Annotated in this window: 42 protein-coding genes (1 of these 42 cut by a window edge); 2 read left to right on the top strand and 40 right to left on the bottom strand. The window is 34.4% G+C overall.

Annotation, left to right across the window (positions count from 1 at the left end; genetic code table 11):
- Positions 1-893 precede the first annotated feature (893 nt).
- The 20 genes from NEH74_RS09875 to NEH74_RS09780 form a co-directional block, all read right to left on the bottom strand.
- Entirely contained in the window at positions 894-1,121 is a 228-nt protein-coding gene (locus NEH74_RS09875; protein ID WP_055304788.1) for a hypothetical protein, read from the bottom strand.
- Positions 1,122-1,235: 114 nt separating this feature from the next.
- Positions 1,236-2,618: an MATE family efflux transporter gene (locus NEH74_RS09870; protein WP_262941333.1), complete on the bottom strand. Its 1,383-nt coding sequence runs from the start codon at positions 2,616-2,618 to the stop codon at positions 1,236-1,238.
- A 170-nt stretch (positions 2,619-2,788) separates the two neighbouring features.
- Positions 2,789-3,550, bottom strand: a complete 762-nt coding sequence (gene kduD, locus NEH74_RS09865; RefSeq protein WP_055304784.1) for a 2-dehydro-3-deoxy-D-gluconate 5-dehydrogenase KduD — start codon at positions 3,548-3,550, stop codon at positions 2,789-2,791.
- A gap of 19 nt (positions 3,551-3,569) precedes the next feature.
- Complete coding sequence (locus NEH74_RS09860) at positions 3,570-4,589, bottom strand: sugar kinase (RefSeq protein WP_055304782.1); 1,020 nt, start codon at positions 4,587-4,589, stop codon at positions 3,570-3,572.
- A gap of 9 nt (positions 4,590-4,598) precedes the next feature.
- On the bottom strand, positions 4,599-5,240 hold the full coding sequence (locus NEH74_RS09855) for a bifunctional 4-hydroxy-2-oxoglutarate aldolase/2-dehydro-3-deoxy-phosphogluconate aldolase (RefSeq protein WP_055244609.1): 642 nt from the start codon (positions 5,238-5,240) through the stop codon (positions 4,599-4,601).
- Positions 5,241-5,275: 35 nt separating this feature from the next.
- The gene (gene kduI, locus NEH74_RS09850; RefSeq protein WP_055276750.1) at positions 5,276-6,112 is read right to left on the bottom strand and encodes a 5-dehydro-4-deoxy-D-glucuronate isomerase; all 837 of its coding nucleotides are present in this window, start codon (positions 6,110-6,112) and stop codon (positions 5,276-5,278) included.
- Between the two features lie 24 nt (positions 6,113-6,136).
- On the bottom strand, positions 6,137-6,886 hold the full coding sequence (locus NEH74_RS09845; RefSeq protein WP_055304780.1) for an IclR family transcriptional regulator: 750 nt from the start codon (positions 6,884-6,886) through the stop codon (positions 6,137-6,139).
- A gap of 35 nt (positions 6,887-6,921) precedes the next feature.
- Complete coding sequence (locus NEH74_RS09840; RefSeq protein ID WP_055276753.1) at positions 6,922-7,752, bottom strand: sugar phosphate isomerase/epimerase family protein; 831 nt, start codon at positions 7,750-7,752, stop codon at positions 6,922-6,924.
- 69 nt (positions 7,753-7,821) lie between these two features.
- Complete coding sequence (locus NEH74_RS09835) at positions 7,822-9,309, bottom strand: UxaA family hydrolase (RefSeq protein WP_055304777.1); 1,488 nt, start codon at positions 9,307-9,309, stop codon at positions 7,822-7,824.
- A complete protein-coding gene (locus NEH74_RS09830; protein WP_055304775.1) occupies positions 9,306-10,769 on the bottom strand; it encodes a tagaturonate reductase in 1,464 nt (487 codons plus the stop codon). Before NEH74_RS09830 ends, NEH74_RS09835 begins: the two co-directional genes overlap by 4 nt.
- Positions 10,770-10,789: 20 nt before the next feature.
- Positions 10,790-12,196, bottom strand: a complete 1,407-nt coding sequence (uxaC, locus tag NEH74_RS09825; RefSeq protein ID WP_055304773.1) for a glucuronate isomerase — start codon at positions 12,194-12,196, stop codon at positions 10,790-10,792.
- A gap of 12 nt (positions 12,197-12,208) precedes the next feature.
- Positions 12,209-12,604, bottom strand: coding sequence for an RDD family protein (locus NEH74_RS09820; RefSeq protein ID WP_055276760.1), 396 nt, complete (start codon positions 12,602-12,604; stop codon positions 12,209-12,211).
- The gene (locus tag NEH74_RS09815) at positions 12,579-14,159 is read right to left on the bottom strand and encodes a glycoside hydrolase family 28 protein (protein ID WP_055304771.1); all 1,581 of its coding nucleotides are present in this window, start codon (positions 14,157-14,159) and stop codon (positions 12,579-12,581) included. Before NEH74_RS09815 ends, NEH74_RS09820 begins: the two co-directional genes overlap by 26 nt.
- Positions 14,149-15,255, bottom strand: a complete 1,107-nt coding sequence (locus NEH74_RS09810; protein ID WP_055304769.1) for a glycoside hydrolase family 105 protein — start codon at positions 15,253-15,255, stop codon at positions 14,149-14,151. Before NEH74_RS09810 ends, NEH74_RS09815 begins: the two co-directional genes overlap by 11 nt.
- 82 nt (positions 15,256-15,337) lie before the next feature.
- The gene (locus NEH74_RS09805) at positions 15,338-16,195 is read right to left on the bottom strand and encodes a carbohydrate ABC transporter permease (protein ID WP_055276766.1); all 858 of its coding nucleotides are present in this window, start codon (positions 16,193-16,195) and stop codon (positions 15,338-15,340) included.
- Between the two features lie 15 nt (positions 16,196-16,210).
- Positions 16,211-17,134: a carbohydrate ABC transporter permease gene (locus tag NEH74_RS09800; protein WP_055304767.1), complete on the bottom strand. Its 924-nt coding sequence runs from the start codon at positions 17,132-17,134 to the stop codon at positions 16,211-16,213.
- Between the two features lie 3 nt (positions 17,135-17,137).
- Positions 17,138-18,481 carry an ABC transporter substrate-binding protein gene (locus tag NEH74_RS09795; protein ID WP_055304764.1) on the bottom strand — a complete coding sequence of 448 codons (1,344 nt, stop codon included), beginning with the start codon at positions 18,479-18,481 and terminating at the stop codon, positions 17,138-17,140.
- Between the two features lie 293 nt (positions 18,482-18,774).
- Positions 18,775-20,727, bottom strand: coding sequence for an elongation factor G (locus NEH74_RS09790; RefSeq protein WP_055304762.1), 1,953 nt, complete (start codon positions 20,725-20,727; stop codon positions 18,775-18,777).
- A 303-nt stretch (positions 20,728-21,030) separates the two neighbouring features.
- Entirely contained in the window at positions 21,031-22,581 is a 1,551-nt protein-coding gene (locus NEH74_RS09785; RefSeq protein ID WP_262941331.1) for a hypothetical protein, read from the bottom strand.
- A gap of 314 nt (positions 22,582-22,895) precedes the next feature.
- Positions 22,896-24,188: a Na+/H+ antiporter NhaC family protein gene (locus NEH74_RS09780; protein WP_262941330.1), complete on the bottom strand. Its 1,293-nt coding sequence runs from the start codon at positions 24,186-24,188 to the stop codon at positions 22,896-22,898.
- A gap of 234 nt (positions 24,189-24,422) precedes the next feature.
- Here NEH74_RS09780 and NEH74_RS09775 point away from each other — a divergent pair, with 234 nt between their 5' ends.
- The gene (locus NEH74_RS09775; RefSeq protein WP_262941329.1) at positions 24,423-25,061 is read left to right on the top strand and encodes an HD domain-containing protein; all 639 of its coding nucleotides are present in this window, start codon (positions 24,423-24,425) and stop codon (positions 25,059-25,061) included.
- 32 nt (positions 25,062-25,093) lie between these two features.
- On the opposite strand, the gene NEH74_RS09770 is transcribed toward NEH74_RS09775, so the two are convergent.
- The 6 genes from NEH74_RS09770 to NEH74_RS09745 all read right to left on the bottom strand — a co-directional run bounded on the left by NEH74_RS09770 (position 25,094) and on the right by NEH74_RS09745 (position 31,637).
- A complete protein-coding gene (locus NEH74_RS09770; RefSeq protein WP_055304754.1) occupies positions 25,094-25,924 on the bottom strand; it encodes an energy-coupling factor transporter transmembrane component T family protein in 831 nt (276 codons plus the stop codon).
- A complete protein-coding gene (locus NEH74_RS09765) occupies positions 25,924-27,636 on the bottom strand; it encodes an ABC transporter ATP-binding protein (RefSeq protein ID WP_262941328.1) in 1,713 nt (570 codons plus the stop codon). The genes NEH74_RS09770 and NEH74_RS09765 overlap by 1 nt, the downstream gene beginning before the upstream one ends.
- A gap of 178 nt (positions 27,637-27,814) precedes the next feature.
- On the bottom strand, positions 27,815-28,369 hold the full coding sequence (locus NEH74_RS09760; protein ID WP_055304750.1) for an ECF-type riboflavin transporter substrate-binding protein: 555 nt from the start codon (positions 28,367-28,369) through the stop codon (positions 27,815-27,817).
- 217 nt (positions 28,370-28,586) lie between these two features.
- Entirely contained in the window at positions 28,587-29,807 is a 1,221-nt protein-coding gene (locus tag NEH74_RS09755; protein ID WP_055304748.1) for an NAD(P)/FAD-dependent oxidoreductase, read from the bottom strand.
- A 141-nt stretch (positions 29,808-29,948) separates the two neighbouring features.
- The gene (locus tag NEH74_RS09750; RefSeq protein ID WP_055304746.1) at positions 29,949-30,572 is read right to left on the bottom strand and encodes a zinc dependent phospholipase C family protein; all 624 of its coding nucleotides are present in this window, start codon (positions 30,570-30,572) and stop codon (positions 29,949-29,951) included.
- Positions 30,573-30,587: 15 nt separating this feature from the next.
- Complete coding sequence (locus tag NEH74_RS09745; RefSeq protein ID WP_055304744.1) at positions 30,588-31,637, bottom strand: hypothetical protein; 1,050 nt, start codon at positions 31,635-31,637, stop codon at positions 30,588-30,590.
- Between the two features lie 1,059 nt (positions 31,638-32,696).
- Between NEH74_RS09745 and NEH74_RS09740 the strand changes: the two genes are divergently transcribed.
- Positions 32,697-33,803: a glycosyltransferase gene (locus NEH74_RS09740; RefSeq protein WP_055304742.1), complete on the top strand. Its 1,107-nt coding sequence runs from the start codon at positions 32,697-32,699 to the stop codon at positions 33,801-33,803.
- 491 nt (positions 33,804-34,294) lie between these two features.
- Here NEH74_RS09740 and NEH74_RS09735 read toward each other — a convergent pair whose 3' ends face one another.
- The 14 genes from NEH74_RS09735 to yqeK form a co-directional block, all read right to left on the bottom strand.
- Positions 34,295-35,344, bottom strand: coding sequence for an ABC transporter substrate-binding protein (locus NEH74_RS09735; RefSeq protein ID WP_055276483.1), 1,050 nt, complete (start codon positions 35,342-35,344; stop codon positions 34,295-34,297).
- Between the two features lie 7 nt (positions 35,345-35,351).
- On the bottom strand, positions 35,352-36,131 hold the full coding sequence (locus NEH74_RS09730; RefSeq protein WP_144436929.1) for an ABC transporter permease: 780 nt from the start codon (positions 36,129-36,131) through the stop codon (positions 35,352-35,354).
- A complete protein-coding gene (locus NEH74_RS09725; RefSeq protein ID WP_055276485.1) occupies positions 36,125-36,970 on the bottom strand; it encodes an ABC transporter permease in 846 nt (281 codons plus the stop codon). The genes NEH74_RS09730 and NEH74_RS09725 overlap by 7 nt, the downstream gene beginning before the upstream one ends.
- Positions 36,971-36,972: 2 nt before the next feature.
- The gene (gene potA / locus NEH74_RS09720) at positions 36,973-38,016 is read right to left on the bottom strand and encodes a spermidine/putrescine ABC transporter ATP-binding protein (protein WP_055304740.1); all 1,044 of its coding nucleotides are present in this window, start codon (positions 38,014-38,016) and stop codon (positions 36,973-36,975) included.
- 22 nt (positions 38,017-38,038) lie between these two features.
- Complete coding sequence (locus tag NEH74_RS09715) at positions 38,039-38,581, bottom strand: helix-turn-helix domain-containing protein (protein WP_055276489.1); 543 nt, start codon at positions 38,579-38,581, stop codon at positions 38,039-38,041.
- A gap of 369 nt (positions 38,582-38,950) precedes the next feature.
- A complete protein-coding gene (gene typA / locus NEH74_RS09710) occupies positions 38,951-40,780 on the bottom strand; it encodes a translational GTPase TypA (RefSeq protein ID WP_055276491.1) in 1,830 nt (609 codons plus the stop codon).
- 236 nt (positions 40,781-41,016) lie between these two features.
- Positions 41,017-41,982, bottom strand: a complete 966-nt coding sequence (gene holA, locus NEH74_RS09705; RefSeq protein WP_055304738.1) for a DNA polymerase III subunit delta — start codon at positions 41,980-41,982, stop codon at positions 41,017-41,019.
- A 173-nt stretch (positions 41,983-42,155) separates the two neighbouring features.
- Positions 42,156-44,321, bottom strand: a complete 2,166-nt coding sequence (locus tag NEH74_RS09700; RefSeq protein WP_262941335.1) for a DNA internalization-related competence protein ComEC/Rec2 — start codon at positions 44,319-44,321, stop codon at positions 42,156-42,158.
- 13 nt (positions 44,322-44,334) lie between these two features.
- A complete protein-coding gene (locus tag NEH74_RS09695) occupies positions 44,335-44,934 on the bottom strand; it encodes a helix-hairpin-helix domain-containing protein (protein WP_055304735.1) in 600 nt (199 codons plus the stop codon).
- Between the two features lie 477 nt (positions 44,935-45,411).
- The gene (locus NEH74_RS09690) at positions 45,412-46,257 is read right to left on the bottom strand and encodes a hypothetical protein (RefSeq protein WP_055304733.1); all 846 of its coding nucleotides are present in this window, start codon (positions 46,255-46,257) and stop codon (positions 45,412-45,414) included.
- 508 nt (positions 46,258-46,765) lie between these two features.
- Positions 46,766-47,011, bottom strand: a complete 246-nt coding sequence (locus NEH74_RS09685; RefSeq protein ID WP_055304731.1) for a site-specific integrase — start codon at positions 47,009-47,011, stop codon at positions 46,766-46,768.
- Between the two features lie 388 nt (positions 47,012-47,399).
- On the bottom strand, positions 47,400-48,125 hold the full coding sequence (locus NEH74_RS09680) for a class I SAM-dependent DNA methyltransferase (RefSeq protein WP_055243211.1): 726 nt from the start codon (positions 48,123-48,125) through the stop codon (positions 47,400-47,402).
- Positions 48,125-48,469 carry a ribosome silencing factor gene (rsfS, locus tag NEH74_RS09675; protein WP_055243212.1) on the bottom strand — a complete coding sequence of 115 codons (345 nt, stop codon included), beginning with the start codon at positions 48,467-48,469 and terminating at the stop codon, positions 48,125-48,127. Before rsfS ends, NEH74_RS09680 begins: the two co-directional genes overlap by 1 nt.
- A gap of 14 nt (positions 48,470-48,483) precedes the next feature.
- On the bottom strand, positions 48,484-48,651 hold the 3' portion of the coding sequence (gene yqeK, locus NEH74_RS09670) for a bis(5'-nucleosyl)-tetraphosphatase (symmetrical) YqeK (RefSeq protein ID WP_055304729.1). The gene runs 393 nt beyond the window's last position; only the last 168 of its 561 coding nucleotides appear in the window; its start codon lies beyond the right edge, outside the window — the gene reads right to left on this strand; it ends in the stop codon at positions 48,484-48,486.

Raw genomic sequence — 48,651 nt, 5'->3', positions numbered from 1 at the left:
AAAAAAGCAACTGGATTAGATTCACTCCTTCCAATTGCTTAGTTTGTGATAAATAATGGTCTGATTTAAATTGACAACTCAGGACTCAAAAAAACAAAATTTATATAATCAAGTCAATCTAATACCTGTTAAAGTAGATATCTCGCGGTATGTAGTTCTTTACTGGTGTAATGATATATATAGATACCGATTTTTAATGTTGGCTCTATTAGGCGAAAGTATTGTTTTTCATTATTTAACTACTTGAAAAGGATGAAATTTTTAACAATGAGATTTAACAACCATTGATACTAAGTGATTCACTATCAACAAGGTTGTCTAACACAGCTTTTATATTTAGCTATTACTCGATGATGTAACAGAATTTGCCGATAGTGAGGATAATTACTATATTTCAATTGGAATTATGCGATATACTTCTGGGAATCGATTTTTTAAAACAATTATTAATCAACCTTCAAAATCAATTGAAGACTATCAGTTAGTAAGTCGTTTTTGCCTTAAATAACTTAAATTTCCTAACCAAATCGTTCCGTCATAGCGCCAATAATAAATGATTTTAGTTGTAACAACCAAGTTATCTCTAAATATTTTTGATCGTTTATATCAGTTGTTCTGATTGCTACTCTAAACGATGACAAACTAAGTGATGTTGTTCAGCTAATTCGTCTGTTGAGAGTTTCTTTTCAATTCACGAGTAAGCGTAAAATAATGATGATTGAATTATTGAACAGTTTGTCTCGTAGAATAGACCATTTTTGAAAGAACTTCTATACGTATGTGTTAAGATGGTGGTAACTGATAAATAGCATTGCTTGTTAAGGATTAAGTGTGATAACTTCATTCTATAACAAAGCTCCTATTTATGAGCTTTTTATGTGTCGCACTTAATATTACAATCTGTCACATAAAAAAACTTGATTATAATAACCAGGAGCTTCCATTTTTAGTGAACCCTTTTGTAAAATAGCTAAATCCACCTTTACTTGACGAGATGAAAACTTATTTTTTAAAATAGGAGCAACTAACTCTTGTCCGTTACTAATTTCAAGAATACAATCTCCCTCTTGAAACTCAAGAAGTTCTATATAATCTAAAATTAATTGAAGTTGATCACTCATAACATCCTCTATTTCTACCTTCAAATCTGAATTAAAATAAATTTATTTAGTATATCATATGCAATGACCCATAAAATTGTTCTAAAAAAGTCAAACATTGAAATGTTTGACTTTTTATGCAATCGTCGCTTCTAATTCTTTTTCATCTTCGTCGATAAAATGATGATTGAGCCATTTATCGCCACGTAAACGAATCACATAAAGGATGCCTCGAACGGCCCAATCAACGAACATCGCAATAAAAATTCCTGCGACTCCCCAACCTAGTACCACTCCAAATAAGTAACCCAATCCTACTCGAAACACCCACATTCCAATGATGGCCGTCATCATCGTATACTTTCCATCGCCTGCTCCTTTTAAGCCACCAGGTAAAACAAAAGAAAAAGCCCAGATTGGTGTAGCTAGTGCGTTAAGTTGAATCAAGCGAGTGGCATAACTTAACACCTCTGGATTATCCGTATAAAGCGCAACAAAATACCAGGCAGTCGGAATAGAAAAAGCGCCCAAAATAACTAAATAAACAACCGCTAAGCGGGTAATAAAACGAAGAGTATGTCTTGCTAAAGCCGTTTCTTTACGACCAATTTCTTGCCCTACAATTGTGGTTGCCACAGTCGTTAATGAATTTCCTGGAATGTTAATCAAATTAATAATAGAATTAGCGATTGAGTTCGAAGACATGGCAATCGCCCCCATCCCCCCAATAAACACTTGTGTCAGTAATTTACCTAAGTGAAAAATAACGGATTCAATTCCTGCAGGTACCCCTACATAAAAGATCTGACGTAAATAATTAAATTGTGGACGATACAGTTGGATTTTTCCAAACTGAATCGCCTTCTTCCCCTTTATTAAAATCCACATCACATAAAGGGTTCCAATCACACGAGCTAAAGAAATTCCTAAGGCTGCACCGACAATCTCCCATTTAAACACATATAAGAAAAGATAAGTTAAAAGAATATTAAAAATATTAGCGACGACATTACTAATCGCTGCTATCTTTGTATCCCCAGCACCTCTTAAAATTCCATTAGCCATTAAAGTTAAGGCCATAAATGGAAAGCTAAATAATACAATACTAAAATAAGTAATTCCATACTCCATCACTTGAGGTTCTACTCCGTGATAGACAAGTTGAATTAAGGGTCGATTAAATACGAGTAACAATATCATAATAAAAATGGAAATAAAGGCTGTTGATATAATGCCTTGCATCGTAGCCTCATTTGCTTTTGCGTAGTCGTTACGCCCAACATATTGTGCGACCACAACCGTTCCCCCCATAGCAAATGCTGTAAATACTGAAATAAATAAATAGCTAAAGGAATCAATCATAGAGATAGCAGAAACAACATGAATCCCAACATCTCCTTCCAAATTAGAAGATAGCATGGTGTTCATCATTCCCATCGTTGTTGTAAGGATCTGCTCTATTAAAATAGGAATTCCAAGCACCATAATTTCTTTCTTCAACCGTTTCAATTCTTTCAATTTTTCCCACCCCTCATTTAGACCTTTTCAACACCTATTATAGGTTGATTCACATCAAAACGATATGAGCTTATGCCACATTAAAAATTAATTAAATGACAGTTTACCATGTTTCTTCGATACAAAAAAAGAGCACCATGAGTTGATGCTCTTTTTGGTTTTACTGTTACTTATCGTGCTAACCAACCACCATCGACAGCTATTGTATATCCATTGACATAATCACTTGCTGAGCTTGCTAAAAAGACAACAGGTCCTTTTAAATCTTCTGGTGTCCCCCAACGATCAGCTGGAATACGTCCTAAAATTTCTGAACTACGTTGTTCATCAGCACGAAGTTGTGCTGTATTAGCGGTTGCCATATATCCTGGAGCAATCGCATTAATATTAATCCCATGTTTTGCCCATTCATTGGCCATTAACATCGTAATCCCTTTTACCCCTGACTTACTCGCTGTATAAGATGGCACACGAATTCCACCTTGAAATGATAACATTGATGCAATATTAATAATTTTTCCACCTGTTCCTTGTTTCATAAATTGATTGGCTGCTGCTTGACAGAAGAAGAAAACAGATTTTAAGTTTAAATTAATAACGTCATCCCAATCTTTTTCTGAAAACTTAACTGAATCCTCACGACGAATAATTCCTGCATTATTGACTAAAATGTCGATATGTCCAAACTCAGCAATAGCTTGATCAATAATCGATTGAATTGGATCTGTTGACATTAAATTTGCTTCAATCGTTAAACAACGGCGTCCAACTGCTTCAACGGCTGCCTTAACTTCATCCATTGAACTAATTCCTACAGCGACAATATCAGCACCTGCTTCAGCTAATCCGACTGCCATTCCTTGTCCTAGTCCAACAGCTGCTCCTGTAACGATTGCTACTTTTCCATCTAACTTAAATTGTTCTAAAATCATACTATTCCCCTTTTCTTTTTTATCGTTTCATTCCAACTGAACCCGTTTGGCTCATTAAGTCTTTGACTTCTTGATCGTGAGTTAATAAAACATCTCCATTCATCGTATGTTTTAGAACCCCACATGCTAATCCGTAATTTAATGCTTCCTGATATGTTTGACGGTTTAAATCTAATTCATTTAACACGCCTGCCACAAATGCATCTCCCGCTCCGACACGGTCAATAATTTCAAATTGGTACGTTTGATTTGTGGTATACACATCACCCGTTTTGGTATAACAGTACGCACTTAAACAATTTTGATGAGTGGATTGTTGTTCACGAACCGTTCCAAAAACTGCTTGACAGTGACTGTTAGCCATGAAGTAATGAAATACAGCTTTACGCTTAGCATCTACTGATTCAAAGGCTTGCTCTAAGCGGTATCCACCAATGGTTTCAATATCATATAAGCTTCCAAAAACAATATGAACATATGGTAAGATTTCACGAATCACCGTAGACGCTTCTTCAACAGTCCATAATTTTGCACGATAATTAAAATCAAAACTAATCGTTAATCCACGTTCAAACGCCACTTTAACTAACTCAAGTGTAAATTCTCTAATCTCTTTTCCTAAAGCTAGGGTAATTCCACTGACATGCAAATGAGTACGATCCGATAAAACTTCGTCTATATCAAGCGTATTTGCCTCCATCTGGGCAATGGCTGAATATTTTCGGTTATAAATAACATTCGAAGCGCGTAACGAATAACCTACCTCAACGTAATAGCTTCCTAATATGTCACCTTTAAGTTTAGTTGGTGTTAAATCGATTCCATATTGTCTGAGTGATCGATAAGCAGCAATTCCTAATGGATTATCAGGTAATACTGTCGCAAATCTAACATCATGGCCAAAATTCGCTAAAGCAATCGCGATATTTGCTTCGCTCCCCCCATACGTGACATTTAAACTTCGGCATTGTTCTAATTTATCATGAGCCGGTGGAGTTAGACGTTGCATAACCTCCCCCAAGGTTACAAACTTCTTCATTTTCATCACCTAGTTCTTTCTAGCATTTGCTACTTTTTCAACAAATTGTCTAGCTAATTCTGTTACAGCTGCATAGTCACCGGATTTAGCTGGAGCTGTTAAATCTCCACCTACACCGACGGCCACACATCCATTTTTAATCCATTGATCGACATTCTCTAAGCTAACGCCACCTGTTGGCATAATATTCGCTTGTGGAAGAGGTCCTTTCACTGCTTTAACGAAGCTTGGTCCAAATGCACTTCCAGGGAATAATTTAACAATATCTACTCCTGCTTCCATCGCTGTGATGACTTCTGTAATCGTCATACATCCTGCCATGTAAGGAACTTGATATCGATTACATAATTTAGCTGTTTCTAAATCAAATCCTGGAGAGACGATATATTTAGCACCTGCTAAAATCGCAATACGAGCTGTTTCACTATCTAATACGGTTCCAGCACCAATTAACATGCTTGATCCAAACTCTTTGACTAATGATTTAATCACTTCATCAGCAAAAGGTACGGTGAAAGTTAACTCAATCGCTTTAATTCCACCTGCTAAACAGGCTTTTGAGATTTCAATTCCTTGCTCTTCGTTTTCAGCACGAACAACAGCTACGACACCTGTTTCACAAATTTCCTTAATGACTTCATATTTTTTCATAAGACACCTCTTCTACTTTTTTACCTAGTGTATTTTTATTTTAAATCTTTCATAGCGACATGATCCATGTCATCAAATGTAATATTTTCTCCACACATTCCCCATATAAATGTATAACGACTTGTTCCAACCCCTGAATGAATCGACCAACTTGGAGAAATAACCGCTTGTTCATTACGAACGACTAAATGACGAGTCTCTTGTGGTTGCCCCATAAAGTGAAAAACGTTGCTAGTTTCATCTAAATCAAAATAGAAATAAACTTCCATTCGACGTTCATGTGTATGACATGGCATCGTATTCCACATATTATTTGGTGCTAAAATCGTCATTCCCATCACTAATTGACATGACTTGCATACCGCGGGGTGAACGTATTGATTAATCGTACGCTTATTTGATTCCGCATCCGATCCTAAGTGAACTTTATTTGCTTTTTCAAGTGTAATCAAAGTATGTGGATAAGACTGATGAGCTGGCGCACTATTGAAATAAAATTTAGCAGGCTGATTTGCATCTACTGATTTAAAAGTGATTTCTTTAACGCCCATTCCAATATAGAGTCCATCTTGATAATCAAGTTCATACGCTTCACCATCTAGTGTAATGATTCCTTTTCCACCGATATTAATAATCCCACCTTCACGGCGTTCAAAGAATGTTTCAACTCCCATTTCTTTTCCGGCTTCCAGTGTTAAAATCTCCTGGACGGGTTGAATCCCCCCAGCAATAATACGATCATTATGTGAATATGTTAAGTTTGCTTCATCTTTTACGAAGACGTCTTCAATTAAGAAATGCTCACGAAGCTCCTCAGTTGTATAATGTTTCACATCATTTGGATGATTTGAATAACGTGTATTTAATTTCATTTTTATGATTCCCCTCTCACTTGTTTATTCTCGATATCCTAATAACCTCGAAATTTCTTTTGCCGCTTCAACCACTTTTTTAATATCCTCTTCGGCTTGATATTCCTCTTTATATAGATTAACCACACCAATGGCTGATGAAACAACACCATGATAATCAAAGATCGGGGCAGCAATGGCGTAGGTGTATTCTTCATTTTCACGATTTGCAATCGCATAACCACGTTCTTTGATTATCAATAATTCTTGAGTTAACGTATTTTTTGATGTAATCGTCCGTTTCGTCATCGGATATAAATCCAATTTATCAATTAACTCCAATTGATGTTTAGAAAAAGCTAAGATCGCCTTTCCGATACTGGTCGAATGTAAATAAGCAACCTCTCCCACTTCTGGTGTTGCAATAATCTTTTTCGCAGGCTCATGTTTTAACGTATAAAGTAAACTTCCATTATTCTCTTTTGCTAGCAAAGTGGTGGTTCCAATTTCTTGAGATAGCCGCTTCATGATTGGACCTGCACTATTAAGCAATAATGAGGTCTTGGAGTACATATTTCCAATGGCATACGCTTTCACACCAATCGCATACGTTTTCAAGCGTTGTTCCTTAATATACAGCATATTTAACTGCACGAGCGTTTCTAAAATATCAAATGCACTCGTTTTAGGCATATTCAATTCTTTTGCGATCTCATTCAGAGTTAGCCCATCTTGACTAGAGGCAATTAAATTTAAGATTTCAATCGTTCGTTGTGTCGTTCGATTAATTTTCATATTGACTTCATTCCTTCATGACTAGTTGTCATCTCTTAGTTAAATGTTTTTAAGAACGCCGCACTCTTAACGATGTCGTCTCCAACCACTCCCTCAAATATCATGATAGGTTCCGTTGGTAACTCTTTAAGTCTTTCTAATAGGTAAGCATAATCAAGTAATCCTTGACCAGGAGCGACCTGCTTTAACTCACCATTTTCGATAATAAAGTCTTTAGTATGAATGATTCGAATATCTTGTCGGAAGAGTTCAATCATTTCATCAATAATGGCCCGTTGATTCTTGTAATTGTGAATAGAAAGTAAGTTAAATAAGTCAAAGGTGACACGAATATGATCATGAGCCAACTCATCCATTAATCGTCTCAAGCGTTTAGGTGATGAAATGACGTGATGATAAGCTGGTTCAATGGCGACATAAACACCTTCTGTTTGAGCGACTTCTAGTAACTGTGAGAAAATGCGTTTCACTTCTAAAAATGCCTCTTCACTACTATTTTGTTCGTGAAAGGTCCATTGATCATCGTTATAAGATCCAGTCTCAGTCCCCACTAAAGTCGTGTTAAATTGTTTCGCTACTTTTAAATGTTTTTTAAAATATTCAACCGACTGCGCTACCTTATCCTTATTACTATGAATGGGGTTAAAGTAAGCACCTAACATTACCACCTCAATTTGATTCATTTGTAACTGTTGACTCAACTCATTGATGAAACCTTCATCATCAATCAATAACTGAGGTTGATCCGCTTCAATAGCTTTGGCCAACACTAATTGAATAAAAGAAAAGTGATGATCTTTTAATGATTGAATGAGTTGTTGTGTTGGTGATCGTCCTAAATCATGAGCACGAATTCCTAATTTCATATAAAAGATAACCTCCTAATTATATCAAACTCATTTGTATCAACTGTGAAAAATATATAAAAATTCAGTTTATAACGTCACACCTGATTTCCAAATATCAATTTCACGATGGCCATTTCGTTCGTTATTTGTCCATTTCCCACTACAAACATCACAAACATAATTAATAAAATCTTCGACCACTTCTTCTGTTGTTGAAGCTGTTAATAGAGTACTCGCATCATAATCAATCCAATGTTTCTTTTTAATCGCTAATTCATGATTAGTTGCTACCTTAATCGTTGGAACAAATCCTCCAAACGGCGTTCCTCGTCCCGTTGTAAATAAGACTAGATGGCATCCCGCGCTTCCTAAAGCAGTGACTGCCACTAAATCATTTCCTGGGCCTTGTAATAAATTTAATCCACGTTGTGCCACACGGTCCGTATAGCTTAACACATCGACCACATTCGAGGTTCCGGCTTTTTGTGTACATCCTAATGATTTATCTTCAAGGGTTGTAATTCCCCCAGCCTTATTTCCTGGGCTTGGATTTTCATAACACACTTGATGATTGCGTTCATAGTAGCCTTTAAAGTCATTAATTAAATGAACAATTTTATTAAATGTCTCTTCATCTTTTGCACGATTCATTAAGATTGTTTCTGCTCCAAACATTTCTGGAACTTCTGTTAAAACGGTCGTTCCCCCACTTCTAACGATATAATCTGATAAATAGCCAAGTAGCGGGTTAGCTGTAATTCCTGAGAATCCATCACTTCCTCCACATTTTAACCCAATCTTCAGATTACGAAGTAACGCTGTTGCCCGATAATCTTGTTTCATTAGATCATACAACTCTTTTAGAATCGTCACACCTGCTTCAACTTCATCCTCAACCTCTTGTGATACTAAAAAGCGAACGCGTTCCTCATCATAATCACCAAGCGTTTCTTTAAAGACCTCCACTTGATTATTTTCACAGCCGAGACCTAAAACTAAAACGCCTCCCGCATTTGGATGCTTTACGATATTTTGTAAAATAGCACGTGTTGTTTCGTGATCATCCCCCATTTGTGAACACCCAAATGGATGAGAAAATGCAAACACCCCATCAATAGCTAAGTTTTCAGTCTGAGCTAAAAACTCATTTTTAATGATTTCGGCCGTTTTATTGACACATCCAACGGTTGGGATAATCCAAAGTTCATTTCGAATTCCAATCTCCCAATTTTTTCGATAATAAGCACGAATCTCTCGATCCATCAGCGGTTTAATGTCTGGCTTTAAGTTGGGTTGATATTCATACGACAAACAATCATTTAAATTTGTTTTAATATTATGAGTATGAACATGTGTTCCAGGTTCAATCTCTTTTAGCGCATGACCAATCGGATATCCATATTTAATAATAAAATCATTGTTTGAAATTTTAGAGATCGCTATCTTATGTCCTTGTTTGATGTTTTCTTTAACGATTAATGGTTCTCCATTAATCGTTAAAGTACTACCACTTTCTAAGTCAGTTAAAGCAACGATAACGTTATCATCTTCATGTAACTTGATATAGTGTCTCATGCTCCCACCACCATATCTGTTAAAGCCTCTTTCACCCCATGGCTTAAAATACTAGAGGTCATACTAACTATTTCTTTTGTTAATTGTGGGATTGCATTTAAATCAAGCCCCCAATGATTTTTCATACCTAAAAAGGCTGAAACGATTTCCTCTAAACTCATCTCATTTGATTCGTATTTAGACCATAATTCATGATAGTAATTCAATAATTCAGGCTCATCTTGAAGTGCAATCGGATCATTTCCACGAATACCACGATAAAAAACAAAAGCACTTGCTAATGAGAACGCCATATTTTTCGGGAATTGACCAAATCTCTCCACATAATCTAAGGCTGTTGGCAACAAACGACTTTTAAATTTAGCACTAGAATTTAAAGCGATTGACATTAATTCATGTCTTACACGTGGATTATTAAAACGATCATAGACTTCTTTCGCAAATTGATGTAACTCCTCACTAGTTAAGTACTTTTCAGTGGCTGGAACCATTTCATGTTCCACTGTTTGATGAAGGTATTTCAATAATGTTTTATCCGCCATTGTTTCTCCGACAGTATCAATTCCACTTAAGTAAGCCACTGGCACCATTAATGTATGAAGTCCATTTAAAATACGCACTTTTCGAATTTTATAAGGTTTAATATCTTTAACGAATAAAATATTTAATCCCGCTTCTGCTCCATTTAACACCTCAGAGATGCCATTACGATCCTCAATAACCCATAAATGGAATACTTCACCGAGTACTAAATTATGATCAATATATCCTAGTTGGTCGGTCAACTCTTCAATTCGAGTCGCTGGATAACCTGGAACAATACGATCTACTAATGTATTGGTAAAGGTATTTGCTTCCTCTAACCATGTCATGAAATCTTCGCTTAATCCATGAATTTTAGCTAAAGCTTTCACACAGCGGTATAGTTCATCCCCATTATTATCAATTAACTCGCATGGAACAATATATAATCCTTTTGATGGATCTCCATTGAAAATTTGATAACGATGATATAGAAAAGCTAACACTTTACCAGGAAATGTTTTAGGAGGTGTAGCATCAATTGAATCATTTTCATCTAAAACAATTCCTGATTCGGTTGTATTTGAAATTAATAACTCTAATGTATCAATCTCAGCTAGTTTTAAGTAATCTTCGTATGACTCATAAGGATTCACAAACATTTTTAAACTATCAATAATTTGTGATTTTGAGATAAACTCATTATTTTGAACTCCTTCTTGAATCAACGTGTATAATCCATCTTGTTTTTCCAATTCTTTAACACGTCCAAATTCTAACGGTTGAACAACAGCAATATCACCGTTAAACAGACCTGCATTATTTAATTCTTGTAACATCCAATCAACAAAAGCTCGTAAGAAATTTCCTTCTCCAAATTGAACTACTTTGATCGGACGATTTGGTCGTTGAATCATTGACTCATTTAAAATATTCATAAAGCCCCCCACTGTTCTAATTAATCTATTAAATTAAAGAATTGTTTTGAGTTGTAATAACAAATATCTTGAACAATTTGTCCTAAAAGGTCCATATCGGCTGGATATTCCCCTAATTCAACATACTCTCCAAGTAACTGACATAATAACCGTCTAAAGTACTCATGACGTGGGAACGATAAGAAACTTCTTGAGTCTGTTAACATCCCAACAAATTTTGATAACACTCCATTAGCTGCTAATGCACGCATTTGATCATTCATCCCATCTTTATGATCATTGAACCACCAAGCTGAACCAAATTGAATTTTACCTGGTGTCATTCCATCTTGGAAACATTGCATTAACGTCACAATTTTGTGATTATCACTTGGATTTAAATCGTAAATGATCGTTTTTGGTAAGTTTCCATTTACATTTAAGGCATTTAAGAATTTCGATAATTTTTGTGTATCTAATGAATTATTAATTGAGTCATATCCCGTATCTGGTCCTAATTTTTCAAGCATGGTCGTATTATTGTTACGCATCGCTCCGATATGAAATTGCATCACCCACCCACGTTTGTGATATTGTTCTCCAAGGAATAGATACATTTGAGTTTTATATTTCTCAACTTCTTCTTTAGTTAATGGCTCATGAGCGAGGGCTTTTTTCAAAATAACATCGGCTTCCTCTTTAGTTGACTCAGTAAAGGCTAAAACATCGACCCCATTATCAGATGCTTTACATCCGCAGCTGATAAAGAAATCCATACGTGCTTCTAATGCATTAAACAAATCGTCTAAATTCTCAATGTTATAACCAACGACAGTTCCTAACTGTGAAACCCAGTCATTAAACCAACTTAATTCAATATTTGCTGCTTTATCCGGTCTAAATGTTGGTAAGATCTTCGTTTTAAAAGTTCCTTCTTTGCGTATTAATTGATGATATTTTAAATCATCACAAGGATCATCTGTTGTACAAATGACATCCACGTTCATTTGATCAATCAAGCCACGTACACGATACTCTGGTGTCGCTAATAATCGATTGCACTCTTCATAAATGTCTTTTGCTGTTTTAGCACTTAATGAGGTTTTAATATTGAAGTAGCGTTGAAGTTCTAAATGCGTCCAGTGATATAATGGATTTCCAATTAAATAGGGCATAGATTTTGCCCATTCATTAAATTTTTCTTCGCTATCAACGGTCCCTGTAATAGCATCTTCTGAGACACCTAACGTACGCATCGCACGCCATTTATAGTGATCGCCCCCAAGCCAAACTTCGGTAATATTATTAAACTGTTTATTTTCATAAATCTCCTTTGCACTTAAATGACTATGAAAATCAATAATTGGCATTTGTTTGGCATAGTTGTGATATAACGTTTGAGCTGTTTCGTTATATAGCAGAAAATCTTCATTCAAAAACTCTCTCATTTCAATTCCTCTCTATCCTCGTTTTAATTTTAACTTCACTTCTGAATTGGTCACAATTTCATGCAATCCTTTTTTTCCAAATAAAACAGGTAAACAAACTAAATAGCATGAAAAGACTTTAGAAACATATTCGCGTGTCATCATTGCAAAATAAGTTAATTCAGTTTCATCCATTGTTTCAACGGTACAAAACACCATCGTTTTTCCAATCGTAGTATGATCGAGCCAAAATAATGATTGGAGCATAATGGGGATGAGTGCAATCAGACAGACTTCACTTATTGTCAGCAAAAAGAAAGGTTCCTCAAACATTCCATTTAGTTGCCCGGCTAGAAAAATTCCAATAGCACTTCCCCCAACTAAGACGGCAATATCAATTAATTCAGCAATCAATCTTCTTAATAACATCCTCTGTCACCACCTTTTTAATCTGTTTGAGCACGAGCTCCTCTCCTTTAATCCCTTCAAATGTCAGATGTTTTAACTCTACTTCGTTTACATTGGTCATTATTAACCCTTCTTTACAATACATTCGAATATCATCCATCATGGCAGGGTAGCTTGGCAAGGCCTCTTTATTAAAGGAAAAATGACAATCTGTCAGTTTAATTTTTTCAATGGGTTGTTCGGGTAATCCGTAGAAATAACCAGCAACCGCTTCACAATCCATGCAATAAAGTTTTTCGAAATCACAATCTCGAATCAATGGCGTTCGGTCATCAACGACTAAAGTTTCTTTTGTTTTAACATAGTCACTATGTCCATCTGGATCACAGAAATAGAAACTATTAATAACTAATGGCGAAATCACTTTCGTCATTTTAATTTTGCTAAACTTAATTTTTTCAATAACTGCATCACGCCCACGCCCACGTCGTGTTTTAATTCGTAATCCACGATCGGTTTCATTAAATAAACAACGTTCAACTAAAATATTATTGACTCCGCCTGCCATCTCACTTCCAATCACGACAGCTCCATGGCCAAAATTCATGCTACAATTTCGAATACAAATATTTTTTGATGCTCGTTTTAACCGGCGTCCTAAATAAATCTTTCCAGATTTAATCGCAATACAATCATCTCCCACTGAAAAATACACACCTACAATTAAGACGTTTTCACACGATTCAGGATCTAATCCATCAGTATTAGGAGAATCTTTAGGATTGATAATCTTTAAGTCAGCAAATATTAAATCTTTTGACCAGAGTGGATGAATGGTCCAAGATGGTGAGTTGGTAAATGTCATTCCCTGAACGGATATCTGTTCACAATTTATTAGTTGAAATAATCGTGGACGCCATGCACCTCGTTTGTTTTTTGGATATTTCCACCAATCGCTATTAGCGTTCCCATCTAAAATACCTTCTCCAATAATCTTGACATTTGAAACATTGATCCCTTGAATTAAAGCAGTAAAAGTATCTAACGGATTCCCTTCCCAAGAACCTAAGTAATACTCGTCATGATTTTGAGTCGTGAGATAGCCTGGTAAAATCGCACCACTTTCTGGTGTGACATCATAAAGAAGTCTAGCTCCTTTTTCAAATTCAAGCGTTAAATTAGATTTCAAGAAAATGGTTTTAACTCGATATGTTCCTTTCGGAATCAAAACCCGTCCATTAACTGGACACGACATAATCGCTGTTTGAATCGCTAAGGTATCATCGGCTATTCCATCACCTTTGGCATTAAATCGTGTAACATTTAAACAGACATACTCTTCATTTGTTGTAAAGTTTAATTGAGTCGATTGATTTGAAGATTCTTCAATTAAAGTTAATTGATACGTCGTATTAGGTGTTAAATCATAGATGCTAAATACATTATCGTGACCATGTTTTTTATAAATCTTATCATTAATAAGGATAGTATACGGTGTGAGGGTTTGAACAATCTCATCATTTTCAAGTTCAAATAAGGCACTCGTTGAAGAAGTAAACAGTAAATTAATTTTCATGAGAATAACCACCCATTAAATATTCAGCGTATGCCATCATCAGTGGGCCAATTCCTTTCGCTTCATCTGGAACAACTTTTTCTGAAATATAATAATCAAAACTTCCATCACGCACCACTCCATTAAAGCTTCCTAGCCCAGCAACTTCACAAATTCCTCCAATGTGATAACCTGTGGAATCTTCATAACCATAAATATCAAGAATCCCTTGTAATCCTTTTAACGCTTTTTTGGCATAACTTTTATCTAAAATATCTAAACGGATTCCTTTGAGAATCGAGTAAATCACCATCGCACTACCTGAGACTTCTAGATAATTCCCTTCACGATCGATTTGATCAATCACTTGATACCATAATCCACTCTGTTGATCTTGAAATGGGAGGATGGCATCAATACTCTCAATAAACATATCAATTAGACCTTTATAATACTCAAAGATGGTTTCACTCATTTGATCAATCGAGTCAATTAGGGCCATTAGTAGCCATCCCTCAGCACGCAACCAATAATTTGGTGATAACCCCGTTTCTTTATCACACCAAAATAGACTTTTTGATTCATCAAATGCGTGATAGTATAAACCATTATCAGAGTTGCGGTGTGTTTGATAAACCTCCATAAATTGATGATAGATATCCTCATAGTTTTGAAGTCCATTAAAGACCGTTTCATATTGAGTATAAAAAGGTAACGCCATATAAAGCCCATCTAACCATACTTGATATGGATATCGATTCTTATGCCAAAAGTTCCCTGATTTTGTTCGTGGATGTGTTCGTAACTGATCCATCTGATGTTCAATCGCGACTCTGTAACGCTCATCTTTCGTTTTTTGATAAGCATCAAATAAAACTTTTCCTGCATTGACATGATCAATATTATATTCTGAGGCTTTGTAACCTTTTAATGTCCCCTTTGCGTCAACAAACTCATTTAAATACCTCTCGACAAAACTCCAATACTCGTCGTCGTTTGTTGCACGGTATAAATCGACGGCTCCTTTTAAGATAACACCATCCTCATAGCACCAAAATCCTTTATAAGGTTTGAACTGCTTTAAGTATGTTTTAAAATATGGTTCTAACTGCTGCACCTTCTACCAACCCTCCACCTCGTGATTTTCATATATAGTTAAATAACTAATGGCTAAAGCCATTAGTTATTTCATCTGGATTCTATTCTTTTGATCCTGTTGTTGCAATTCCATCAATGAAGTAACTTTGTGCACAATAGAATAAAAGAATACATGGGATAATCGACATTAATGACATGGCAAAAATATTACGATATTGAACTGAAGAATCTGTATTATCCATTGCTAAACGCATCGCAATCGATAATGGATATTTTTCAATAGTTGAGATATAAATTAATGGTCCTTGGAAATCATTCATTCCCCACATAAACGTTAACAATGCCACAGTAATAATTGATGGTTTCATAACTGGAATTAAGATATGAACCAAAGTTTGGAATGAGTTACATCCATCCATTTTAGCTGCTTCATCTAACTCTTTCGGAATCGTTCGCATAAACTGAATGAGCATAAAGACAAAGAATGAATTGGTTGCAAATGCACTATCTAACCAGAGTGGGATATGTGTATCTAATAAACTTAAGTCACGCCAGAATAAGTATAATGGAATACGGAAGACAACATCTGGCATTAATAGTGTCCCAATAACAAGCGCAAACACAATCTTTTTAAATTTAAATGAACGTCTTGTTAAGACATAAGCAGTTAAAATACTTGAAATAACTGTAAAGATCGTTCTTGGAATTAAGAAATATAATGAATTTAAAAAATAATGGCCTAATGAGAACGGGGTATTCGTTTTCCATCCATTCATAAAAGATTCCAATCCATTGACTGGATTTTTCGGCCAAAAGGCCGCTGATGTAAAAATTTCTGAATTTTCTTTGAAACAAGCGCCAACAAGCCATAGAAGCGGGTACATCATAAATAATCCAACGACTGCAAGGATTGTATAGCGCGTATAAACATTAACTTTTCGTTTTAAACTACTTGTCATGATGACTCAACCTCCTTAATCGTTATAATGTACCCAATAATTTGAACTTCTAAATACAACTGCTGTTAATGCCATGATAATAATAAACATAATCCATGAAGCTGCAGAGGCATATCCCATTTTGAAACTACTAAACGCATTTTTGTAGATGAAAAGGTTTAATAAATAAGTTGAATTTAATGGGCCTCCATCTGAGATTAAGTAAGCTGAGTTAAATTCTTGGAATGATTTAACAAGCAATTGGACGGCATTGAATAAGATAACTGGTGTAATCATAGGCACCGTAATCGTGAAAAATGAACGCCATTTTCCTGCCCCATCAATTGATGCTGCTTCATAAAGCGATTGTGGGACATTTTGTAAAGCCGATAAGAAGATTACCATGACTGATCCAAACTGCCAAGCTTTCAGTAAGCTTAATACAATCAGTGCGTATCTTGTATCTGTTAACCACATTACTGGTTCAAGTCCCACCATTTCTAACATGGCATTAATGACTCCATCATTTCCAAAAATAAATTTCCAAACGATCGAAACGGCAACACTTCCTCCTAAAATTGAAGGAATATAATACGCGGTACGGAAGAAGTTAACCCCCTTAATTTTGAAGTTTAAGATATATGCAATAAATAATGCAAAGACAAGTACTAATGGTACGGTTAAAAATACATACTTAAACGTTACGATTAACGATGTTTTAAATAATTCATCTTCAAATAATAATTGTTGATAATTTTGTAATTTTACCCATTTCGGTTCACGAATCAAGTTATTTTGTTGAAAACTTAAAAGTAATGCATTAAAAAATGGATTGAGTTTAAACACTAAAAATCCGATGAACCACGGTAAAATATACAAATATGCACTATTAAATTTAAACTTTTTTTTGACTTTCTCTTGTTTCCCAATAATATTTGTAGACTTCTTTACATTTTCCACTTTCTATCGCCCCATTGCTTCATCCATAATTCTTGGCATCTCTTTGATCACTTTTTGTGCCGCTTCCTCTGGAGTCATTGTACCAAAGACAACGGCTTCTCCAGCCCCCTCATATAAATCTTTTACTGTTGTATACTCATAAAATGGATGCATAATTGTTGCTTCCACATTTGCATGTAAGTTATACGCTTCAACTGCTGCACCAGTTAATAACCCTTTTTCAACTAGAAGATCATAAGCTGCTTGGTTGGCAGGAATCCCACGTTGTGTTCCCATAATTTCAACGGCTTCTGGATCCGTTAACATAAACTCTAAGAATTTAGCGACTTCTTCAGGATTTTTTGCATTTTTACTAATTGCAAATCCCATCGCAGGTTTTTGAATGTTACCTGTTAACTTCGCTCCATCCATTGTAAATTGTTCAAATGGAGCTACTTCTTGTCCATCTTCTAAGGTATCGATATATTTTGTAACACTCGAATCCCATTCGTTAATTCCACCGTATTCCCCTGTGATCCATTTCGGATTTTTCTCATCTAAATCATTTGAATCAACACTTCCGGCTGGCATCACGTGATTTTCAACCATATCTGCTAGTAATTGATATCCTTTAGCTAACTCTTCAACTGAATAGTTGATGTTTCCCTCTGCATCAAAGAATGTTTGACCGGTTTCTTGCTCTAAGTAACTAAATACAAGATACATCATTCCAGCTTTTCCTAATTTACTTAAGGCATAGTAGTTATCACCAAGTTGTTCCTGAATGGTATTTCCTGCTGCCATTAAGTCATTCCATGTTGAGGGTACTTCAATTCCTGCTGATTCATACAACGTTGTATTAATAAATGGAACACGTGCTGTAATACTTGTTGGTAAAGCTAAAAGATTTCCTTCAATACTCATTGCATCTAATAACGAAGTACTATAGTTACTTAAGTCAATCGTGTCTGATAATTCATTTAAGTCATAGTAACCTTCTCCATCTGGTGAATAGATCCATAACCAGTTATAATTCACTTGCATTAAATCAGCATTCATTCCCCCTGAATATTCTGCAGTGTATTTATCCTGATATCCCGACCATGCATAATACTCAGGGACGATCGTGACATGAGGATTTTTCTCCATGTATAAATTAATTACCTCAAGTGTTGCTTCATGACGTGAGTCACCTCCCCACCATGAAAAACGAAATGATACGGGATCTTGTGTTCCAGAATTATTGTTATCTTCTGTTGATTCAGATAATGTTACTGATTTGTCACTATTTGAACCTTCATTTCCTGAACAAGCAACTAATGATGTTGCACAAGCAATAACTGTTGCTAATGATAAAACTTTTTTCACTAAAAACCCTCCCTAAAAATTAAAAATTTAATCATTACTTCCTTTTTAGTGATTCCATACTTGACGATACCCCCGATTATCGTTCGTATATACGAATACCATTCGTATGGAAACGCTTAAGTATAAAATATCACAAACTATAAGCGGTTACAATATAGGGTGTAGGGCTTTCATATGTACTTTTTTGACATCTTTATTCGCTTGTTACTGAAGTTTCATACAAATACAATAATAAAAACAAAAAACGACGTAAACTTTTATCAAGCTTACGTCGTGTTTAAATTAATCTTTTCTTATTTAATCTTACAGTGCATATAGTCATCCACTTCATCCCAAGGAACGATAAATCCACTTCCTTTGGCACAAAAAACCGATCCCGAAGGGTTTAAGCGATCAGCAGCTTTATCATAAGCGATTTCTGAAATAACCTCTTCTGGATTATGACAAATATCATATCCTGCAACATTTAATGAGATTCTTCCGGCTCCTTTTGTATAGGATAAAAATTCACTCGGATAATCCATAAAAGTCGCTACTGGAACCGTTCCAGTAATCAAACATTTATTTTCTTGAATGATTGGGTTGTCAAATTTTCCAGACATCTTTTTTAAATCGGTTAAGATTCGTCCCATTAAATCCATCTCTACTTCGAATTTAACGGTATAATATGGTTCCAACAAGAGATTCTTAGCTTGTTCTAATCCTTGACGAATGGCACGATACGTCGCCTCTCTAAAATCTCCACCTGACGTATGTTTCTGATGGGCACGCCCTGTGATGAGTTTAATATGAACATCAGTTAAAGATGATCCTGTTAAAATCCCAAGATGTGTTTTCTCAAAGATATGTGTTTCGATTAATTTTTGATGGCTTAATTCTAATTCTTCTGTTGAACACACGGATTCAAAGGTCACCCCACTTCCTCTTTGACCAGGCTCTAATTGTAGGTGAACTTCCGCATAATGCTTCAATGGCTCATAATGCCCGCTTCCAATGACTTGATTTGTAATAGTTTCTTGATAAATAACTTTTCGCGGACTAAATTCAATTGAAAGATCAAATCGTTCTTGGACGATTTCTTTTAAGACTTCTAGCTGAATACTTCCCATCACGGAAACATCAATAGACTGTGTGACTTCATTCCATAAAACCAACAGCATCGGATCTTCATCTTCTAATTTTTTAAAAATAGCTAATACATCTTTGGCATTTAATGATTGAGGATAGAGTACAGACACACGCATGACAGGTTGTAATAATCCCTCTTCCCTCTTAATTTCATGACCAATTATTTGACCTGCCATAGTATGTGTTAATCCGGTTACCCCAATCAGTTCACCTGCCTGTGCAATCGGTGTCGTTTCAAATTTCTTTCCTTGATAATAACGTATTTGATTTACTTTCTCTCCTTCTTCAGTCGCGGATGTTTTAATTGAATCTTTTACGGCTAAATTCCCACTCAACACTTTTAGATAAGTAATTCGATCCCCTTTTTCATCATAGCGAATTTTATAAACGCTTCCTTTAAAAGGAGCTGTACGATCATATGTCGTTTCTGTTAACTCATCAAACTGTTTTAAAAAAGAGGTAATTCCGATATTTTTTAAGGCTGATCCGCTAAAAACTGGACAAACATTTTGCATTCGAAGTTGCTGTTTAAAAGTTGTTAACCAAAATTGTGAATCCCGTTTATTTTCTAAGAAGTAATCGAGTAAGTCTTCATTTAACTCTGCTAATGGCTCGATAATTTCAATTGGTAACTCACTTAAGTCTAATTCATTTGGAAGATAAATAGGATTAACCCCTAAATTCAATCGTAACTGTGTCAAAACACGTTCAATATCAACTCCTTCACGATCCACTTTATTAATAAAGAAAACCATTGGGATATGATACTGTTTTAAGCAGTCAACAATCGTCTCGGTATGACTTTGAACGCCTTCAAATCCATTAATGATAACAATTGCATAATCTAAAACTTTAATTGCACGTTCCATCTCACTGGAAAAATCAATATGTCCAGGGGTATCGAGTAAATAATAGATGGATCCATTATACTTAAAACTCGCTTGTTCAGTAAAAACAGTGATCCCTCTTTGTTTTTCAATTGAATGATGATCCAAAAATGTATTTTGATGATCGACTCTTCCTTTTGTGCGAATTGCATTCGTTTCATATAAAATTTGTTCAGCCAGTGACGTCTTCCCAGAATCAACATGAGCAAATAATCCGATTGTTTTAAACACTCTAACACCTCAAAACTTTATTTTCGTCTCTTTTATTATAACAAACATCTATTAAAAATCATAAATAATTAGTCCCACCAAACAAACCGAACAAAAGTTTGTTTTTTGACAAGAAACTATTGAAAAAAGTTACTTTTTTTGTCATAATATAAGAGTCAGCAAGACACAAACCACCCTAACTCGTGAAGTTACCCCCTAATTAACTTCACACATTCCGAAATTCCAAACAATTTTTCAAAACGAGATCATCTTTCCAGGTCTCTTCTTCGAAAAAAGCTCACCATACTGTGAGCTTTTTTTTATTTAAATGAACTTAACAATTTCCTCAATAATCAAATCAACATTTGTAACCGTCACTGACTTTTTCTTAGCCTTGGGACAATGCTTATCCAATTTTTTAGTCATACTATGATTTAAAATATTAGTTAGCAAAATGGCGAATTTAACGCCTTGAAAATATTGATCATTATATTTTTTATCTACCTCAAAATACTTACAATTCGGTAGAATTCGCTTTAATTTTTGAATCGTAGGTGTTGCCCCTCCGACAATCATAATTTCTGCCTTATTAATTTCACTCACATCCACGGATTGTTCCAAAGTCATTTCGTACACTTGTTCCTCTGCTTCTGATGGCTCTTTTATTATTGACTCTAATTGGGCACATCTTTCTTTTAGATTCTCCAACTCTTTTTCTAACCGTTCCTTTTCATGCATTGTTGTCATTAAGTTAGACCGTAACTGTTTTAATTGAAGTTTATACATTTTCTCTTGATTCAACTTTTCCTCACTCAGGGAGAGTTTTAACAACTTATTCGTTTCTTTTACTGATTTTAAATCGCGTTTAAGTAACTCGACTTCTTTTTCCAACTGCTTCGAAATCATTTGATCCTTTAACGTATAAGAGCGGAAAAAGAACTCTCGATTTTCTTTCATCACTTGACTCATTACAAAATACGGTAATAATTCATTTAACAACTCCTCAAATGCTTCAAGTTCTGAAATAGGTAAAACTAAATCTCCGATTTCAATACTAGCTCCCTCTTCTTCAATTAGATTGTCTCCATCGGTACATAATAAAAGAGTCATTAACTGGTAGACATCTGTTATGGTTAACCGATAGACCGTGTGTTGATCAATTAATCCTAAATCTCTCATCCACTGGATGTGAGAACTTAATTTTTCTTCCTGATAACACCTCTCTAGCTTATCATTTAAAACATCGACTACATTTTGTCCTAAATAGTCAGAATAACTCCGGTAAAAGTGCTTAACTCTCTTAAACGTTATTGAATTAGGTTTCGTTAATTGATACTTGAAATATTGATAATTCAGCTCATCGGTGTCGAGTTCAAAGTCTAAAATTTTTCGTTGAATTCCGTCATAAGTGACTTTTAATTGGTTAAAAAATGTTGTCTCATCGTACTGAACCTCTAATTTTTCTAGAAAAAAATCAAAAATAGATACATCCATTAAATCACTTTGATTGATCAATTCTTCATCCTTCATTAATACCTCTAGCCCAGTATCCGAAATTAATTTACTACGACCATAATATTTTTTTAATTGTTTGTAAAGAGCCCCATACTGCTTATAGAGTTCTTCAAATAAAACATTAAAAATAATTGAATCTTCTTTAGAGGCTTCAAACAAACAATAAGCACATTTTAGTTTATATTCTTCTTTTAAACTGGGCCTCTCCAAACACACATGCTTATAATATTTATACTGATCCCGTTGTTTCCAAACGAGTGGAAATCGACGATGTAACCCTTCAATGGTTGAGAATTTACAATTTGCTAACACATATGCTAAAAAGACCTCTCGATTTTCAATCAATCGAGTTCGTCTCATATTTCAACCCCTCCTCATCCTTTTTTACATTATATGCAAACAAACCTTACAATTATGAGTGAAATCGTCAATAATCTCTACTTATCGATACATGATTAGAACAGCATCAATGGATTAATTAATGACTACAAAAGAAACTGATCGTTACACAGATACAGTCAAATTTCTTAATTTAAAACGATTAATTTCTTTAACTTAGTTTTCGCAATAAACTCTAGCGAAATTTTCAACATCCTATTCAAAAATAAAACGGCATGGCTCTTTAATAGATACCATACCGTTTAACATGCTTCTACTTCCTTAACAGTAGATGATTATTTTTTCAATTTAGGGAATCCAATAATAATTGCAAGGATTCCGAATATCCCCATTAACATCGGATAATGAACAAATTTAACAATTTCCATTGGAGAAATAGCGGCTAACCCTGCAGCTCCTAATACTTGGGCTCCATATGGAATTAGGCCTTGCCAACATGAAGAGAAAATATCTAGTAAACTAGCTGAACGACGAGGATCAATATCAAATTCATCGGCGATTTCTTTAGCTAATGGACCTGCCATTACAATTGCAATGGTATTATTAGCTGTACATAAATCAATGACACTAACTAAAGTCGCAATTCCAAACTCTGCTCCTTTTTTTGATTTAATACGAGATTTAATTAAATATAATAAATAATCAATTCCACCATTATGTTTAATTAACTCTAATACCCCACCGACTACAATACAAATCATTGCTAATTCTTGCATACCAGCCATTCCATCTGAAGTGGCAGTAATTAAATTTAATAAACTAAATGAGTGAGTCGCTAATCCGATGATCCCAGCTAATACGATCCCGCCTCCAAGTAAAACAAAAACATTTATTCCTAGTAAGGCTCCAACTAAAATTGCAACATATGGAATAACCTTCATCCACTCTACTTGATAAACCGCAGTTAAATCAACTTGATATTGTGAGGTCATAACAAATAAAATAATTAATGCCAGGATGGCAGCGGGTAAAACAATTAAAAAATTCACTTTGAATTTATCTTTCAGTTCACACCCTTGCGTACGCACAGCAGCAATCGTTGTGTCAGAAATGATTGATAAGTTATCACCAAACATTCCTCCACCAACAATCGCTCCAACAACTAATGCGACAGGAATTCCAGTTGCTTCTGCAACTCCAAGACCAACTGGGGTTAATGCGGTGATTGTTCCAACTGATGTTCCCATTGAAACTGAAATAAATCCCGCAATGATAAATAATCCAACGACTACTAAATTAGGTGGTAAAATCGATAAACTTAAATTTACTGTTGCATCAACACCACCCATTGCTTTTGCTACACCAGAAAAAGCCCCTGCTAATAAAAAAATCATGACCATCATGATAATATTTTCGTTTCCTGCTCCCTTACAGAAAATAGCTACTTTATCATTAAAACGTTCTTTTCGATTAAACATAAACGCTGCAACTGATGCTAACAAAAAGGCAACTAATACAGGCATCGCATAAAAATCACCTGTCATTATTCCACTTCCAACGAATAAAATTAAAAAGATCCCTAATGGCAATAATGCCCACGGATTTCCCTTACTCTTTTTTGGGTTCATTTTTCTCCTCCTTCTAGGTCCATCATAATAGACCATACCTACAAATCTACTGTATTCAGTTTACTCGCTCTGTCGAGCTTTGTCAACAATTGTGATGATGGTTTTTTCATATCATTTTCATCTTTTAAACATAATTTTAACAAAAACATAAATTTATTCGACAAAATATACTAGAAAAAAGAGACAGAATTAAGCTATATTATAGAAAAGCAGTATAAAAGGGGTTACATGAAAATGAGTATAAAACAAACGATATTAAGTCGCCTTCATCGAATCGAGCGCGAAGGCATGAGTGATTTAATTTATTTCTTAACATCAGAAAGTGATTATTTCACGGCACCTGCTAGTGTTAAAGGTCATTGTAACTATCCATATGGCTTAGCTATCCATAGCCATAATGTCGTAGAATTATTAATTGAAAAAAACGAAAAATTTCATTTGGGGCTATCAATCGAAAGTATTTATCTTGCTGGATATCTCCATGACTTATGCAAAACAAATATTTTTCAACCCGTGCTTAAACTTCGATATAATCAGAAAAACGAAAAAGAATGCTACTTTACGTATGACTGTATGGATGAAATTCCACTTGGACATGGGGAAAAAAGTGTCATTCTTGCTCAGCAGTATATTAAACTCACACTAGAGGAGATTATGCTCATTCGTTGGCATACAGGTCCACATACTCCGTGTGAAAATATTTATCGCTACGATCAGGCTCTTGCAGTTTGTCCAGCTATTAAAGCCATCTTCACTGCTGATGAAGAAGCTGCAACTTTTCTAGAAAAAACAAAAGAAACACCTATTTTTCAACCAAGTGTATTTTATACCTGGAAAAAAACCGGTGTTTTACCCAAAATTTCATCATATTAAAAAGCTGTATCATGATTGATACAGCTTTTTATTTAAATAAATGGATTATAAAAGCGTGATCCATTATTAAACGTCATCCATAAAAAGATAATCATACAAACAGTCACACTAACAATGGCAATCCAATCACGAACCACAAATGGACGCTCACTATAGAATGTTCGTTTTTTATTTTTTCCAAATGCACGTAATTCCATCGCATAACTTATCGTTTCGATACGTTCTAGACTAGTAAAGATAAGTGGCAGTAAAATAGCTCCCATATTTTTAAGTCGTTTGGTTAACTTTTCTTTATGAGATAAATCAATTCCACGCGCTTGCTGAGCCTGTGAAATCTCAATAAAATCACGTTGAATATCAGGAATATAACGCATCGCAATTGAAACTGAATAGGCAATTCGATAACTAATACCTAGCTTATTTAAAGAGGCCGCAAATTCACTCGGATTTGTTGTCGCTAAGAAAATTAATCCAATCGGAATAATCGTTAAATATTTAATCGTCATATTAAACTGATAAAATAATTGCTCTTTTGTTAAAATATAAGGTCCAAATAGCTTGACTAAGTTGTGCTGTGTCCCATAAATGGAAACACCTTCTAGCGGCGCGAATAAAAAGACAGCTAAATTATTAATTAATAAAAAGACTAAAATGAAATAAAACACAAAAGCAATATCTTTAAAGTCTAGTTTTGAAATTTTAAAAATGACAAAACTCAAGATTAACATGATCACCAAAACACGGGTATCATAACTTAACATTGCCGTAATCGACCATAGTAAAAAACAAATCAATTTCGTACTTCCTGTTAAACGATGAATCGGCGAATCGATATCAATATAAGCTAATAACTTCGTACTCACTAAGTTCTCACCACCTTATCACTTGCAATAAATTTACAAACAAAGTCAACTGGAGATAAATCTCCAATTTTATTAGCTAAATCATATAATGAAGTTTTCTTCAAATGAGCTTTTTCAATTAACTCATGATTTGTTAAAACATTCCACGTCGAGTCATCGCCAATAACCTCACCATTTGTAATCACTAATGCACGTGTTGTATACTCAAGCATTAAATGCATATCATGTGTGATCATCAAAATGGTAATTCCACGCTCATTTAATGACTTTAAAAACTCCATAATTTCTGTATAATGCTTTAAATCTTGTCCCGCTGTCGGCTCATCCAAAATTAGAATTTCAGGATTTAAAACTAAAATAGAAGCAATCGTCACTCGTTTTTTCTGTCCAAAACTTAAAGCAGAAATAGGCCAATTACGGAAAGGATAAAGTCCACAAATGGTTAGAGTCTCATGAACACGACGTTTCACTTCCTCTTCCTCAATTCCACGAACTCGCAGGCCAAATGCGACTTCATCAAAGATCATTGTTTTTGAAATCATCTGGTTTGGATTTTGCATGACTAATCCAATTTTTTCAGCACGTTCTTTGATCGTATGTGATGATAAATCAACACCTTTAAATTCAATCGTCCCTGATGTCGGTTTATAAAAGCCGCTAATAAGTTTTGAAATGGTTGATTTACCAGCACCGTTTTTACCAACAATGCTTACCATTTCACCTTGATGAATTTTAAATGACATATTTTTAAGAATTGGCAGATTTACCTGATAGCCAAATGTGACATCTTTAAATTCCAAGGCTACCTCTTGATTCTCATATGGCGTTAATCCTTGAGATTCATTAAACCACGTCATGACAGGTTCGATACAAGAAGTAAGATTCATCTCTTCTAACGATTGTGGATTCATGTCTTCAGTAATTTGACAACCTGCATACTTTAAGGCTGTCACATAAAGAGGCTCACGAATGCCGACCTCTTCAAGTAATGTTGAAGCTAATAGTTGATTTGGTGTCATATCAGCAATAATTTCACCTTGATTAACGACAACAATTCGATCAACTTTTTTATATAAAACATCCTCTAAACGATGTTCAATGATAACGATTGTTTTTCCAGTCTTTTGATGAATGTCATCAATTAATGTCATCGTATGCAACCCAGCAGCTGGATCTAAACTGGCCAATGGTTCATCAAACAATAAAATATCAATCTCATCAACCATTACACCCGCAAGTGTTACACGTTGCTTTTGTCCACCTGAAAGTTCATGTGGTGAATGAGTTAAATGAGAATTAATATCCACTAAATGTGCGACTTGATTAACAGTTGTCAACATCTCCTGTTGAGGCACCACTAAATTTTCTAATTTAAAAGCAATATCTTCACCAACCGTTAATCCAATAAACTGATCATCAGGATTTTGCAAAACAGTTCCAACATGAGCTGAACGTTCAAAAATGTTATGTTTTAAAGCATTTTGACCTTTAATTTTAAATGTCCCACTTGTAGTCCCTTTATAAATATTCGGAATTAAACCATTAATACAGTGTGCAATGGTACTTTTTCCTGATCCAGAAGGACCGACAATGACAACCTTCTCGCCCTCATAAATCGTTAAATTAATATTTTTAAGAGTTGGGCTTGACTGAACTCGATATTGAAAGCTAAAATTTTCGAATTCAATAACTGGCTTTCGCATGCGCTTCATCCTTTCTCTCTCTCTTTAATCATGAGATGAACTAAAATCAACTTTATCTCTTTTATAAAACTCATTTTAACTCATCTCAAAAATGGCCAACTTTTATATTATAACATATTTTTTGTCGAATAATGTTTGAAAAATCTTACAACTGTTTCAAAAAAATTGAGGGAAACATCCCTCAATTTTAGTCTTCCATTGTTAAACTTCCTTTTTCTGTACGTGTCTTTGCATAAGTTGTCACTAATAAAGAGCCTAATATCCCAATTGTCACCATATTGACACATCCAGCAACAATTCCTTGTGAATAAACTTTATCTACAGGTTCTGCATAAATAAAAACATCTAGTGTAGGAGCGATGATAAACCATCCAATAATGTTAGCAACAATTTGTGCAACATTAAATTTAATTAACTCCTTAACCCCAAATACTCCATCTTCAATGTTAATACTTTTAGAAATAAGTCCAATGACAAGTCCAATCATAGCTGATGCAATGATCCAACTCATCCAAGGAGAACCAAAAATTAAAACATCTTTTAAGAAATGCCCGATTAATCCAGTTGCAAATCCCGCTAAAGGACCATATAACAGTGCAATTAAAGCTAATACAGCATAAGAAGTTTCTAGACTTGTATTTGGAATTCCTGTTGGAATAGAAGCAAATCGTGATAAAACAACAAAAATGGCTGCTCCAATACCAATCGCTACAATGGTTTGAATTGATCGATTTTTATTCATTTAACTATCTCCTTAATTGTTATTTGTTCATACTGTTATCTAGTTTATACCTTCGAAATTTTTGTCAAACTTTGTCCATTATTTAGTATATAAGGAGAGCTGTTCAGTGTCAATAAACAAACTTATAAATTGATTGATAGTAAAACGAAATTTACTATCAGATGAATATCATTTAGTGCTAAAGAAAAAAGACACTGTTTAATACAGTGTCTAATGGTTATTTATTGATAGCTTGTGAGGCAATATAGGCCGTTGACATAGCTGCTTGTATATTATATCCACCTGTGTCTCCATCTATATCTAAAACTTCTCCAATGAAATAAAGGTTGCTTACTTTTTTTGATTCCATCGTCTTAGGAGAAATCTCTTTTATTGAAACTCCTCCAGTCGTTACCATCGCGACATGATAACCTCCCAGTTCTTTCACTTCCATCTCATATTCAGTTAAAGTGGTTAATAACTTTTGTCGAGTCGCTTTATTAAGTTCGGCACACTTTAAGCTTTCATCAATTCCACATAATTCTAATAGCTTATCTGCAAATCGTTTCGTTAAATTCAACTCTCGAATCACTGATTTTACCAAGGTCTTTCCACCACTATTTAATTTTTTCGTTAATTGGCTTCTAAACTCATCAATCGATTCAGCAGCTACGAAATTACATTTGATGACATCACCTGATTGCATATAACGTGAGTTATTTATAATCCCAGGTCCTGATACACCAGTATGTGTTAATAAGAAATCACCTTGATAAGCTCCAATTTTTTTCCCTCCACGCCATAACGTATAAGGTAGCTCCTCAAATGATGTTCCTGACATATCAGATAGTTCATAATTCTTAATTTTTAATGGGGTTAACGCTGGCTTTGTTGGAACAATTTTATGCCCAAACGTTTTCGCCCACACGAATCCATCACCCGTTGATCCAGTATGCGGGTAGCTTAAACCACCGGTTGCAACAACAACAACCGGGCTTTCAAAACTCCCTTTTACTGTCTCTAAATGGAATAGTTCCTCTTCTTTTACTAATGATTCAACCGCTGATTCATAATGAATCTCAATCGAACGTCGTCGACATTCCTCAAGTAAAACATTTAATACATCTTGAGATTTTAACGACTTTGGGAAAATTTTCCCCTTCTCAGTTGTCATAAACTCTAATCCACGTTTTTTAAAGAAGTTTAATAAGTCTTCATTTTGAAAAGACAATAGAGCATGTTTTAAAAATTTGGCATTTGCTCCATAGCACGTTAAAAAATGATGAATATCACCTGCCTGTGTAATATTACATTTTCCTGCACCCGCCATTAATAACTTACGACCACACGATTTATTTTTTTCTAAAATAGCAATGCGCTGTTTTTTATTTGCACACATGATAGCAGCAAATAACCCAGCTGGTCCACCACCAATAATAATCACATCATATTTTTTCAAATGTCAATCCTCCGACTTTTATGACCTCATCTAATTAGACAGTCATATCCTCTTGCTGTCTTTTGCCTTTTTAGTTTATCACTCTTCCCTCGTGTCTGCAAGAACAACTCATCGAAAAAAACCTAGTGATGAGCACTAGGTTTAAAAGAAAATCCTTTTAAGTTCTTGGCAAGCTCGATTCATAAATTCTTTAATCTCGAGTTCAGATAGGACCTGTAATGGTTGGACGCCTTTTTCTTCCGTTCCCTTGATTAAATCAGCGCACAACACTTTTTCTTTCCACGCTGTAATTTCATGTTCAGTTAACAAGGGATGAGCAGCTATAGCCATCGGATCACTTAGTAAATCCCTAATTTCGTGAATCCAAGTTGCCCTAAGAAGAACCTGCTCATCTATTATCCCCATATCGCTATAATAAAGTGAATATAGTTGTGTCCGAGGTATTCGTTCTTTTTCTCGATGAAAATATGGAGCATAAATTTGGTCTCGCCATAAATAATCCGTATAGATATGAATGAGATATCCTAATAAAAAACATTGAGAGTGAGTTGAAATGACCTGACGTGCCGTTAAAATGGCTTCCTCATAGCTTCGATCGGCTTCATGATAAAAGTGGGTAGTCGCTTTATCTTCCCATGTTTGTCCTGCTCTCATGTGAATGGCATCCGGACTAATCACACCTAAAACAAGTTCCGAATTTAATGGTTGCTGTAACTCCTCGTATAATCGATATAAAATTTCTAAGTGCACAATCGGTGATGGCATTGTTCAAACACCTTCTTATCCTTGTTGTTTTAAAATAGCGATTGAACGCTGCTCAAATGAGTCTAATTCAACGGCTTGAACAACATTTAATAAATAATCCTCAATCTGTTGTCCTTGAGGTTTTGGGAAACTGTTCATGTAATCATAAAATAAGACAGCTGGTTTACACGTCTCAAACTCATAACGCCCCAAATACTCATAGGGTTGTGACAACACCTTTAAATGAGAACAAATTGAAGTGATAAATGCTAATTTAACATTAAAATCAATATATGCAAGTAATGACTTATACGTTGATTTCACCTCTTTATACGTCATCATAAGCTCTTTATTTTTCTTTAATGAACGATATAATGGTTTTAATGCCTGTTCAATTGAAAGTGTCTTGAATAATTGCTCAACTAATGAATGAATAAACATTTTTGAATCTAACTGAAGTGAACCAATCAGATGCTCATTGACACGTGAAACTGAATGATTGAGATTAAAGCTTAATAAATAAACCTTTTGATCAGTTAAATATGTTTCAGTTAGCCGTTCATTAATCATTTCAATTAATACATTCGTCCCTATTTCTTTTTCATATTGCTTAATTCTTTGCTTAATTCGTGGTAAACGTTCTTCTATCCAGAACACTTTAAACTTTACTTTTTCTAATTCTGCTACAATTTTAACTAAGGAACTTAGCAATAACTGTGCATCACGCTTGACAAATTTTTTGTATCCTTTAGTTGCTGTTTGATAATCATCTGACTTTTTATACATAGAAATTAAAAACTTTGGACTGCCTAGTAGTTCTGCTACTTGAAGGTTTTCAAAATCTTGATCAGCTAAAACTAATGGAAAAACAAGTGAAGTTAGGGTCTCTTCCTTAGGAATTAACTTCTGAATGCGTTTAATCTCATTCCTAGCGTCTTGTGTCAAACATTCCTCAAAATAATAAATGATTCGCTCATCATCACTTGTCGTTTGAATAGGTGCATCAGAGCATAAAAGCTCTAAAAAGCAGAGTATATCTAATAAATACGATGGTAGAAATTCTAATGTCTTTTTCTGTTCATTCATGAAGCAATCCCCCTGAAACCAATATCATTTTAATCCTATTGTATCATAGGAAATAATAAGAGGATATTCCTTTTTTTATTTATGTCTCGATAGAACATAAATAACAGAACCAAGCCTTAACAAGGCTTGGTTAGACAAAGCAACTAATTGATATTGTCCTTGCAAATATACAGTTACGCCAACTAATCCACCAAGTATTTTAATGGCTAGGATCTTAAGTGCTAACTGACTGTATTGGAGTAAATTGTTATCTGTTTTATTAGTTTATTGGTGCCACTTGAGATTCCAACATTTTCACTCACTGATACCGTTCCCTAGTAGACACTGTTTATGTCCCACTTATTTCAACTGATGCAGCACTGTAATTACTCATAAATCGCACCACCATAGTAAAAGCCTTTATGTTTTTAAACAAATCATGATTTAAATTAATCATACAACTTTCAGCCTTATTCGCTCCACAGAAAAATCATGTACCTGGCAATGTATCGGGGATTTTAACCGTTTTCTGGTCTGATCCTATAGCGACAATATTAACGATACGATTTAGACTATGGGCAAGACAGGCTCCTCATTTTTATAGCTATACAGGAACTTAATATTTTTCTAAATTCTATATCGTTCCCATTCCCTACTTCAGTCGAATGGATACTTCTCTGCTCATCCTATGAATTCCTAAAAAAGATGACACCTATTTATAGGTTGAAAAGTGCACCACTATATTTTTTCAACTCTTCTCTACAGGCATAATGAATGATTTACCTACTCAAACAAAATTGTACCTTTTTTAATATATTGCATATATTATACTAAAAATAAGAGAATATTTAACTCTATATACTAGCATACATTAACACAAGTTTTACACTCATCCTATCTTAAAATAGATTAACACTACTATCATTCAACTAAATGCATGATTTTTTTCAGGTTATCGTAGACGTTAAATCATCTTTTATTTTATTCAGTCATAATTTTTCTTTTTAATTCCATCATATGCCTATTTTTAATTTCTAAATTAAGGGTATTACTAACTATTCATATAAAGGAGTTAATTAAATGAATAAATATAAAGTATGTGTCTATGCAATAGCTAAAAATGAAGAACAATTTGTAGATCGTTGGATGGATCATGTAAGTGAAGCTGATTTAGTTGTTGTGCTTGATACGGGGTCAACGGACCATACAATAGAAAAGCTTAAATCTAGGGGTGCTCTTGTCTATCAATCGAAAGCAGATAAATTTAGATTCGATTCTGCACGAAATGAGTGTCTCGAATATATTCCTACAGATGTTGATATTTGTGTTTCGGCAGATGTTGATGATGTCATTGAATATGGTTGGAGAAAAAACTTAGAGAAGGCGTGGAAAAAGGATACGACTAGAGGCTTTTATCTATATAATTGGTCGTTCAATGAAGAGGGACAACCACTTGTTCAATACACACATAATAGAATACATGCGAGACACGGTTATCATTGGATTTATCCAACACATGAAATTGTAGAATATATTGGAGAAGGAGAAGAAAAACCAGTATTCCTTACAGGTGTAGTTTATAATCATTATCCTGATGGAGCAAAAGATCGCAGTTTAAATTTACCATTATTAGAGCTTGCTGTAGAAGAAAATCCAAATAGTAATCGAAATCTACATTATCTAGGTCGAGAATATCTATTTTACCAAGAATGGGATAAAGCAATTGATATGTTAAAGCGATATTTAGACGATCCAAACTCTACTTGGGATGAAGAACGATCAGCTTCTATGAGATTTATTGCTCGGGCATACAGAGAAAAAAAGGATTATTCTAAATCAAAAAAATGGCTTTATTTGGCGATGGCTGAAACGCCAAATGCGAGAGAACCTTATGTTGAAAGAGCACAGTTATCTTATTTAGAACAAGATTGGCCTGCTGTTTATTACTTTATCCATGAAGCATTAAAAATTAAAGAAAAAAGTTATGGTTATGTTAATGAAGGATTTGCTTGGGACGCAACGCCTTATGATTTAGGTGCACTCGCTTGCTATTACCTGGGCCTCTATCAGCAAGCAATTAATTATTCAAATGAAGCACTAATACTTTCACCACATGATCCAAGACTTTTATCTAATCATCAATATTACTTGGAGCATCAAGAAAAATATCTAAAAAACTCTCTCTGATGCTGACATAAAAAGTCAAAATAATAAGCTAATAAATGCAGCGTTTATAATCCCTAAAAGAGGTAACTCTAATTAATTTGTTTCAGAAATCAGCTTCTATTCCCAATAGGGCTTATTCCTTTTAATTTCAGATTCTATAATATTGGGTGTTGCTGAATAAGCAATGCCTTTTTTCATGACGTAAAAAGAGAGAGCAAATTACAATGTTAACGATGAAGAAAACAATGGAAAGGATAAAATGCGATGTCTCCTCCACCGGTAAGAATGAAACTTATGTCTTTTATGTTTTGTGATGCTGACATAAAATAGATTATTAACATCATAGAAGATTGTCGTTTAAGTTCACTCAACTAAAAAGAAAAATCCTAATAGCATAGCTACTAAGATTTCACCTTAGTCATTCATAGTAATAGGTCACTATTTAATCAGCAACACTATTTGATAAAGTTCCAAAAAAATCCCTAAAACAGATTGTTTTAGGGATTTTAAATTTATCGTTTAGAGGCAGCCAATACTTGTGTCCAAATATCGTCATACTCTTTAATGAATTCTCCCGGATCGCGGAAGGTCTCCATTGGTAAAGAATCTAATAATTCTTGTGATGGGCTATATGCTTCATTTTGTGTCCATTCATCTTCAGATACATTTGCTAATACTTCTGTATTTGGTGTTGAATACATGACATATTCTGTATTCATTTGAGCAATATCAGGACGTTGCATGAAGTTAATAAATTCATGAGCTAGATCAACATTTTGAGCGGTTGATGGAATAACCATTGCATCAACCCACATGTTAGATCCTTCTTTAGGAATCACATACTCCATATCTTCATTCTCATCCATGATATAGGTTGCGTCTCCTGAATAAACAACAGCTAATGCTGCATTTCCTGCAATCATATTATCAATGACTTGGTCGGTTACATAAGCATATACTAATGGACGTTGCTCAATTAAAAGTTGTTTCGCTTCTTCTAATTCCTCAACATTTTGCGTATTCATCGAGTACCCTAATAACTTTAATGCCACCATTAATGAATCACGTTGGCTATCATACATAAAGATATTACCTTTATATTTTTCATCCCATAAGATCGACCAAGAATCCACTGGTTCATCTACTACCGTTGTATCATATAAAATCCCAACAGTTCCCCAGAAATATGGAACTGTGTATAGATTTTCAGGATCATATGGAAGGTTTTTATATTCATCACTAATATATTTAAAGTTAGGAATCTTACTATAATCTAAAGGAAGTACTAACCCTTCTTTAATCATTTTTTCAACCATGTAATCAGAAGGGAAGGCTACATCGTAGTTTGTTCCTCCTGCTTTAATTTTTTGATACATCGTTTCGTTTGAATCGTATAATTCATAGACCACTTTACAATTAAACTCTTCTTCAAACATCTTTAATACTTCACGATCAATATACTCACCAACATTATAAACATAAAGCTTTTCTTGAGCATCACCTGAACATGCTGTTAAAAGTAAAACAACTGAGGCTACAAACATCATCATTATTCTTTTCATGAGATGACTATACCTCCTTTTTCTTTCTAATTGCTAAATTATTTGAAATTAAAACGGAAACTAGGATTAAGCTAACCATAATCGTTGCTAACGCATTAACCGTTGGGCGAATCCCACGTTTAGCCATTGAATAAACCTCAATAGATAAGTTTGTTACTCCATTTCCGGCAGTAAAATAACTGATAACGAAATCATCAATAGACATCGTAAAGGCCATTAAGGCCCCTGCCATAATACCAGGCATAATTTCAGGAATCACAACCTTACGGATCGCTTGCATTGGGGTTGCTCCTAAGTCCATCGCTGCTTCTGCCATATTTGGATTCATCGCATATAAACGTGGTAAAACTGATAAAACAACGTAAGGAATACAGAACATAATATGAGCTAATAACATCGTTGTAAATCCAAAGTTCATTTTAAATGTCTTAAATAACATCATTAATGCTACCGCTAAAACAATATCCGGACTAATAACCGGTAGATAGTTAATATTTAAAACAAATGCTTTTGTTTTTTTTGTTAACTTATAAATACCAATTGAAGTGAATGTTCCAACAACCGTTGAAATAGCAGTTGCTAAAACAGCAACGATTACTGTATAAAAGACAGCCGTTTGCATTTGACTATCTTGGAATAACTCTTCATACCATTGTAAAGAGAATCCTGTCCATTTCCCACTTGATTTCGATTCATTGAACGAGAAAACAATTAATACAGCAATCGGTGCATATAAGAATAAGAACATGATTGCTAAATAAAATCTAGATAACCATTTATTTACCAAGGTAGTGCACCTCCTGCTTGTCCATCTGAATCAAATCGTTTCATTAACCAGATAGAAAGTAAGATAAAGATCATTAAAATCATTGATAACGCAGATCCAAAATACCAATTCCCTGTTAATAAGAATTGTTTTTCAATCAAGTTACCAATCATCATGTACTGTCCTCCCCCTAATAATTGTGGGATGACGAATGTACTTACCGCAGGTAAAAATACCATTATTACTCCTGTAATAATACCTGGTAACGTTAATGGGAAAACAACACGCGTAAATACTTGTCGATTATTCGCTCCTAAATCACGAGCAGCATAGATTAAATTTTTATCCACTTTTGTTAGTGCTGTATGAATTGGTAACACCATGAATGGTAAGAAATTGTAAACCATCCCTAACACAATGGCAAAATCCGTGTACATAATATCAATTGGAGCAATATTAAAGAACTCTAAAATATTATTTAAAATTCCATTTTTCCCTAAAATTGAAATCCATGCATATGTACGAAGTAACATATTAATCCACATAGGCATAATGAATAATAAAAGCAATGAAGATTGACGTTTAAGTGAGCATTGCGAAATCACCCATGCTAACGGATATCCAAAAAGTAAACAAAAAATAGTTGAGATTAACGCAATCCATAATGAACGTGCTAATGTCGCCATATAAATTGGGTTAAAAAATTTAATATAATTATCTAATGTAAAACGAAAAGCCAGCGGATTTCCATCACTTGGATCAATGATACTATATAAGAAAATCAGTAACATTGGAACAATGATCATAATAGAAATCCAGATGATATATGGATAACTTAAACGCTTTGTTGATTCATGCATAACTAAACACCAACTTCCATAACATGAATATCTGCCGGTGCAACTGTCATCCCTACTTCTACTCCGACTTCAGTACTTTGTGTACTGTGAACAATATATTCGCGGCCTTCTACCATCACAATAATTTCATAGTGAACGCCTTTAAAAATAACACTATCGACGATTCCAGTAAAGGCTCCATTTTCTTTCGAAACAATTTGTAAATCTTCTGGACGAATGACCACTTCAACCGTCTCATTTGGGTTATACCCACGATCGACACACTCAAAGATATGTCCTTCAAACTCAACTTTATAATCTTCAATCATCGTTGCATTGACAATGTTACTTTCACCAATAAAGTTAGCAACAAATCGGTTACGTGGTTCGTTGTAAATATCGACTGGTGTTCCAATTTGTTGAATTAATCCATCATTTAAAACAACAATCGTATCTGACATCGTTAAAGCTTCTTCTTGATCATGAGTTACGAAAATGAATGTAATTCCCATTTCACGTTGAATCTCTTTTAATTCATATTGCATATCTTGACGTAATTTTAAATCTAATGCACCTAGAGGTTCATCTAATAATAAAACTTTAGGGCGATTAACTAATGCACGAGCAATGGCAATACGTTGTTGTTGTCCACCTGATAATGAATCAATACTTCGTTTGGCATAATCAGTAAGTTTAATCATTTTTAACATGCGGTTTACACGTTCTGTCACCTCTGCTTCAGGGACGTTTTTCATACGTAAACCAAACGCGATATTATCAAACACATTTAAATGCGGAAAAAGGGCATATTTTTGGAAGACCGTATTAATCTCGCGCTTATACGATGGGATTTGAATTAAATCTTTTCCGTTGAATTCAACTTCACCCGATGTTGGTGTATCGAATCCACCAATAATACGTAATAATGTTGTTTTCCCACACCCAGATGGCCCAAGTAATGTCACAAACTCATTCTCATGAATGGTTAAGTCAATCCCTTTTAAAACGATATCCCCATCGTATTCTTTAGTTAAGTTTTTGATTTCAATTAATGGTACTTTAGTCATACTTGACCCTCCTTAAATAATGCTAGAATGTTGGGGGTGTTGCAACCCAAAGAACAGATGCGGGCACTTTTGAATTGTTTTTTAATTTATGATCCACATCCGCTTTATAATAAAAGCTCTCACCTTTTTTAACTTTATATCTTTTGGCACCTAAAACAAGTTCTACCTCACCTTTTAAAACATAACCGAACTCTTCTCCGTGATGTGGCTCATCATCGTAAGACATCCCTCCAGGTTCGAGATCAATAATGATAGGCTCCATTTCATTTTTTTGGGCATTAGGAATAATCCAACGAATGGTCATATTATAATCTGGTTCTTCTTTTATAAAAACATCGTCCTGTTTAAAAACAATCTTTTCATCTGATTTTTCATCTGAGAAAAATTCACCCAATGTTGTTCCTAAAGCTTCTAAAATGTCAACAAGTGTTGCAATGGATGGAGAAGCTAAATCACGTTCTACTTGAGAAATATATCCTTTAGTTAATTCAGTACGATCAGCTAACTCTTCTTGAGTTAATTGAAGTTCCATTCTTAGGCGCCTTATTTTTTCTCCTATAATCATAATCACACCTCAAATTTCTATTAAATAAATAAACAATTTGTTTACTTATAATAAACCTCTTCTATTATAATATGATTCGTGATTTTGTCAATATTATATCAGTCAAAAATATACCTTTTTTTAATCAATTTTTACATTTTTTAAGGTGAGCTTCATTCCTTATTGTTTGAGATGCTCGACAATTTATACAAATCCTCACTTAAAATGAAAAATCATTTTTAGTGACTCCTCTTTTCCTCTTCTATAAAGCTATGTGCCTTTCTAATTTAATTCTTCGTCACATTCAAAACCTATTTCTAACTTAAGTTAAAAATAAAAAAACCCAATCAATGAAGAAGGATTTTCTTCATCGATTGAGTTAAAAAATAATTATTGATCAGCGTATTTTTTACGTTTATCGAATTTTTTACGCTCATTTGTATCTAAAATTTTCTTACGTAAGCGAACTGATGTAGGAGTAATTTCTACTAATTCGTCTTCATTAATATATTCTAAGGCATACTCTAATGTGATTAGACGTGGTTTCTTTAATACAACTGTATTATCTTTACCCGCTGAACGGCAGTTTGTTAATTGTTTTGCACGTGTAACATTGACTGCTAAGTCTAAATCTTTGTTGTTTTCACCAACGATCATTCCTTCGTAAACAGGAGCTCCTGGTTCAATGAACATGATTCCGCGATCTTCTAATCCCATTAAACCGTAGTTTGTTGCTTTTCCATTTTCCATAGAAACTAAAGCACCATTTTTACGTTCTCCAACTGATCCTTTTTCCATTGGGCGGTATTCAGAGAATGTATGGTTGATGATTCCGTAACCTTTTGTTAATGTTAAGAATTCTGTCATGAATCCGATTAAAGCACGAGATGGTACATCATAAATTAAACGAACTTGTCCATTTTCGTTATGAATCATATTTTGTAATTGACCTTTACGGTATCCCATCGCTTCAATGACACTTCCAACATGTTCTTCAGGTGCTTCGATTTGAACATACTCATATGGTTCACATAATACACCATCGATTTCACGAATGATAACTTCTGGTTTAGAAACTTCTAATTCGAATCCTTCACGGCGCATGTTTTCAAGTAAGATTGATAAGTGAAGTTCTCCACGTCCTGAAACAACCCACTCTTCTTTTGTTCCAACACGTTCAACTAATAATGAAACGTCACGTTGAATTTCTTTGTATAAACGTTCATCAATTTTAGATGCTGTCACGTGTTTTCCTTCTTGTCCTGAGAATGGAGAAGAGTTTGTTGAGAATGTCATTTTTAATGTTGGTTCATCAATGTGTAAGATTGGTAACGCTTCTTCTTTACCGATTTCACAAACCGTTTCCCCAACGTTGATATCTGGTAAACCAGCGATTGCAACGATATCTCCAGCTTGTGCTGATTCAATTTCAACACGCTTTAATCCTAAGAATCCAAATAATTTTGTGATACGGAATTGTTGCGTTGATCCATCTAAACGACAGATTGAAACCATTTGGTTAACATTGATTGTTCCTCGAACGATACGTCCAATCCCAATACGTCCAACATAATCATTATAGTCTAATAAAGCTGGTTGGAATTGTAATGTTCCATTCGGATCCATTCCTGGATCTGGAATATTTTCTAAAATTGATTCAAAGATTGCTTCCATGTTTTCTTCTTGATCAGCTGGATCAGAGCTTAAGCTTGCTGTTCCGTTTAATGCTGAACAATAAACAACAGGGAATTCTAATTGATCGTCGTCAGCTCCTAATTCGATGAATAATTCTAATACTTCATCAACAACTTCTTCAGGTCTTGCAGCCGGACGGTCAATTTTATTAACCACCACGATTGGTGTTAATTTTTGCTCTAATGCTTTCTTTAATACGAAACGAGTCTGAGGCATTGTTCCTTCGTAAGCATCAACAACTAATAAAACACCATCTACCATGTTCATAATACGTTCAACTTCTCCCGCGAAGTCAGCATGTCCTGGTGTATCTAAAATGTTAATACGATAATCTTTATAATCAATCGCAGTATTTTTCGCTAAAATCGTAATTCCACGCTCACGCTCTAAATCGTTAGAGTCCATGACACGGTCAGCTACTGCTTCATTTTCACGGAATGTTCCCGCTTGACGTAATAACTGATCGACTAACGTCGTTTTACCGTGATCGACGTGGGCAATAATGGCAATATTTTTAATATTCATATAGGCACCTCTGTCTGGTAAATTTAAAATTTCATACTGAAATATTATACAACAAAATAAGAGTTCCTGTATCGAAATTTGACTTAAAATTATGAAAAATTTTCAAAAGCCTTTTCAAATCGATGTCACCTCTACATGATCAACGCCTTTATTATCATGACGCTTGTCACTTATAATATCCATAAACTTTACTTCCAACTCTAGACAACCAAAAAAGATGAGCTAATACGCTCATCTTATAAATTTAGGATAAACATCTCTAGTGCTAACTCTTTTTGTAGTACACCAGATTTAATCTTATAATCAATGTTCGCTAATTGATATAAATACTTTGCAATCGTCTCTTGCTCAAAGCGGTGGGATTGTCCATGAATTAACTTCACACGATACGGATGCACATTAAGTGTTTTTGCAATATCAGCCTCACGATAGCCTTGTTTACTTAGCCCAATCACTTGAGACATTAATCGGAATTGATTCGCAATTAAAATGAGTAACTTAAAGGGCTCTTCATTTTGTGTCATTAAATCTTCATAGATTAGGTAAGCCTCTTTAATCTTACGTTGAACCAGTGCATCTGTTAGTAAAAAGACGTTATCTTCTAATTGACGGGCCACTAACAACTCAACGACTTCTACTGATAAAATTTTTGATGGTTGATTCATGAAATAGAGATAAATCTTCTCAATTTCATGGTACAACACATCAATTTTAGCATGCGTCAATTTAATCAATAATTCAATGGCTTTTGGATGACATTCAATTCCTTCAGCTTTTAACTTCTTCTCTGCCCACTGTTTGAGTGATTGCTCTGAATAAGTTTCAAATGTAAACACTTCTGATTGCTTCTTTAAAATCTTCACCACTTTTTTACGCTCATCGAGTTTTTCATAAGGAGCATAAACAATGAGGATATTTTCTGTCACGGGATGTTCTAAAAAATTTATAAAAGCATTTAAATCATGTGCGGGATCACCCTTCCCCTCCTTACCAGTTAAAAAGGATGGGTTACGAACGATCACCGCTTTTTTATTACTTAAGAAGGCGACTGTTTGCAAATCAAAAAGTGCTTCTTGAATGGTCGCTTCTTTCATGTCATAGGACACCACATCGAATGACTCAATTTGATGTTTCGTTAATAAATCACTAATTTTTTTCTCGCACAAAACCGTTTGTTCGCCGAGGATTGTATAAATCGCCATGGCTTCACCTCACTCTTATTTTAACATAAAACAAATTCTTCAAACAAGATGACCGTAAGTTCTTTTCAATCATGACGAGAATGGTTGCTTTTTTATGGATTCATTGAGCTACCATTTTTATAAAACGAGATATTTAGAGTATTATCTAATTTTTTAATTTTTAAATAAAATAATCAATGAAATCGATGAACTAAAGTTTTACCTCTCTTCATTTCAAATTGAATCGTTCCATCAACCTGCGTATTAAGGAGTGGAATGTTTAATGTTGATAAGGTCGATAAAAATTCCTGGCTAGGATGGCCATAGCGATTATTTTTTCCACTGGAAACGACACTAATAGATGGCGCGAGTTGTTCTAGAAAGAATAATGAATTTGAGGTGTTTGAACCATGATGTGCCGCTTTATAAACATCTAGTTTTAATCCTGGATACTGTGAAAGAATATCTGCCTCCACTTCTGTACTTATATCTCCTGTTAATAAAACAGTTAAATCAGAAATTTCAACTGTCAATACGAGTGATTGATCGTTTTCATTAGCTTGCTTCTCATCAGGTTGTAAAAAGGTTAATGTTTGATTTCCACAAGTTAATGTATCATTCGTTTTAGGTGTTAAAACATTCACATTTAATTGTTTAGCTAATTTAATGACGTCCTTTAACTGTTCACTCTCTGAATGCTTAGGGACAACTAAATGTTTAACATTGAACGTTTCCATTAATGGAATGGCTTCCCCAATGTGATCAAAATCACCATGAGATAAGATTAAATAGTCAATGGTTCTAATCCCTTCCCCTAACAAATAAGGCTCTAATGTCTGATTAAAAATGGAAGTCTTCTCACCTATGAACGAAACTTTTCCTCCTGTGTCAACAACAATCGTACAACGTTGATAGGGAGACTGAATAATCGTACTGTCGCCTTGTCCAACATCTAAAAAGGTAACTTTACTTGTCGGTTTGGCACCTCTGACTATCTCTAAAAGAACAAAGGTTGACACCAAAACAATCATCCATTTTTTAGAGTGACTATTTTTTTCAACTAACCAACCTGCTAAAAAGAGCAATAAAATAATTAAAATGACCATTGATAAATTAAGACTCCCAATGACCCAACGAAGATCCAAGTACTTTCCCGCTACAAGGATGACCTGTTCAAAGACACTTAGGATTTTTTCTGTAATTAAAGCAAATGGTGGAATCACTAGCGTTATCAATAGGCAAGGAATCAAAAGAGTCGTGACAACTGGAATTAAAACTAAATTAGACACGTAACTTAACAGATTAATAGAATAATCTTGCGAAATTTGAATTGGTAAGATCGCAAGTTGAGCTAAAAAGGGGATGATAAAAAAAGTGACCTTGGGTGAAAGGGGCTTAATAACTGACTGGCATATAATTAAACAAAACGTTAACCAGTAAGAATAAATAAAACCGATTTGATACACTTGTAGTGGAAAAGCAACGAAATTGATTAAAAAGACGATAGAGAAAATATCGAGTGAAGAAAGATTCCATTTAAATCTTGAATTAATCTTTGCTAGAATTGCCATACTGGCTGCTCTGACAATCGATGGACTTGCTCCACTAATCATCATGAAACAAAAAAGTAACGTCACTACCATTAAATCGGCTAATTCTTGTATCACTCCCAAACGCTTGAGCAGATAACTGACAATCCCTGCTAATAACCCAACATGTAATCCACTGACCGCAAACAAATGAATAATACCAAGGGTCGCATAACTGTCACTGATGTCTTCAGATAAGTCATTTCGGACTCCTAAAAACCAGGATTGAAGATAAGTTGCTGTTAAAGGGGGATACTGTTCTTTAATCCAATTCGCTAATTGAAATTGATAGGCTCTAATCGACCATTCTTGATCAATCACTCGCGTTGAAGTCAGATAGATGGTTCCTCTCATTCCATTAGCTTGTAAATATTGTTTAAAGTTAAAGGCATGAGGCACGGTAGGATCAGTGATTTCTGCAATTTCCGTATTGACTTCCATCCAATCACCTGGCATTAATCTTGGCGTTGAGTTGGCAAGTGTTAAATAATAAAGACCCGCTTCTGTTTGTACTTTGGCTGTTTGCTTCTCTTCAGTTTGCTTTTTAACTTCAATTACTTTTGCTTTATCTATATAGACCGAATCATCACTTTTGACCAGGAGGGATGTTAACGCAACATCAATGTAAATCACAGATATGAGACTTATGAGGAAATAAATCCAGTATGTCTTAGGAAATCGTTTAAAATAGACAAAACCAACTAAAAGAAGAACAAAAACGCCCTCCTTTATGAGTAATCCGACAATGACACTTAAAACAATATAAATCACATGTTGCCGAAATTTAAAGTTCAAGAGAATCACGCAACTTTTCTAGTGTCTTTTCTCCAATCCCACTCACATTCGTTAACTCGTCAATTGACTTAAACTTTCCAAACTCCTCCCGATAATTAATAATAGCTGCCGCTTTAGAGGGACCAATCCCGGGTAACGTTTCAAGTTCTCCTACAGTTGCTTGATTAAGAGAGACCTTTTTCTCATCTTGCGAAGGGCTCCATGCTGTAGCAGTTGAAGCGTTGTTTATTTCCTCATCTAAATGCGGAACATAGATGACCATTTCATCACTAATTTTTTGTGCTAAATTAATGGCTGTTTCATTAGCCATCTCTAAAAAGCCTCCAGCTAATTGAATCACATCATGAACTCTTAAATGCTCTTCAACCTCATACACACCTGGAAAATTAACTTGGCCCTTAACATCCACAATATAATGGTTGACTTCTTCTTCAGCGCTTTCTATCTCTTCTATTTCAGTGACTTCGCATTCATTTTCTACATAACTGTCTAATGAAACCGAATCAATAGAAGAAGTAGATTGATTTAAATAAAAAATTGTTATCATGATTAACGAAGCTAATCCAATAATGATTATTTGCTTTTTCATGAGTATCACCTCATTTTAACTTACGTTAATCACCGTTCAATTCCTTTTTATTTGACAGATTGTAATATTAAGTGCGACACATAAAAAATCCTAGATTCTATTCTAGGATTTCATCCCAATCATAATTTTTTTCTTCAAGATGTGTTTTCAATTGCTCCAACTGGTCGTGATCAAATGTTTTTGTATCAGACGTATAGAATAAACAAACTAAAGTTAAACCTAACAATAACAAAGCGGAAAGACCACACATAAATTTATCAAAGCTTGACATTTTCACGTCAACCACTTCTTTCGTAAAAGATATGATATTGTATGTTAATTGCCTAGATTGTGTGAATATATACTTAACCTAAAAAAGAGCCTTATGGCTCTTATACTAAACTAATAAACATACAACAGTTAAAATGACAACAACTAATCCAAAAAAAGCGCATAAAAACTTTTAACTTTTTTACATATTTATCATTCTACTTTATATTATAAAGACTCTGCAATTTTATCATATGCATTATAAATTAATACGTCATTATAATATGAAACCCAATAACAGTCACCAGAAGCATCGCCGTAATTATAAGCAACAGACCAGGAATTTAATCCCAAATCATCTAATGTTTGTTTAGCAATTGTTGGTACTTCACCCATTCCAACAACTACTTCGTTCCATTGTTCTGCATATAGAGATGGATACATAGCTAATGCTTCAACTACACTTCTCATTTCTGGTACATCAACATTAATATAAATAATTTTTGACTCTTCATCAACTGTGTAAAATGATTTATCACTTTCGTAACTTTCATTTACAATATCAACCCATTTTTGTGCTAAAAAATTAATATTTTCTAATTCTTTTTGTTTTGCCTCTTCCTCAGCTTTTGCTTTTTCTTCTGCTTCTTTGCGTTCTTGCTCTTCTTTGGCTTTACGTTCATCTTCTTCTTTTTGAGCTTTAGCTTCTTCTTCCTCTTTGGCTTTTTGCTCTGCTTCTTTGCGTTCTTGCTCTTCTTTGGCTTTACGTTCATCTTCTTCTTTTTGAGCTTTAGCTTCTTCTTCCTCTTTGGCTTTTTGCTCTGCTTCCGCTTTCTCTTTGACTTCCTGTTCTTCTTTTTCTTTAATTTCTTGTTCTTTTTCTTCATCAATTTTTTCTGATTTTGTATTATCAACTGTCTCTTGTTCTTCTTGAACTATTTCTGTTTCGCCATTATATCCATCCTTAAAACCTTCTTTAAATGATGGTGTTATTGCACATGAAACAAATACAATACAAGTTCCTAAAACTAACACCCAACGATTTCCTTTTTTCCAGAAGTCTATCTTTCTCACAAATTATCACTCTTCTTCCACAAAAGATATGATATTGTATGTTAATTGCCGAAATTTTGTGAAAATGTTATTTTTTTAACTAATTTAATAGGTGGTAGTGTTTTGACATATAGTTCTCTCCACTCATTATAATTAACTACCAAACACTAAGCATTTGTATCATAAGAAACTACAATTGGTTGTATTTGTAATAGATAATAAGATAACTCTTTTTCCTATGTATAAATCTCGATTGTTTTTCTCATGAACTGTATATATAGACTGGATAATTCACTGCTCATTTCATACATCACCCCACCATTTAGGTAATCATAGTATATATTGTCTTTCATTAGATTGAATTGGTCTACTTTTGTACCAGTTTCAACTGATTTATTTATATTAATTGGTTTATTTTTAATGTTAATGTGTGATTGTCGATAATCATGTTAAATTCTTCTTAGCGTGTCATTTATCATCATCCGCTCAATTTGATACAATTCTTTTGATATTGAGCTAGTATATCTAATTAATCTGTTGCTTTTTGCACCTCTTCACTAAACCACTTGATGTATCGTTGAGTAACTTCTAGTGATTGATGATCCAGCAACTCCTTGATAATGACAGGATTTACGTCTGCTTTAACTAAATCTCTAGCATAAGTATATCTAAGAATATGTAATGAGGTCTTTATGGCTTGCTTTTTAGCATAATCAGTAAAGACTCTTTTTAACACATGTAATGTTAATTCCTTACTGTACACGGTTAAGAACAATGGCACTTCTCCTTTAAATCTTGTTAGTTTTAATCAACCAACGAGAATATTAGTTATTCTTTTTGATCAATAAATTGTTTATGGTTTGTGAGCTTTTGTATCCCTCAAATAGAGTGTACGATTGCTTATATCTAAAAATTATGGACCTTAACCTCCCTAACATCTCTAGAACGGATTCCAGTTGCTAAGACAAGATTAGGAATCATCCACATTCTCATTGGCTTAGTAATTAGATTTTGAACATCCTATCTTTTATGATTGGTTTTCATAACAAAAAAAGCACCTCATATCCCTTAATTTTTTATTACAAGGATATAAGATGCTTTTTTATTATTGTTTAAATCTAATACTTATTAACAGCATACTTTAGTATAATTGATATTACTATCTATTTTTGAGCCACGAAGACGATGCGTTCTGATTCTTCTGTTGGGGCTTCATCTAAGAAATCAGCTGAGATTTCTAAGATTTTGAATCCGATATCTTCGAGCCATTGTTTGTACTCTTCAATCGCAAAGGTACGTTGATAGTGTGTTTCTTCGAAACGCTCATAACGTTCTCCTTCACGTTTAAAGAATGTTAATTCGTGTTCAATGCTGTATGGATATTTTCCTTCACAAACATGCCAGATATACGTTAAATCTGGATTCGTATCAGCATATAAGTAATCTTGGAAGATTTCAGTCACTTTAAATAATGAATGAACATCAAAGATTAAAATGCCACCTTCTTTTAAACTTTCATAAAGATGTCTAAATGTTTGAAAGACTTCTGTATCTTTTTTTAAGTAATTTAATGAATCAACGTAAATAACAGCTCCATCAAATCCACTAAATCCTTCCAAACGACACATGTCTTGTTGAACATAATGAATGCCTAAGCCTTCTGATAATGTTTTTTCATAAGCAAGTGATAACATATCTTCTGATAGGTCGATTCCAGTGACGTTATATCCTTCTTTTGCTAAAAGGATAGAAATTGTTCCTGTTCCACATCCCACATCTAAGATAGAGCTTCCAATCGGTAAGTATTGCTTTGTTTTCGCAATCCATTTATGATAAGGAACATCTTGCATTAAAATATCATAATAATATGAAAATGCTTCGTATGCCATTAGACTAACATCCCTTCGATATTCACACGAGGAACGTCAGCCCATAATTTTTCTAAGTTATACTCTAAGCGAGTTTCTGGTGTAAAGACATGAACAACGATTGTCCCAAAGTCAGCTAAGACCCACTCAGCATGGTGTGCCCCTTCAATATGTTTTAATGTTAAATCTGTTGTTCCTTCTAAGTCTTTTAATTCACGAATGATCCCTTGAGCTAAACGGTCATTTTTAGCTGTTGTGATAATCATGTAATCATAGATTGGTGAATGATTTTGCATATCTAAAACAACGATATCTTCTGCGTGTTTTTCATCTAAAGATTTTACGAATTTTGCTAAGTTTTCCAAATAAATCAACTCCATTATAAATATTGACGGTAGTATTCATACGCGGCTAACGTGTCCGGATGAATGTCACCCTTCCCTTTGCTACTTAAATAAGCAACAGTATCAGCAAGTGTTTGTGCAACAGCAACGTCTAAATCTTTCGTTGCTAGCTTACGAATCTCTTCAACTCCAGGTTGCGTCCG

The organism is Turicibacter sp. GALT-G1, from assembly GCF_025594995.1.
GTDB classification, from domain to species: Bacteria; Bacillota_I; Bacilli_A; order MOL361; family Turicibacteraceae; genus Turicibacter; species Turicibacter bilis.
This window is presented reverse-complemented; position numbering and strand designations above follow the sequence as displayed.

What these genes read in the sequence shown, in the direction of transcription:
- NEH74_RS09785 (WP_262941331.1), bottom strand. Translation starts at nt 22,581, where the DNA reads ATGAGACGAACTCGATTGATTGAAAATCGAGAGGTCTTTTTAGCATAT.
- NEH74_RS09715 (WP_055276489.1), bottom strand. Translation starts at nt 38,581, where the DNA reads ATGATTATAGGAGAAAAAATAAGGCGCCTAAGAATGGAACTTCAATTA.
- NEH74_RS09840 (WP_055276753.1), bottom strand. Translation starts at nt 7,752, where the DNA reads ATGAAATTAGGAATTCGTGCTCATGATTTAGGACGATCACCAACACAA.
- typA (WP_055276491.1), bottom strand. Translation starts at nt 40,780, where the DNA reads ATGAATATTAAAAATATTGCCATTATTGCCCACGTCGATCACGGTAAA.
- NEH74_RS09745 (WP_055304744.1), bottom strand. Translation starts at nt 31,637, where the DNA reads ATGAATGAACAGAAAAAGACATTAGAATTTCTACCATCGTATTTATTA.
- NEH74_RS09820 (WP_055276760.1), bottom strand. Translation starts at nt 12,604, where the DNA reads ATGTTATTAAGAAGATTGATTGCTGAATTAATTGATATTGCCGTCTTA.
- kduI (WP_055276750.1), bottom strand. Translation starts at nt 6,112, where the DNA reads ATGAAATTAAATACACGTTATTCAAATCATCCAAATGATGTGAAACAT.
- potA (WP_055304740.1), bottom strand. Translation starts at nt 38,016, where the DNA reads ATGACTAAAGTACCATTAATTGAAATCAAAAACTTAACTAAAGAATAC.
- NEH74_RS09875 (WP_055304788.1), bottom strand. Translation starts at nt 1,121, where the DNA reads ATGAGTGATCAACTTCAATTAATTTTAGATTATATAGAACTTCTTGAG.
- NEH74_RS09805 (WP_055276766.1), bottom strand. Translation starts at nt 16,195, where the DNA reads ATGACAAGTAGTTTAAAACGAAAAGTTAATGTTTATACGCGCTATACA.
- NEH74_RS09735 (WP_055276483.1), bottom strand. Translation starts at nt 35,344, where the DNA reads ATGAAAAGAATAATGATGATGTTTGTAGCCTCAGTTGTTTTACTTTTA.
- NEH74_RS09740 (WP_055304742.1), top strand. Translation starts at nt 32,697, where the DNA reads ATGAATAAATATAAAGTATGTGTCTATGCAATAGCTAAAAATGAAGAA.
- NEH74_RS09765 (WP_262941328.1), bottom strand. Translation starts at nt 27,636, where the DNA reads ATGAAGCGCATGCGAAAGCCAGTTATTGAATTCGAAAATTTTAGCTTT.
- NEH74_RS09835 (WP_055304777.1), bottom strand. Translation starts at nt 9,309, where the DNA reads ATGAGACACTATATCAAGTTACATGAAGATGATAACGTTATCGTTGCT.
- NEH74_RS09815 (WP_055304771.1), bottom strand. Translation starts at nt 14,159, where the DNA reads ATGAAAATTAATTTACTGTTTACTTCTTCAACGAGTGCCTTATTTGAA.
- NEH74_RS09845 (WP_055304780.1), bottom strand. Translation starts at nt 6,886, where the DNA reads ATGAAAATTAATCGAACGACACAACGAACGATTGAAATCTTAAATTTA.
- kduD (WP_055304784.1), bottom strand. Translation starts at nt 3,550, where the DNA reads ATGATTTTAGAACAATTTAAGTTAGATGGAAAAGTAGCAATCGTTACA.
- NEH74_RS09780 (WP_262941330.1), bottom strand. Translation starts at nt 24,188, where the DNA reads ATGAACCCAAAAAAGAGTAAGGGAAATCCGTGGGCATTATTGCCATTA.
- NEH74_RS09855 (WP_055244609.1), bottom strand. Translation starts at nt 5,240, where the DNA reads ATGAAAAAATATGAAGTCATTAAGGAAATTTGTGAAACAGGTGTCGTA.
- NEH74_RS09750 (WP_055304746.1), bottom strand. Translation starts at nt 30,572, where the DNA reads ATGCCATCACCGATTGTGCACTTAGAAATTTTATATCGATTATACGAG.
- NEH74_RS09860 (WP_055304782.1), bottom strand. Translation starts at nt 4,589, where the DNA reads ATGAAGAAGTTTGTAACCTTGGGGGAGGTTATGCAACGTCTAACTCCA.
- NEH74_RS09760 (WP_055304750.1), bottom strand. Translation starts at nt 28,369, where the DNA reads ATGAATAAAAATCGATCAATTCAAACCATTGTAGCGATTGGTATTGGA.
- uxaC (WP_055304773.1), bottom strand. Translation starts at nt 12,196, where the DNA reads ATGAGAGAGTTTTTGAATGAAGATTTTCTGCTATATAACGAAACAGCT.
- NEH74_RS09830 (WP_055304775.1), bottom strand. Translation starts at nt 10,769, where the DNA reads ATGAATATTTTAAATGAGTCAATGATTCAACGACCAAATCGTCCGATC.
- NEH74_RS09725 (WP_055276485.1), bottom strand. Translation starts at nt 36,970, where the DNA reads ATGCATGAATCAACAAAGCGTTTAAGTTATCCATATATCATCTGGATT.
- NEH74_RS09695 (WP_055304735.1), bottom strand. Translation starts at nt 44,934, where the DNA reads ATGAAAAAGCAAATAATCATTATTGGATTAGCTTCGTTAATCATGATA.
- NEH74_RS09775 (WP_262941329.1), top strand. Translation starts at nt 24,423, where the DNA reads ATGAGTATAAAACAAACGATATTAAGTCGCCTTCATCGAATCGAGCGC.
- NEH74_RS09680 (WP_055243211.1), bottom strand. Translation starts at nt 48,125, where the DNA reads ATGGCATACGAAGCATTTTCATATTATTATGATATTTTAATGCAAGAT.
- holA (WP_055304738.1), bottom strand. Translation starts at nt 41,982, where the DNA reads ATGGCGATTTATACAATCCTCGGCGAACAAACGGTTTTGTGCGAGAAA.